This window comes from Limosilactobacillus secaliphilus (assembly GCF_001437055.1).
GTDB lineage: Bacteria > Bacillota > Bacilli > Lactobacillales > Lactobacillaceae > Limosilactobacillus > Limosilactobacillus secaliphilus.
Map to the genome: position 1 here is coordinate 115343 of NZ_JQBW01000010.1, position 54978 is coordinate 170320.

At 46.5% G+C, this 54978-nt stretch carries 69 protein-coding genes and 1 pseudogene (2 of these 70 only partly in view); 9 read left to right on the top strand and 61 right to left on the bottom strand.

Features of this window, described 5'->3' with window-relative positions; genetic code table 11:
* Positions 1-1033, top strand: partial view of a recombinase family protein gene (locus tag IV45_RS05385; RefSeq protein ID WP_057741380.1) — the 3' portion only. The gene continues 629 nt to the left of window position 1, outside the view; only the last 1033 of its 1662 coding nucleotides appear in the window; its start codon lies beyond the left edge, outside the window; the stop codon is at positions 1031-1033.
* The gene (locus IV45_RS05390) at positions 1026-2603 is read left to right on the top strand and encodes a recombinase family protein (protein WP_057741382.1); all 1578 of its coding nucleotides are present in this window, start codon (positions 1026-1028) and stop codon (positions 2601-2603) included. The genes IV45_RS05385 and IV45_RS05390 overlap by 8 nt, the downstream gene beginning before the upstream one ends.
* Before the next feature lie 94 nt (positions 2604-2697).
* Here the strand turns inward: IV45_RS05390 and IV45_RS05395 are convergent, their stop codons facing one another.
* Positions 2698-3144: a HEPN domain-containing protein gene (locus IV45_RS05395; RefSeq protein ID WP_003674720.1), complete on the bottom strand. Its 447-nt coding sequence runs from the start codon at positions 3142-3144 to the stop codon at positions 2698-2700.
* Between the two features lie 210 nt (positions 3145-3354).
* Here IV45_RS05395 and IV45_RS05400 point away from each other — a divergent pair, with 210 nt between their 5' ends.
* Positions 3355-3555, top strand: coding sequence for a cold-shock protein (locus IV45_RS05400; RefSeq protein ID WP_057741383.1), 201 nt, complete (start codon positions 3355-3357; stop codon positions 3553-3555).
* Positions 3556-3649: 94 nt separating this feature from the next.
* Here IV45_RS05400 and IV45_RS07800 read toward each other — a convergent pair.
* Together IV45_RS07800 and rlmD are read right to left on the bottom strand one after the other, a co-directional pair.
* A pseudogene (locus IV45_RS07800) lies at positions 3650-4072 on the bottom strand (ISL3 family transposase); the annotation flags it as partial.
* Between the two features lie 526 nt (positions 4073-4598).
* A complete protein-coding gene (gene rlmD / locus IV45_RS05410) occupies positions 4599-5975 on the bottom strand; it encodes a 23S rRNA (uracil(1939)-C(5))-methyltransferase RlmD (protein ID WP_083487277.1) in 1377 nt (458 codons plus the stop codon).
* 332 nt (positions 5976-6307) lie between these two features.
* Between rlmD and IV45_RS05415 the strand changes: the two genes are divergently transcribed.
* On the top strand, positions 6308-6562 hold the full coding sequence (locus tag IV45_RS05415; RefSeq protein WP_057741387.1) for a GlsB/YeaQ/YmgE family stress response membrane protein: 255 nt from the start codon (positions 6308-6310) through the stop codon (positions 6560-6562).
* Between the two features lie 150 nt (positions 6563-6712).
* On the opposite strand, the gene IV45_RS05420 is transcribed toward IV45_RS05415, so the two are convergent.
* From IV45_RS05420 to IV45_RS05445, 6 genes are all read right to left on the bottom strand, one after another.
* Positions 6713-7714, bottom strand: a complete 1002-nt coding sequence (locus IV45_RS05420) for a diacylglycerol kinase (RefSeq protein WP_057741389.1) — start codon at positions 7712-7714, stop codon at positions 6713-6715.
* An 18-nt stretch (positions 7715-7732) separates the two neighbouring features.
* Complete coding sequence (gene gatB / locus IV45_RS05425) at positions 7733-9157, bottom strand: Asp-tRNA(Asn)/Glu-tRNA(Gln) amidotransferase subunit GatB (RefSeq protein WP_057741390.1); 1425 nt, start codon at positions 9155-9157, stop codon at positions 7733-7735.
* A gap of 1 nt (position 9158) precedes the next feature.
* A complete protein-coding gene (gene gatA / locus IV45_RS05430; RefSeq protein WP_057741392.1) occupies positions 9159-10631 on the bottom strand; it encodes an Asp-tRNA(Asn)/Glu-tRNA(Gln) amidotransferase subunit GatA in 1473 nt (490 codons plus the stop codon).
* Positions 10628-10942: an Asp-tRNA(Asn)/Glu-tRNA(Gln) amidotransferase subunit GatC gene (gene gatC / locus IV45_RS05435; RefSeq protein WP_057741394.1), complete on the bottom strand. Its 315-nt coding sequence runs from the start codon at positions 10940-10942 to the stop codon at positions 10628-10630. Before gatC ends, gatA begins: the two co-directional genes overlap by 4 nt.
* Positions 10943-11040: 98 nt before the next feature.
* Positions 11041-11976 carry a pectinesterase family protein gene (locus IV45_RS05440; protein WP_057741395.1) on the bottom strand — a complete coding sequence of 312 codons (936 nt, stop codon included), beginning with the start codon at positions 11974-11976 and terminating at the stop codon, positions 11041-11043.
* Between the two features lie 102 nt (positions 11977-12078).
* Entirely contained in the window at positions 12079-13605 is a 1527-nt protein-coding gene (locus IV45_RS05445; protein WP_057741397.1) for an MFS transporter, read from the bottom strand.
* 551 nt (positions 13606-14156) lie between these two features.
* Between IV45_RS05445 and IV45_RS05450 the strand changes: the two genes are divergently transcribed.
* From IV45_RS05450 to IV45_RS05465, 4 genes are read left to right on the top strand one after another with little or no spacing between them, the layout of a single operon-like run.
* A complete protein-coding gene (locus IV45_RS05450) occupies positions 14157-15326 on the top strand; it encodes an ABC transporter ATP-binding protein (protein ID WP_057741399.1) in 1170 nt (389 codons plus the stop codon).
* 5 nt (positions 15327-15331) lie between these two features.
* Positions 15332-15976 carry an ABC transporter permease gene (locus IV45_RS05455; protein ID WP_057741401.1) on the top strand — a complete coding sequence of 215 codons (645 nt, stop codon included), beginning with the start codon at positions 15332-15334 and terminating at the stop codon, positions 15974-15976.
* Positions 15976-16896: an osmoprotectant ABC transporter substrate-binding protein gene (locus IV45_RS05460; RefSeq protein WP_057742388.1), complete on the top strand. Its 921-nt coding sequence runs from the start codon at positions 15976-15978 to the stop codon at positions 16894-16896. Before IV45_RS05455 ends, IV45_RS05460 begins: the two co-directional genes overlap by 1 nt.
* A gap of 5 nt (positions 16897-16901) precedes the next feature.
* Complete coding sequence (locus IV45_RS05465) at positions 16902-17564, top strand: ABC transporter permease (protein ID WP_057741403.1); 663 nt, start codon at positions 16902-16904, stop codon at positions 17562-17564.
* A gap of 74 nt (positions 17565-17638) precedes the next feature.
* Here IV45_RS05465 and IV45_RS05470 read toward each other — a convergent pair whose 3' ends face one another.
* The 50 genes from IV45_RS05470 to IV45_RS05710 all read right to left on the bottom strand — a co-directional run bounded on the left by IV45_RS05470 (position 17639) and on the right by IV45_RS05710 (position 52062).
* Entirely contained in the window at positions 17639-18706 is a 1068-nt protein-coding gene (locus IV45_RS05470; RefSeq protein WP_057742391.1) for a CamS family sex pheromone protein, read from the bottom strand.
* 40 nt (positions 18707-18746) lie between these two features.
* Entirely contained in the window at positions 18747-20789 is a 2043-nt protein-coding gene (ligA, locus tag IV45_RS05475) for an NAD-dependent DNA ligase LigA (RefSeq protein WP_057741404.1), read from the bottom strand.
* Positions 20790-20791: 2 nt separating this feature from the next.
* The gene (pcrA, locus tag IV45_RS05480; protein WP_057741406.1) at positions 20792-23044 is read right to left on the bottom strand and encodes a DNA helicase PcrA; all 2253 of its coding nucleotides are present in this window, start codon (positions 23042-23044) and stop codon (positions 20792-20794) included.
* Positions 23045-23216: 172 nt separating this feature from the next.
* On the bottom strand, positions 23217-24524 hold the full coding sequence (locus tag IV45_RS05485; protein ID WP_083487279.1) for an ATP-grasp domain-containing protein: 1308 nt from the start codon (positions 24522-24524) through the stop codon (positions 23217-23219).
* Positions 24525-24542: 18 nt separating this feature from the next.
* Positions 24543-25121: a xanthine phosphoribosyltransferase gene (locus IV45_RS05490; RefSeq protein ID WP_057741407.1), complete on the bottom strand. Its 579-nt coding sequence runs from the start codon at positions 25119-25121 to the stop codon at positions 24543-24545.
* A gap of 14 nt (positions 25122-25135) precedes the next feature.
* A complete protein-coding gene (locus IV45_RS05495; RefSeq protein ID WP_057741409.1) occupies positions 25136-25768 on the bottom strand; it encodes a glycoside hydrolase family 73 protein in 633 nt (210 codons plus the stop codon).
* Between the two features lie 123 nt (positions 25769-25891).
* The gene (locus tag IV45_RS05500) at positions 25892-27214 is read right to left on the bottom strand and encodes an APC family permease (RefSeq protein ID WP_057741410.1); all 1323 of its coding nucleotides are present in this window, start codon (positions 27212-27214) and stop codon (positions 25892-25894) included.
* A gap of 3 nt (positions 27215-27217) precedes the next feature.
* Complete coding sequence (locus tag IV45_RS05505) at positions 27218-27943, bottom strand: gamma-glutamyl-gamma-aminobutyrate hydrolase family protein (protein ID WP_057741412.1); 726 nt, start codon at positions 27941-27943, stop codon at positions 27218-27220.
* A gap of 203 nt (positions 27944-28146) precedes the next feature.
* Complete coding sequence (locus IV45_RS05510) at positions 28147-28551, bottom strand: hypothetical protein (protein ID WP_057741413.1); 405 nt, start codon at positions 28549-28551, stop codon at positions 28147-28149.
* Positions 28541-29509 carry an LlaJI family restriction endonuclease gene (locus tag IV45_RS05515; protein ID WP_057741415.1) on the bottom strand — a complete coding sequence of 323 codons (969 nt, stop codon included), beginning with the start codon at positions 29507-29509 and terminating at the stop codon, positions 28541-28543. The genes IV45_RS05510 and IV45_RS05515 overlap by 11 nt, the downstream gene beginning before the upstream one ends.
* Positions 29509-30417 carry an AAA family ATPase gene (locus IV45_RS05520; RefSeq protein ID WP_057741417.1) on the bottom strand — a complete coding sequence of 303 codons (909 nt, stop codon included), beginning with the start codon at positions 30415-30417 and terminating at the stop codon, positions 29509-29511. Before IV45_RS05520 ends, IV45_RS05515 begins: the two co-directional genes overlap by 1 nt.
* 15 nt (positions 30418-30432) lie before the next feature.
* Positions 30433-30741, bottom strand: coding sequence for a hypothetical protein (locus tag IV45_RS05525; protein WP_057741418.1), 309 nt, complete (start codon positions 30739-30741; stop codon positions 30433-30435).
* Between the two features lie 337 nt (positions 30742-31078).
* Positions 31079-31474 (bottom strand): 30S ribosomal protein S9, encoded by a 396-nt coding sequence (rpsI, locus tag IV45_RS05530; protein ID WP_057741420.1) that lies wholly within the window; start codon positions 31472-31474, stop codon positions 31079-31081.
* A gap of 13 nt (positions 31475-31487) precedes the next feature.
* A complete protein-coding gene (gene rplM / locus IV45_RS05535; RefSeq protein WP_057741422.1) occupies positions 31488-31931 on the bottom strand; it encodes a 50S ribosomal protein L13 in 444 nt (147 codons plus the stop codon).
* 119 nt (positions 31932-32050) lie between these two features.
* Positions 32051-32806: a tRNA pseudouridine(38-40) synthase TruA gene (gene truA / locus IV45_RS05540; protein WP_057741423.1), complete on the bottom strand. Its 756-nt coding sequence runs from the start codon at positions 32804-32806 to the stop codon at positions 32051-32053.
* Between the two features lie 15 nt (positions 32807-32821).
* Positions 32822-33622, bottom strand: a complete 801-nt coding sequence (locus IV45_RS05545; protein WP_057741425.1) for an energy-coupling factor transporter transmembrane component T family protein — start codon at positions 33620-33622, stop codon at positions 32822-32824.
* A complete protein-coding gene (locus IV45_RS05550) occupies positions 33615-34490 on the bottom strand; it encodes an energy-coupling factor transporter ATPase (protein WP_057741427.1) in 876 nt (291 codons plus the stop codon). Before IV45_RS05550 ends, IV45_RS05545 begins: the two co-directional genes overlap by 8 nt.
* Positions 34457-35293 (bottom strand): energy-coupling factor transporter ATPase, encoded by an 837-nt coding sequence (locus tag IV45_RS05555; protein WP_157051215.1) that lies wholly within the window; start codon positions 35291-35293, stop codon positions 34457-34459. Before IV45_RS05555 ends, IV45_RS05550 begins: the two co-directional genes overlap by 34 nt.
* A gap of 204 nt (positions 35294-35497) precedes the next feature.
* Positions 35498-35878 (bottom strand): 50S ribosomal protein L17, encoded by a 381-nt coding sequence (gene rplQ, locus IV45_RS05560; RefSeq protein ID WP_057741428.1) that lies wholly within the window; start codon positions 35876-35878, stop codon positions 35498-35500.
* Between the two features lie 27 nt (positions 35879-35905).
* Positions 35906-36847: a DNA-directed RNA polymerase subunit alpha gene (locus tag IV45_RS05565; protein WP_057741430.1), complete on the bottom strand. Its 942-nt coding sequence runs from the start codon at positions 36845-36847 to the stop codon at positions 35906-35908.
* An 82-nt stretch (positions 36848-36929) separates the two neighbouring features.
* On the bottom strand, positions 36930-37316 hold the full coding sequence (rpsK, locus tag IV45_RS05570; protein ID WP_057741431.1) for a 30S ribosomal protein S11: 387 nt from the start codon (positions 37314-37316) through the stop codon (positions 36930-36932).
* 27 nt (positions 37317-37343) lie between these two features.
* The gene (rpsM, locus tag IV45_RS05575; RefSeq protein ID WP_057741432.1) at positions 37344-37724 is read right to left on the bottom strand and encodes a 30S ribosomal protein S13; all 381 of its coding nucleotides are present in this window, start codon (positions 37722-37724) and stop codon (positions 37344-37346) included.
* A gap of 25 nt (positions 37725-37749) precedes the next feature.
* Positions 37750-37866 (bottom strand): 50S ribosomal protein L36, encoded by a 117-nt coding sequence (rpmJ, locus tag IV45_RS07805; protein ID WP_083487280.1) that lies wholly within the window; start codon positions 37864-37866, stop codon positions 37750-37752.
* 22 nt (positions 37867-37888) lie between these two features.
* Positions 37889-38107: a translation initiation factor IF-1 gene (gene infA, locus IV45_RS05580; protein WP_057741434.1), complete on the bottom strand. Its 219-nt coding sequence runs from the start codon at positions 38105-38107 to the stop codon at positions 37889-37891.
* Between the two features lie 143 nt (positions 38108-38250).
* A complete protein-coding gene (locus tag IV45_RS05585) occupies positions 38251-38910 on the bottom strand; it encodes an adenylate kinase (RefSeq protein ID WP_057741435.1) in 660 nt (219 codons plus the stop codon).
* A gap of 16 nt (positions 38911-38926) precedes the next feature.
* A complete protein-coding gene (secY, locus tag IV45_RS05590; protein WP_057741437.1) occupies positions 38927-40225 on the bottom strand; it encodes a preprotein translocase subunit SecY in 1299 nt (432 codons plus the stop codon).
* Positions 40225-40659, bottom strand: coding sequence for a 50S ribosomal protein L15 (rplO, locus tag IV45_RS05595; RefSeq protein ID WP_057741439.1), 435 nt, complete (start codon positions 40657-40659; stop codon positions 40225-40227). Before rplO ends, secY begins: the two co-directional genes overlap by 1 nt.
* 26 nt (positions 40660-40685) lie before the next feature.
* The gene (gene rpmD / locus IV45_RS05600) at positions 40686-40868 is read right to left on the bottom strand and encodes a 50S ribosomal protein L30 (protein ID WP_057741440.1); all 183 of its coding nucleotides are present in this window, start codon (positions 40866-40868) and stop codon (positions 40686-40688) included.
* Positions 40869-40882: 14 nt separating this feature from the next.
* Positions 40883-41392: a 30S ribosomal protein S5 gene (gene rpsE, locus IV45_RS05605; RefSeq protein WP_057741442.1), complete on the bottom strand. Its 510-nt coding sequence runs from the start codon at positions 41390-41392 to the stop codon at positions 40883-40885.
* Positions 41393-41413: 21 nt separating this feature from the next.
* On the bottom strand, positions 41414-41779 hold the full coding sequence (gene rplR, locus IV45_RS05610) for a 50S ribosomal protein L18 (RefSeq protein WP_057741443.1): 366 nt from the start codon (positions 41777-41779) through the stop codon (positions 41414-41416).
* A 38-nt stretch (positions 41780-41817) separates the two neighbouring features.
* A complete protein-coding gene (gene rplF / locus IV45_RS05615) occupies positions 41818-42354 on the bottom strand; it encodes a 50S ribosomal protein L6 (RefSeq protein WP_057741445.1) in 537 nt (178 codons plus the stop codon).
* 27 nt (positions 42355-42381) lie between these two features.
* On the bottom strand, positions 42382-42780 hold the full coding sequence (gene rpsH, locus IV45_RS05620; RefSeq protein ID WP_057741447.1) for a 30S ribosomal protein S8: 399 nt from the start codon (positions 42778-42780) through the stop codon (positions 42382-42384).
* A gap of 29 nt (positions 42781-42809) precedes the next feature.
* On the bottom strand, positions 42810-42995 hold the full coding sequence (locus IV45_RS05625; protein WP_057741449.1) for a type Z 30S ribosomal protein S14: 186 nt from the start codon (positions 42993-42995) through the stop codon (positions 42810-42812).
* A gap of 17 nt (positions 42996-43012) precedes the next feature.
* Positions 43013-43555 carry a 50S ribosomal protein L5 gene (gene rplE, locus IV45_RS05630; RefSeq protein ID WP_057741450.1) on the bottom strand — a complete coding sequence of 181 codons (543 nt, stop codon included), beginning with the start codon at positions 43553-43555 and terminating at the stop codon, positions 43013-43015.
* Positions 43556-43584: 29 nt separating this feature from the next.
* Positions 43585-43893, bottom strand: coding sequence for a 50S ribosomal protein L24 (gene rplX, locus IV45_RS05635; protein ID WP_057741452.1), 309 nt, complete (start codon positions 43891-43893; stop codon positions 43585-43587).
* Positions 43894-43924: 31 nt separating this feature from the next.
* Positions 43925-44293, bottom strand: a complete 369-nt coding sequence (gene rplN / locus IV45_RS05640; RefSeq protein WP_057741453.1) for a 50S ribosomal protein L14 — start codon at positions 44291-44293, stop codon at positions 43925-43927.
* A 61-nt stretch (positions 44294-44354) separates the two neighbouring features.
* Entirely contained in the window at positions 44355-44621 is a 267-nt protein-coding gene (gene rpsQ / locus IV45_RS05645) for a 30S ribosomal protein S17 (RefSeq protein WP_057741455.1), read from the bottom strand.
* A gap of 25 nt (positions 44622-44646) precedes the next feature.
* Positions 44647-44853: a 50S ribosomal protein L29 gene (gene rpmC / locus IV45_RS05650; protein WP_057741456.1), complete on the bottom strand. Its 207-nt coding sequence runs from the start codon at positions 44851-44853 to the stop codon at positions 44647-44649.
* Positions 44843-45277 (bottom strand): 50S ribosomal protein L16, encoded by a 435-nt coding sequence (gene rplP / locus IV45_RS05655; protein WP_057741458.1) that lies wholly within the window; start codon positions 45275-45277, stop codon positions 44843-44845. Before rplP ends, rpmC begins: the two co-directional genes overlap by 11 nt.
* Positions 45278-45280: 3 nt before the next feature.
* On the bottom strand, positions 45281-45952 hold the full coding sequence (gene rpsC, locus IV45_RS05660) for a 30S ribosomal protein S3 (RefSeq protein ID WP_057741459.1): 672 nt from the start codon (positions 45950-45952) through the stop codon (positions 45281-45283).
* A 12-nt stretch (positions 45953-45964) separates the two neighbouring features.
* Positions 45965-46312, bottom strand: a complete 348-nt coding sequence (rplV, locus tag IV45_RS05665) for a 50S ribosomal protein L22 (RefSeq protein ID WP_057741461.1) — start codon at positions 46310-46312, stop codon at positions 45965-45967.
* Between the two features lie 19 nt (positions 46313-46331).
* Positions 46332-46613, bottom strand: coding sequence for a 30S ribosomal protein S19 (gene rpsS, locus IV45_RS05670; RefSeq protein ID WP_057741462.1), 282 nt, complete (start codon positions 46611-46613; stop codon positions 46332-46334).
* A gap of 40 nt (positions 46614-46653) precedes the next feature.
* A complete protein-coding gene (gene rplB, locus IV45_RS05675; protein ID WP_057741464.1) occupies positions 46654-47499 on the bottom strand; it encodes a 50S ribosomal protein L2 in 846 nt (281 codons plus the stop codon).
* A gap of 25 nt (positions 47500-47524) precedes the next feature.
* On the bottom strand, positions 47525-47821 hold the full coding sequence (gene rplW / locus IV45_RS05680) for a 50S ribosomal protein L23 (protein WP_057741466.1): 297 nt from the start codon (positions 47819-47821) through the stop codon (positions 47525-47527).
* Positions 47821-48444 carry a 50S ribosomal protein L4 gene (gene rplD / locus IV45_RS05685; RefSeq protein ID WP_057741468.1) on the bottom strand — a complete coding sequence of 208 codons (624 nt, stop codon included), beginning with the start codon at positions 48442-48444 and terminating at the stop codon, positions 47821-47823. Before rplD ends, rplW begins: the two co-directional genes overlap by 1 nt.
* 19 nt (positions 48445-48463) lie before the next feature.
* Entirely contained in the window at positions 48464-49126 is a 663-nt protein-coding gene (gene rplC, locus IV45_RS05690; RefSeq protein WP_057741469.1) for a 50S ribosomal protein L3, read from the bottom strand.
* 38 nt (positions 49127-49164) lie between these two features.
* On the bottom strand, positions 49165-49473 hold the full coding sequence (rpsJ, locus tag IV45_RS05695; protein ID WP_057741471.1) for a 30S ribosomal protein S10: 309 nt from the start codon (positions 49471-49473) through the stop codon (positions 49165-49167).
* A 456-nt stretch (positions 49474-49929) separates the two neighbouring features.
* Positions 49930-51291 (bottom strand): PTS cellobiose transporter subunit IIC, encoded by a 1362-nt coding sequence (gene celB, locus IV45_RS05700; protein ID WP_057741473.1) that lies wholly within the window; start codon positions 51289-51291, stop codon positions 49930-49932.
* A gap of 28 nt (positions 51292-51319) precedes the next feature.
* Entirely contained in the window at positions 51320-51715 is a 396-nt protein-coding gene (locus tag IV45_RS05705) for a PTS sugar transporter subunit IIA (RefSeq protein ID WP_057741475.1), read from the bottom strand.
* A 29-nt stretch (positions 51716-51744) separates the two neighbouring features.
* Complete coding sequence (locus tag IV45_RS05710; protein ID WP_057741476.1) at positions 51745-52062, bottom strand: PTS sugar transporter subunit IIB; 318 nt, start codon at positions 52060-52062, stop codon at positions 51745-51747.
* Positions 52063-52229: 167 nt separating this feature from the next.
* On the opposite strand from IV45_RS05710, the gene IV45_RS05715 reads away from it, so the two are divergent.
* Entirely contained in the window at positions 52230-52976 is a 747-nt protein-coding gene (locus tag IV45_RS05715; RefSeq protein ID WP_057741478.1) for a GntR family transcriptional regulator, read from the top strand.
* Between the two features lie 90 nt (positions 52977-53066).
* On the opposite strand, the gene IV45_RS05720 is transcribed toward IV45_RS05715, so the two are convergent.
* Together IV45_RS05720 and IV45_RS05725 are read right to left on the bottom strand one after the other, a co-directional pair.
* The gene (locus IV45_RS05720; RefSeq protein WP_162257113.1) at positions 53067-53558 is read right to left on the bottom strand and encodes a hypothetical protein; all 492 of its coding nucleotides are present in this window, start codon (positions 53556-53558) and stop codon (positions 53067-53069) included.
* Positions 53559-53563: 5 nt separating this feature from the next.
* On the bottom strand, positions 53564-54978 hold the 3' portion of the coding sequence (locus IV45_RS05725; protein WP_057741482.1) for a 6-phospho-beta-glucosidase. 31 nt of this gene lie beyond the right edge of the window; 1415 of the gene's 1446 nt are visible here — the last part of the coding sequence; its start codon lies beyond the right edge, outside the window; the stop codon is at positions 53564-53566.

A 54978-nucleotide genomic window follows, 5' to 3' on the forward strand; every position in this document is an offset into this window, starting at 1 on the left:
AGCTAAAAAATTAAATCAAAAGCAGGTGCCGACAAAGCGTGGCGGACAATGGCGCAGCATCACTGTGATCAATATTTTACGAAATATCAATTACACCGGTGACATGCTTTGCCAGAAAACCTACCGTGACGATCAATATCACCGTCACTTTAATCAAGGCGAAATAACCCAATACCTAATTGAGGATCATCACCCAAGTCTGATTAATCATAGATCTTACCATCGGGCTCAAGTATTGATTAAGGAAGCAGCACAAAAGCACCACATTGAAGTTGGTAGCCATAAGTATCAACAACATTATCTTTTTTCTGGAAAGATCACCTGCGGCTATTGCGGTACAGTTTTCAAGCGACAAACGAGGCCGCATAAAATCTGCTGGGCCTGCCAGCAACATTTGAAGTCAGCTCAACAGTGTCCAGTTAAAGCAGTCAGTGAAAAAAGTTTGGAAGCTGCCTTCTGCAATATAATAAATAAGCTAGTTTACAGTGAGAAGTTCTTACTGCGGCCATTGTTAGAAGGCCTGAAAGAAGAAGCTAATGCCAATAGCGATGGTCAACTGATTTCTTTAACTAAGCAAATCAAAACAAATGACCACAAAGCTGAAACGCTCACCGAATTGATGCATGCCAGCTTACTAGATAAAGCGATCTACGTCAACCAAACTGCGAAGCTCGAACAAGATACCTATCAATGTCGGGAGAAGATTAAACAGCTTAATGGTCAAAATACTGATTCAGCAAATAACTTTGAGGATGTTCGTGCCTTGTTGCGTTGGTGCCAGCAAGGCCAAATGCTAACAGAATTTGACGGCACCCTATTTCAGGAATTTGTCCGACAGGTGGTGGTAAACAGTTCAAACGAAGCAACTTTTAACTTGAAGTGCGGACTGTCACTACCCGAAAAGCTGAATAAAGCCGCTACTATTGAGAAACACTTTTACCGTGACATCATCAAACAACGTTACAACGATCCAATCAAACAAGCAGAATATTTGTACAGTATTATCGAGAGTGAAGGTGATTTAATTGGGTAAAGTGAGGATTATCCCCGCTCATCAGCAAAAAGGCAATAGCGTTCAACCGCAAAAAAATAGACTACCATTTGAACAGCTCCGAGTGGCGGCCTACTGCCGGGTTTCGACTGATTATGATGAACAAGCCAGTTCATATGAAACTCAGGTGGCTCACTATAAAGAATTAATTCAAAAAGAACCAACCTGGGAGTTTGCAGGTATCTACGCCGATGATGGAATCTCAGGGACTAACACTAAGAAGCGGGAACAATTTAACCAGATGATTGCAGCCTGCAAAGCCGGTAAAATTGACCTGATCGTCACTAAATCAATTAGCCGGTTTGCTCGAAATACCATTGATTGTTTGAAGTATATCCGAGACTTAAAAGCCATCAATGTGGCCATCTTCTTTGAAAAAGAGAACATCAACACCATGGATGCCAAAGGTGAGGTGCTGATTACCATCATGGCTTCTCTTGCCCAGCAAGAAAGTGAGTCCCTATCGCAAAACGTTAAAATGGGAATCCAGTACCGCTACCAACAAGGTAAGGTCTTCGTCAACCATAATCATTTTCTCGGCTATACCAAGGATGCTCAGGGTAATCTGGTAATTGAACCGGAAGAAGCTAAAGTCATCAAACGGATCTTCTATAGTTATCTAAACGGGATGAGTATGAAGCAAATCGCGGACTCACTCAAAGCTGATGGTATTTTAACTGGTGGTAAAACAAAGAACTGGCAATCCAGCGGTGTTTCAAAAATTCTAAAGAATGAGAAATACATGGGTGATGCTCTATTGCAAAAGACTTACACTGTTGATTTTCTGAGCAAGAAACGCGTCAAGAATAACGGCATTATGCCCCAGTATTATGTGGAAAATGATCATCCGGCGATTATTCCCAAATCGGTGTTCATGCAAGTTCAGCAGATTATCAAACAGCGGCGTAACGGGATCACCACTAAAAACGGGAAACATCGGCGACTTAACGGCAAATATTGCTTCTCTCAAAAATTATTTTGTGGTAAATGCGGTGATATTCTCCAACGGAACATGTGGTATCGACCAGAAAAGGTAGCAGTCTGGCGCTGCGCCAGTCGAATAAAGAGAAGCAAAACTGGCCGGCGGTGTATGATTCGAAACGTTAAAGAACCCCTTCTAAAAGAAGCTACTATTGAGGCTTTTAACCAGCTCATTGAAGGGCATGAGTTAGCCAACAAACAAATCAAGGCCAACGTCATGAAGGTCATCGAGAACTCCAAAGGACCAACACTTGATCAAATCGACCACCAGCTGGAAAAAGTGCAGATGAAATTGATTCAAGCTGCCAACCAACACCAGGATTGTGATGCGCTAACCCAACAAATTATGGACCTTCGCAAACAAAAAGAAAAAGTACAGAGTCGTGAAACTGACAAGCAAACAACACTTCATAGTATCGATGAAATCAACAAACTGGTCGAATTACACAAATATGGATTGGTAGATTTTGATGAACAACTGGTTCGCCGCTTAGTAGAAAAAATCACCATCTTCAAACGCTACATGGAGTTCACGTTCAAAGATGGTGAGGTTATTAGAATTAATAAATGAAATTTAGGGTATTCGGCACTCACTTATTTGGATTGGGTGTTATTTTAAACATTCTGATCTTTATTAAACCTAATTTACAGTAAGTTCGTGTTACTTAATAGTAATGAGTAGTTAAAACATTCTTAAATTTATTAAGTATCTTTGGTTTATCAATGGTTATCCCTAATTTTTGTAAAATAAAGATTCTAACCATAAAGCCGAATATTTTTGTCATCTGCACTAACTTATAAGGATTAGATACCGCCATATTTTCTCTATCTCCGTGTGTAAGGAATACCCTTGTGCTTACAAGCTTTCCAATCCAATCATCTGTATTTCCAACGTGTTCAGATAATAGTTCTCTATAGGATTCAGGCAATTCCTCAATAAATTTGTTTATTTTATCCCTCAAAGTAAGACGTTCATTTCTAAAATACGACTCAATGCCTTGTGTATAATTGACAAGATCATTTTCAATTACCGACCTGTAGTTAACCGTTAACAAATAGTCATCCACCAGTAACTGTAACTCTTTTGAGGAACTTACCCAATTATTTATCACACTGAGCAACTCCGATTGAACATCATTATAGTCATATGAAAAACTGTACGCTTGAATTATTTAGGGTTGCATACAGCGAATTAAAGTGTTAAAATTATTCAGATTAACACATCAGGAAGTTATAAGTATCATTCATTTTTGCTATCTATTATTTTCTTAGATGTTAATTCAATTTGGTTACTTTGGTTTGATTCCTAGGAGGATATATATATGCAAAATGGTACTGTAAAATGGTTTAATGCTGATAAGGGCTTTGGGTTTATCTCTGGTTCAGATGGTAAAGATGTATTCGTACACTTTTCATCAATTAAAACTAACGGTTTTAAGAGTCTTGAGGAAGGGCAAAAAGTTAGTTACGATGTTGAACAAGAAGATCGAGGACCTAAAGCGACTAATGTTGTTCCACAATAATTTGTCTAATATTATGAAGAACTGCTTTTGATGGAGCAGTTCTTTTTTATGGCTCTTCGTCAAGAAGTACTGATAGAAAAATTTGAATAACTTTTCAAACAGCTCGTGTCTGAGATTGGACATGAGCTGTTCTTTTATTCTTCCAGTTGATGGCAAAGTATGAGTTAGGAAGGGCAAGCAGGATTCGAGCCCGAAAATTAAAGAAGTTACGAAAGCCATAAGCAGTTCGTTTAATAACTTTGATCTTATTGTTAGTTCCTTCGACTGGACCATTCGTGTAGTCACCATATTTAAAGCTGGTGATAATCTCTTTATGATGCCTCCGGAGAGTCCGTTGAACTTTTTGAAGTGATTGGGGAAGCTGGGTCCATTTAATCGCGAGTAAATGATTGAGTTCATCCTTACTACGATGATTGATCGCGAGAATAAGGTCCTGATAATAACGATAAGCTTGTTTAAGATCATCATTGAAAGCCAGTAAGCGTTGAATAACTTCAACGTCGGTCAACTGAGTATACTCTATTGTAGCAGACTATTGAAAACGTTTACTTATTTTTGCTGATTATTCCAACTTTAAATCGGCTTGACTGACCATAGTATCAACCTTCAATTCATGGATTGTATATTCAGTTGAAATTTGTGATAAATGATGATTAACATTTATTTCTTGCATAGCTGATTTATCCTTAAAAAAGAATAATTTTTGTCATACACGTCGAGTATACAACTCTCCTGCGAATTTTCGATATTTTAACCGAATTAGCATAAATTCAATATTATTTTCGTTAACTCACTCCTTGGTACCAAACTGACCGATTCGTACATACCACAAACGCTACCATATCAAGGCTCACTTCTACTTTCACTACCATAATCAACACAACCTGCCAAACTGGACATTCGCACACTCGACTATCGAAATAGGACATAGAACACTCGACCCGCCAGCTTCAAATAGAAAAAGTGTACTAATTCCAATCGTTCAGAAAGGAAAAAGTACACTTTCAATCACCTATAAATGCCGTCAGAGCGCGGCTTATAGGCTATTTTTCTGTACGTTCAAGGACTGTAACAGACTCAACATGCGTCGTCTGTGGAAACTGGTCAACCGGCTGGATCGGCTTCGTTACATGGTAACCCTGATCCATGAAGCGCTGAATATCGCGGACCAACGTGGCCGGATTGCAGCTCACATAAATGATTTTTGGCACCGCCATCTGACCAGCAGCTTCGATCAGTTCTTCACCAAGGCCCTTGCGTGGCGGGTCAACAATCAACACATCCGGTTTCAGACCTGCCTTTTGCCACTTAGCCATCTGCTCTTCAGCTTTGCCCACCACAAATTCGGTGTTGTCGATATGGTTGTTTTTAGCGTTTTCCTTAGCATCCGCTATCGCTTCCGGCACGATCTCGACACCGTAAACCTTCTTAGCATGCTGGGCAACGGCTAACGAGATGGTCCCAATCCCACAATAAGCATCGATCACGGTTTGGCTACCATCCAGGCCGGCATTAGCGATTGCGGTTTGGTAAAGTCGTTCCGTCTGTTGCGGGTTAACTTGATAGAAGGATAATGGCGAAATGGTGAATTTAATGCCTAACAAGCGATCTTGAATCGTCCCCGGCCCAAACAGTGTGTGGTTGGTGGTCCCTAACAGACGATTCGTCTTTTGATCATTAATATTCTGAACCACCGTCTTCAAGTCCGGCACTTGTTCTACCAAAGCAGCCGTAATGTCCGCAGCATGTGGCAACTTCTTCGTATTGGTGACCAAGACCACCATGACTTCATGACTGTAGTAACCGCGCCGAACCATCACCGTGCGAATGCAGCCGCGGCCAGTCCGTTCGTCGTATGGTTGAATATGGTACTTACGCAACTGGTTCCGCACCGCCAAAATAGTGGCATCAATGACTGGATCCTGAATCAGATAATCCTCAATTGGGACGAGGTCATGACTACCACGACGGTAAAAGCCCGTTTCCAATTGTCCCCTGATCAACTTCACCGGCACCTGAGCCTTATTACGGTAACGATATGGTTTGGCCATCCCCATCGTTGGCAAAACTTTAATGTCATCCAGGTGAGCCTTGTCCAGCAATTCCTTAATTTGGTGCTGCTTAAAACGCAATTGGGCTTCGTAATTCAGGTTACCTAGTGGCGTAATTCCTGTTTGCAGATAACGCTGATCCTTCAGTTCCACCCGGTCTGAGCTCTTCTTCTGCCACGACAAAACGCGGCCCCACGCGAAGTGGCGAGTGACCTTGGTGACAACAAACGTGATCTTTTCACCCGGCAAAGCGTTGGGAATGAAGATTGGGTAATGGTCGATTTTGATCACCCCATTGCCCTGATAAGTCAGGTCAATCACCTTACCCGTCTTCTTTTCATTCTTATTAACCGGCAGTTTAACCTTCATAATTGCCTCCATCGCATTTAATAATTATATTGTAAAACAGTTTGCGCCTGCTTTCATTCATATGCAGGCGCTTTTGTATATAGTTTGGGCCCGAATTTAGAAATCTTTAAGGGCGGTTAGGAATATATTAAGTCAATCGTCAAAATGTGGTTATCGGGAGTTAAGCATAGTAATATTAAATCATCGAAAAGCTACTAGCCATTCAGCCAAAGAAAGGACTGATTATCATGACTAGCAACGTTAACAGGTTCAAATACGGGGCTTTCCGAGAGCCTTAGGCAGTTAGCAAAACTGTATCGACTGAAAAATAAAGAAAGGGAAGTGATGATTTTATGCATTGGATTTGGGTATTAATTGTTGGTGGGATTATCGGTTTGATCGCGGGTGCAATTACCCGTCGCGGCGGTTCCATGGGTTGGATCGCTAACATCATCGCTGGTCTGTTAGGGTCAGTGTTAGGTGAAGGCATCCTGGGATCCTGGGGACCTCAGTTAGCCGGAATGGCATTAGTCCCATCAATCATCGGCTCCGTAGTCTTAGTTTTGGTGGTCTCCCTGATTTTAGGGACGGTCAAAGACAAAGCTTAAGGAATCGATCACACATCAAACAATTCGCTAAAGAATAGCTAAATAAAACCAGGCCTCCGGGATCTCCGGAGACCTGGTCTTTTCGTATTACGATCTCTATTTAACAGGTGACATGCTTAAAGTAAAGCATCCGCACTTCTAGATAGATTATTACTCATCTTTAATTTGACCAACACCACGAACAAAGTCATCTTCGGCCTTTTGCAGGTCAGGTGAAATATCACTGATTGCTTTATCAGGAATGGCAGCCACGTTGGCGACAATGTCCAGGTGCTGATGCAAAGCATGAAATTCCATTGGTGCATCGCCACCGTATTCCCCGTCCAGGTTGATCATCAAGCGATCGGTCTTGCTCAATGGCGTCACTTTGACGTCCTTGGCTTTGGCATAAATCACCCGCGGATCATTCAAGTGGTTACCCTTCAAAGCTTTCGCCATCAGCTGCATCAAGCCAACCATACTGGAGTCCTTGACGATCAGAAGAGAAAACATTCCGTCGTCCAAGGCTGCATCCGGCACGATCTGTTCAAAGCCACCAACAGAATTGGTCAAAGCTAAGAAGATGGTCGATGCCTTGCCGCGAAATTCATGGCCATCATATTGAATGTCCATCTCAACAGGCTTAACCCGTGGTAACATTTCAGCACCTTTAGCAAAGTAAGCCAGGTAGCCAAATAAAGATTTGATCTGCGAAGACACATCGTAAGTCAACTCGGTCAACGTCCCACCGGCGGCAATATTGATAAAGTAATGCTTGCCGGCTTTACCAATGTCAACCAGCAAGTGGTTCTCCGGCTTCAAAATCACCTTAGCGGCTGCAACCGGGTCTTCCCGTGGAATGCGCAGTGCCCGTGCATAGTCGTTGGTCGTCCCCGCTGGGATCAAGGCGAAACGAGGCCGCTTTTTCAGACCGGCAATGCCATTGATAACTTGGTTGACGGTACCATCGCCACCGGCCGCCACGATCAGGTCAAAGCCCTCTTTAGCACAGCGATTCGCTTCGTCACGAGCAGAATTTGGTGCCGGCGTGGTCGCAAAAGCGCTGGTTTCATAGCCCGCTTGTTCGTAGACCGCCAGAATATCAGCCAGATCGTTGTGCATGACTTCACGTCCGGCAACTGGGTTGTAAATTATCCGTGCGCGCTTACGCATTGCTGGCTGACCTCCTTACTATTTTGCATTCAGTGACTTCATCAATAATTTGTTGACCACTTGTGGGTTGGCTTTACCACGCGTCTGCTTCATGATCTGGCCGACCAGGTAGCCAACAGCCCGGTCCTTACCATTCTTGAAGTCTTCGATTGATTGTTGGTTATTGGCCAGCACGTCATCAATGATTGGCTGCAACTGAGCTGGGTCGGACAGTTGAACCAAATTATGACTCTTAGCGTATTCAGCAGGATCTTCACCGGCAATGATTCCCTTGAAGACCTTCTTGGCCATCTTGGAAGAAATCGTACCATCGGTGATCAACTTAACCATCCCTGCCAGGTGAGCAGGAGTCAGCTTGGTATCCTGCAGGTCAACTTGTTGATCGTTCAGGTAACTGTTGACGTCGTTCATCAGGTAGTTGGCAACCCGCTTTGGATCGCCGCCTTCCTTAACGGCAGCATCGAAGAAGTCGGACATTTCCTTAGTTTGGGTCAGAACTTCGGCGTCGTACTTGGACAAGCCAAGGTCGTTGACGTAACGTTCACGCCGACTATTTGGCATTTCCGGCATGTCGGCCTTAATTTCGTTGATCCAGTCGTCAGAAACATCCAACGGCGGAATATCTGGTTCTGGGAAGTAACGGTAGTCGTCACTGCCTTCCTTAGACCGCATTTCCTTGGTGGTCTTGGTTGGTTCATCGTAACGACGGGTTTCCTGAGTGACACTGTGGCCGGACAGGATAACCTGCTGTTGCCGCTTCTCTTCGTATTCCAGGGCATTCTTAACAAAGTTGAAGGAGTTGATGTTCTTCATTTCCGTCCGGGTACCCAGCTTGTCGGTCCCGAATGGGTGAATGGAGATGTTGGTGTCGACACGCATCGATCCTTCTTCCATCTTAACGTCGGAGATTCCGGTAAACTGGATCCGTTGACGAAGGGCTTCCAGGTAAGCCACCGCTTCATCAGCAGAAGAAATGTCGGGCTTGGAAACAATTTCGATCAGTGGCGTGCCTTGACGGTTTAAGTCAACGTAAGAGTACTTGCCGGTGTGAGTGTTCTTACCGGCATCCTCTTCAATGTGCATCTCGGCAATCCCGATCTTCTTCTTTTTACCCTTAACTTCAATTTCAACCCAACCATCCGTTGCAATTGGCGTGTCGGATTGGGTAATTTGGTATGCCTTCGGGTTGTCAGGATAGAAGTAGTTCTTCCGGTCGAAGTGCATCTTGTGGGTAATGTTGGCGTGCAGAGCCAAGCCAGCCATGATCCCGTCACGGACAACGCCCTTGTTCAAGGTTGGCAAAGTACCGGGATAACCCCAGTCAATGACGTTGGTGTTCAGGTTTGGTTCATCACCATATTCAACCGGTGACGGACTGTAAATCTTGGACTTGGTTTTCAGCTCCACGTGGACTTCAAGACCAATTGTTGTTTGAAAGTTCATCTTAGTCTTGGCCTCCTAACTTTGGGTTGCGCTTATGAACATCCGTCGTCTGTTCAAAGACATAAGCGGTGTTGTACAGCGTTTGTTCATCGAACTGCTTACCGATGATTTGCAGACCAACTGGCATCCCATCCTTCTTGGAAAAGCCAGCTGGAATGGACATTGCTGGCAGACCGGCCATGTTAACCGGCACCGTCAGGGTATCGTTGAAGTACATCTTGGTTGGGTCGTCAACTTCACTGCCAATTTCAAAGGCAGTAGTGGCACCCGTAGCCCCCATGATGACATCGTGGTCCTTCAAAACGTTGAAGAAGTCGTTAGCCATCAGGCGACGTACCTTAGCGGCCTTGTTGAAGTAAGCATCGTAGAAACCAGCGGATAAGGAGAAGGTCCCCAGCATGATCCGCCGCTTAACTTCTTCACCGAAGCCTTCCGTCCGGCTGCGAACGTAAACGTCGTCCAGGTTCTTAACATCCTTGGCACGGAAACCATAACGAATCCCATCATAACGTTGCAAGTTAGACGATGCTTCAGAGGATGCCAGGATGTAGTAAGCTGGCACACCATACTTCGTGTGCGGCATCTTAACGGTATCAATGGTTGCACCCAAAGATTCATAGTGCTTCAGAGCTGCTTCAACGACTTCACGAACATCAGGATCCAGCTTGTCGCTGACATATTCTTCTGGAACGGCAATCCGCAGACCCTTGACGGAAGCGTTGTCCAAGGAGGCGGCCCAGTTCGGCACTTCCTTGTTGGCAGAAGTCATATCATGCTTATCCAAGCCACTGATTGCCTGCATCAGGATGGCGTTATCCTTAACGCTCTTAGTTAACCAGCCAACTTGGTCAAAGCTGGAACCAAAGGCGATGACACCCCAACGAGAAACCCGGCCATAAGTTGGCTTCATGCCGACAATCCCGTTGAATGAGGCTGGCATCCGAATTGAACCACCGGTATCGGTACCAAATGCACCCAAAACATCACCGGCGGCCACAGCGGCAGCAGAACCACCAGATGAACCACCAGGAACACGGGTCAGGTTCCATGGGTTGTGAGTAGTCTTGAAGGCTGAGTTTTCGGTGGATGAACCCATCGCAAATTCGTCCAGGTTCGTCTTACCAACGTTAATGGCACCCGCCTGCTTGATCTTTTCAACTACCGTAGCGTCATAAACGGGGTTGAAGTTTTCCAAAATCTTGGAAGCAGCCGTCGTCGTTAAGCCCTTGGTCAGGATGTTGTCCTTAACTGCTAATGGAATCCCAGCAAGCAATTGGTCATCGGCAACTCCGGCCTTGTCGATTTCAGCGGCCCGCTTCAGAGCAGCTTCCTTGTTCAATGCCAGGAAGGCCTGTAGCTTGTCATCCGTCTCTTCAATGCGGTCAAAGGCGCGCTTAACGAGGTCGGTAGCAGAAACATCACCGTTTACCAGCTGCTGGTGCAGTTCTGAAATACTGGTGTTGTAAAAACTCATTTATCTCCGTCCTCGCTTTCATCAATAATGGCAGGAACCTTGATCAGGCCGTCCTGAGTGTCAGGAGCGTTCTTCAGCAAAGCTTCACGTTGATTGCTGCGGATCCCCTTATCTTCGCGCATCACGTTTACTTCAGTGGTTGGGGAGTACATCGGTTCGACCCCATCCGTATCAACCTTTTGTAGGTCCGTAAACAAGCCGATGATTTCCTCCAATTGAGGAGTGATCTTAGAAAGCGCCTGGTCATCAAATGACAGTTTAGCCAAGTTGGCCACGTGCTGAACTTCTTGACGATCAATCTTTTCAGCCATTCTTTAAACCTCTTTCCATGTTTTTGATATACCATTTTATTTTATCACAAGGGCGCGTCCTAAACGAGTATCGACCTTTACTGTAAGCGATTCAAAAATCATTGATGGCGCTTGCCGTTAAAATATTCGTCCACTGCCTGCATCAACTTGGCATCCGCCTTGCCATAGACTTTGGCCCAAGATGGCCGCTTGCCACCAGGCTGGCAATCATATTCACGAAAGTCGGCCAAGTCAGCGCTGTGCGGATCGTCACCCCATAAGTGCCATCCCAGTGGGTTGATTCCTTGACCCAGAGTGCAGTCGACGTAATAGGCTTTGGCATATGGGCGCCACGGCCGTCCTAAGAAGTGGTTATTCACGCCCGGTGCGGTCATAATCCGACAGTGATCAAAGATGAAGCCGAATTTGCGATCCTGGTCGGTGCATGGTGCACAAACGTAGCCCTCTTCCGGCGTTGTCTTGCTTAACAATGACTGGATTACGCTGTTCTTGATCCAGACGCTGCCGCCACCGAAGATGTAGTCGATATTGCCTTCAATGTAGCAACTGTCCAGCTGGTAACGGGCATCCTTCAACTCACGGTGGGCAACCGGAGTGTCAGGGACCGTGTTATCGCGGTTCATGTGAATAATCGGTCCAAAGCAAACCGTATCCTGGAAGCCCAAGAAACTGCAGTTAGTAAAGTTGATGTGGTCGCCATTGGCATAAACGGCCACTGCCTGTCCCACCTTTGAGCCTAAGCCGGCACTGTTTTGAAATGTCAGATTGTTAAAGTTGATGTCCACGCCTTCAACTAAGACGGTCGCAGTATTGAAAGTCTGATTGTGGCCCAAAGCATCCGCACCCAGGGCATAATCAATCACCACTGGACCCATCGACTTAATCTGCAGATGCTGCCCAGCAATGTGAATACGCTGGTAGTAATGGCCCCGCGTGAAGACAATCTGGGTGACTTCCTCACTATTAAGCATCTCTTCCTTGTCATCTAAAACGGCTTGCACATCTTCATAGGGTGTAACTTCGATTCTTTGCATAATGTTATTCCTCACTTAATTCATTTCTTTAAAATCAATGTTAAACGACAAAAACGGGTCTGCAAGCACCAGCTGCAGACCCGTTTGATTGATCTTATTAAATTACTTTTCTTCCTTGAACCCAACATTGTTGTTACCGTAACAGTGTTCGTAGTCGAACCCAGTTAAGTCTTCAACAACGGCCTTGGTCTTAGGATCAACGTCTTCTGGCTTACCACCATTGTGACGACGCTTAGTTTCATCGTTTAAGATCTTCAGGGTGACACGGTCAACGTGCATGTGGTGTGAACTCCAAATACCTAAGAGTTCCAGCCCACAGACACCAATGATCAGGATTAATACGATCCCCCATTGAGCTGACAGTGGCTGAGTTGGACGACCCTTAACAAAGCCGGTTGCGGAAAGAACCCAACCTAATACCAGCATGATGGTAGCACGCATAATCTTACCCATCATCGTCATGGCACCAGAGTAGATACCTTCACGACGACGGTTGGTGATTGCTTCGTCGACATCGGCCATGTATGCGTAGTTAGCCCATGGAATGTAGTAAACAGCACCAGTACCAAGGCCATATACGATACTAATTGCAAAGATCAGGCCGGTAGCAGACGTCATACCAAAGAACCAGATGGCACACCATGCCAGCATTGAGAAGATAACGCAGCCAAGAGCCCACATGTAAGGCTTGGAAGCTTTCCCATACTTGGCAAAGACCCACATCATGAAGAAGGTGGAGATCAATTGCAGAATGTTGTTCAAAGAGTTGATCCCGGAAACAAAGACGTTGCTTTGTGCCAGAACGAAGATGAAGAAGTAGGTGTTCGTCGCAGCCCAGAGCCATTCACCACCGAAACCAAAGGCATACATACCAATGTGCCAACGGAATGAACGGTTACGCATCGTTGAGATGATGTCGACAAACATCTTCTTGAAGCCTTCCCAGAAGCCATTAACGTGTTCTGATTCAACTTCATCAGCAGGCATTTCCCAGGTAGCAATGTAAACAAAGAATGCAGACAGAGCCATGCAGGCAGCCCATGCCAGAACAGCTAATTGGTAAGAACGAGGGTTGTTTTTACCAAAGGCCATGAAGAACAGGCCAGGCAATGCAGAGGTTACAAAACCAGCGATCTTACCAAAGACAGACATGAATCCGGAAAGTTGTGAACGTTCCGTGTAGTCCTTGGTCATTTCCAGAGGCAAAGTCTTGTAAGGAACGTTGAACATTGTGTAGAACCATTCATAAACCAGGTAGGTTACCAGGTAGTAGGCGAATGGCTTACCCGTTTGCCAAAGCAATGGGTACCAGAACATCAACGGAACCGTTAACAGGATCCAGAAACGACGCCGACCGAACTTACGACCTAAGCGGGTGTTGTTGAAGTTATCAGTGATGAAGCCCATCAGTGGGTTTTCAATAACATCCAAATAAGTACCGATCGTGAAAATCAATGTACCTTCCCAAACTGGCAGGTCACAGAAGGTAGTGTAGAAGAACAACAGCCACGCAGACGAAATGGAGAGGGCCCCACCGCCGATAAAGTTACCAAAACCATAGCCAAGCTTGGTCCAAATGGTAATCTTTCTCTGCTTTCGTGCTGGTGCTGGATTACTAGATTCAGCCATATGTAAAATCCTCCAATAATTGCAAACCAACTGGTAAAAACCAGAAATACACCAAAAAATTGCATTGCCAACGCCACTAAGCAAAATGTGATCGTTAACATTTTTGATTATATACCAAGTTGCTTGAAATTGTAACCGTTTACAGGAAATTCTATTGAACTAAATTCCCGCTTATTGTTTGTAAAACCAGTTATATAGGCTTTTAGCGACCATTTTTGTCATCAACTTATTTATTGCACTTTTTTGCAGCAAAGACCGTTTTCAGCCAAATAATGGCCATTTTAATGTTCACGATCACATTATTGTGTCATTGTCAACAGCTAAAACGCTTACCTGCTTGCTAATATGCGGTTGTTCATTGTAAACGTTTAGTATAATGATCAACAATTTTTAATTAATATATAAAAAATGAAGTATCATATTCTTAGTAATGTCTATTAGTCAGTAAATGTATAAAATTTATACAAATACAACGCTCTGATCTAGTAAAAAGATTTTGCCTTTTCTATCATAAAGATAGGAGTACTCATATCTAAGGGAGGTTGGTAACTATGGCTCAAGCAAAACCGATCGTTGAATTCGATCATGTTGGCAAGACCTACCCGAACGGCAAGCAGGCCCTTGTCGACTTCAATTTAAAAGTAATGCCCGGTGACTTTGTCTGTTTCATTGGGACTTCCGGTGGTGGGAAAACCACGGCAATGCGGATGATCAACCGCATGTTGGACCCCACTAGTGGTGAAGTTAAGTTTGACGGCAAAAAAGTCGCTGATCTGGACCCTATCGAATTGCGCCGCCATATCGGCTATGTGATTCAAAATATTGGTCTGATTCCGCACATGACACTAGAAGACAACATTTGTCTGGTGCCCAAACTGTTGAAGTGGCCAAAAGAAAAGCGGGAAGCACGGGCCCGAGAACTGATCAAGCTGGTTGAAATGCCGGAAGACTTTTTGTCCCGTTATCCTCACGAAATCTCTGGTGGTCAACAGCAACGGATTGGGGTTATTCGGGCATTGGCAGCCGACCAAAAAGTAATGCTCATGGACGAGCCGTTTGGTGCTTTGGACCCGTTGACTCGGGAAAAACTGCAAGATCTGGTGCATTACCTACAACATGACCTGGGCAAGACGATTATTATGGTCACCCACGACATGGATGAAGCCTTAAGATTAGCCACCCGGATCGTGATCTTTGACGATGGCCGGATCATCCAGTCCGCATCCCCTGCCGAAATCCTGAAGCACCCTGCCAACGACTTCGTGGAAGAGCTGATCGGACCTGACCGGATGAACGAAGCCAAAGTGATGCTGGCCACCGCCAGTTCGATCATGTTGAACAACCCAGTTTCGACAACCGGTGATGTCACGCTTGGTGAAGCCCTGGTTAAGATGAACAATCACCACATTGACTCCTTGATCGTAGTTGACGATGAACACCGCTTAATCGGTGAACTCGACATCGGTCAGGTGATGGCACACCGAAACCTGAAGTTAAAAGTTAAAAACTACATGCTGGCATCACCACGGTCCGTGTTTGAAGACGACCTGCTCAGCAGTATTTACCAGACCATCATTAACCGGCACCTGAAATACATGCCGGTGGTTGACCATGATCACCGGGTTGTGGGTATCATCACCCGGTCCTCATTGGCCACCCTGCTATGCGAACACGTTTGGGGGAAAGCAGATCCTGAAGATAACGCTGACGAAGGGAAGTGAGACTCATGATGAGTTTTTTGAATGAATATGGCTCTGACCTGTTGTTGAAAACCTGGGAACAGCTGTATATCTCACTGATCGCCTTGAGTCTCGGCATCATCGTCGCCGTTCCTTTAGGCATCACCCTGAACCGTTTTCCACGGACGGCAAAAGTGATGATCAGTATCAGCAGCATGCTGCAAACGGTCCCTTCACTGGCCTTGTTGGCCCTGATGATTCCCATCTTCGGGATCGGCAAGTTTCCAGCGATCGTCGCCCTTTTCATCTACTCCCTCCTGCCGATCCTGCGTAACACCTGTATCGGCATGGAAGGTGTTGACCCCAGCTTGATTGACAGTGCCAAAGGAATGGGCATGACCCGCTGGCAGGTAATGCTGCAAGTTTCCCTGCCCCAGGCGCTTCCCGTGATCATGGCCGGCATCCGCTTGTCCGCCGTTTACCTGATTGCCTGGGCAACGCTGGCTTCCTACATTGGTGCCGGCGGTTTGGGTGACTTCATCTTCAACGGGCTCAACCTCTACCAGCCAGAATTAATCATCGGCGGTACCATTCCAGTCAGCTTACTCGCCCTGTTAACCGACTTTTTACTCGGCCGGCTGGAACAAAAATTAACCCCCGTAAACTTAAGAGACGGAGGTGAAGACGAATGATAAAGAAACATCGCTTTTTGACGATCTTAATGACCTTACTAGCCGTTTGTTCCTTGAGTGCCTGTGGCAAAAGAAGCAGTCATGGCAAGGAAACGGGCACGGTCCGGATCGCCAGCGTGAGTTCAACCGAATCACAGATCATGGCCAACATCCTCGCCCAGTTAATCGAACACGATACCGGCTTAAAGACGAAGATCATCGGCAACCTGGGTTCTTCCACCGTTTGTCACAAAGCCCTGCAACGCAACAACGCGGACATCATGGCAACCAGTTACACGGGTACCGATTTGACCGGGACACTGGGTGAGAAACCAGAAAAGGACCCGAAGAAGGCCACCAAGAAAGTTGATCGGCTCTTGTTGAAACGTTACAACGAGGTCCGCTTCCCGACTTATGGTTTTGCTGACACCTATGCCTTCCTGGTGACCCAAGAACAGGCCAAGAAATACAATCTGAACACCGTCAGCGACCTGGCACCATACGCGAAGAATTGGAACGCCGGTGTCGACAGTTCCTGGATGAACCGTAAAGGCGACGGCTACAAGAACTTCAAAGAGGCATATGGCTTCGACTTTAAGCGGGTCTACCCGATGCAGATTGGTTTGGTTTATGACGCCGCTCAGCAAGGTAAAATGCAGGCCATTCTGGGTTACTCAACAGACGGCCGGATCAAGAGTTACCACTTGAAGGTCCTGCAGGATAACCGCCACTTCTTCCCGCCATATGAAGCAGCGGCAGTGGCCAACCAATCGATTCTGAAGAAGTACCCGAAATTGGCCCCAACGATCCACAAGCTTGACGGCCAGATTGACTTGAAGACCATGCAGACTTTGAACTACGAAGTTGACGACCAGCTGCTTGAGCCAGCAACGGTTGCCCACAACTTCTTGAAAGCACACCACTACTTCGATCGGAGGTGACAGATATGAAAGATCTCGGCCTTTGGCAACAATTCTTCTACTACTTCCAGCACAATGGCATGTACATTCTGGGCAAGTTCAATCAACACTTTCTGATTTCGATTGAAGGAGTCCTGTTAGCCGCTTTGGTTGGTATCCCTATTGGGGCGCTGATTGCCCACTATCGCCGTCTTAGCAACCCCGTCATTCAACTGGCCAACTTGATTCAAACCATCCCCTCACTGGCCATGTTATCCATCCTGATGTTGGGTCTGGGGCTTGGTGACCAAACCGTTATCACCACCATTTTCCTTTATTCCCTTCTGCCGATCATCCAAAACACCTACACGGGCCTACGCAACACTAGTCCTGCTGTTTTAGACGCCAGTAAGGGTATGGGGATGACTAAGTGGCAGCAGTTATGGATGGTGGAAATTCCCCTCTCCGTATCTGTCATCATGGCTGGTATCCGTAATGCCCTCGTGGTAGCAATCGGGGTCACCGCCATCGGAGCCTTCATTGGTGCTGGTGGCCTGGGTGATATCATCATCCGCGGTACCAACGCCACAAATGGTGGTGCCATCATCTTGGCTGGTGCATTGCCAACTGCCTTGATGGCAATCGTTTCCGACCTGGTCCTTGAAGGCGTACAAAAACTCGTTTCACCAAAAGGCTTAAGCGAGTCCTAAAAATAACACAGAAATAACACGTACGAAAAAAGCATCGCTAGGAATTACTCCTTAGCGATGCTTTTTATTCAATTTTAGTACGAATCAAAGACGTGCGACTGGAACTTGTCCGAGCCAGAGTTCCGGAAGACGACCGCCTGCACATTGGAATCGGATTGAATCTTGATATCAATCGGGATACCACTAGGCAGGTAACGGCGTGCAGCACGAGTAATGTACTGCGTGAAGCTCGTGATTTCGCTCTGACTGTAGAACTGCGTCGTGATGGTGATGTGCATCCCCGTCATGGATGAGCCGTTGTACTGAGCCTGTGCCGTGACCCCAGACAGGTTCGGGAAGAAGCTCTGAACTTGACTCTTGAAGTTGGAGAAGCTGGATGAGTTCGAGGAGTCATCTTGGTTTTCACTCGTCGTTCCACCGGCCTTTGGCAAGACCTCATTCCGGTAGTGCAGCGTGTGCCAGCTGGAAATGGAATCACCCTTGTTGTTACTGTAAGCAAAGAAGGTGCCACCAACCAGGCTGTCATCGGGTGCCTGCTTGTACAAAGCAATCACAATCGGAATGTTCTGCAGGTCCTTCCGAGCACGCAGCCGTTTCAAGACCTTCTCAGCCGCAATCTTACCTTGCCGTTCAACTTCAGCATTGGAGATCTTCTTGGTGTAACTCGGACCGTCATCCTTCTTCTTGTAGTTGTATTCGGAATTGATCCCGATCCCAATCGTCATCCCTTTGAGCTTCAGCTTGCTGCCGCTCTCGGTCATGTAGTCCTGTTCTTCCAGTTGCTGGATGTATTCCGGATTAGGGTTGGACTTCTTACCCTGTGCTGGGTTCAAGCCTTCTGGATTTTTCTTCGTCTTTCTGCCAAGCCAGTTAGTGACGGTATCCGTATCCAGGTATTGACCTTCCTGGAAGATGTAATTTTTGGTGGAGAACACCCGCTTAGAAACGGTCGTCAAGCCGCTTTCAAAGCTCTTCAAATTATATTGATTGTTGTTCTGGCTAACGTTGACACCCCGCGCTTTACTAGTCCGGTAATGTCCTTTTTTGATTACCCCTTGATAGTTTCCTGCAGAGGTCCCCGTGGTGGAATAATTGCTCTTTGAGTTCCGACCACAAGCCGAAAGAGCCATTACCGCCATCATCAAAGCTGCCAGCGTGGTCACTTTTTTCAGTTTCACGACTTTATTGTTCCTCCTTCATTGCACGGCTAAAACGCTCTTCGTCCCAGACAGGGATCCCCAGCGTTTGTGCCTTTTGCAATTTACTTCCGGCTTTTTCTCCGGCAATCAACAGGTTCGTCCGTTTCGAAACACTGCCTGTCACTGTAGCACCATGATCTTCCAGCCATTCTTGGGCTTGACCCCGAGTCATGGATGATAACTTACCGGTTAGAACAACCCGGCGACCGGCCCATTCACTGTTTTCGTTGGCCGTGTTATTAGTCGCACCCAGGTAGTCCATGTTGACGCCGACCGCTTTCAGTTCATCGATCAGGCGTTGAACTTGGGTGTTGGCAAAGTAGGTGGCAACTGATTGACCAATCGTTGGGCCAACTGTGTCAACTGCCGCCACCTCATCTTCATCAGCCGCCATAATTGCATCTAGGCTGCCAAAGTGCTCTGCAATCAATCGAGCAACTTTGGCTCCGACGTGACGAATGCCTAAGCCGAAAAGTAAACGTTCGACTGAATTATGACGACTATTGTCGATGGCTGTCAATAGGTTAGCCGCCGATTTGGGGCCAAATTTATCTAATGTTAATAATTGGTCTTCATTCAGACGGTATAGATCGGCAAAATCGTGAACAAACTTCTTGTTCCAGAGTTGCTGGATAATCTTAGGCCCCAAGCCGCCAATGTCCATTGCATTCCGAGAGGCAAAGTGAGCCAGTCCTTCCTTAATCTGAGCCGGGCACATTGGGTTGACGCAGCGCAAGGCTACCTCCCCATCCAGGTGCACCAGCTTTGAACCACAGACCGGGCACCGGGTTGGAATTTCATAAGGTTGACTATCTGCAGGTCGTTTAGCAATTATTACCCGGGAAATTTCCGGAATAATGTCACCGGCTTTGTGTAAGAGCACGGTGTCGCCCAGGCGGATATCCTTATCCTGCAGGTAATCTGGGTTGTGGAGCGATGCCCGGCTAACGGTCGTCCCGGCTAATTGAACCGGATCCATCACCGCTGTTGGGGTCACATTCCCCGTCCGGCCAACTGTCCATTCAATATCATGAACCACAGTTGCCTGTTCCTCTGGTGGGAACTTATAGGCAATTTCCCAACGAGGTACTTTAACGGTATTGCCTAACTTGATCTGAGTGTCTAGGTCATTAACCTTCTCAACGATGCCATCAATGCCATAGGACAACTGATCACGCTTGGCGGTGTATTCTTCGATGTAGTCGGCCAAGCCTTCCTTGCTATCAACAACCCGGTTGGATGGGTTGACATTGAAGCCTAATTCCCGCATCTTGTCCAAAGCTTGTGCCTGCGTCTTCAGGCCCAGCTTCTGGTACTCCGGGATGTAATACATGAAGGTTGCTAATTCACGATGCTTAGTGACAGAAGGGTCAAGCTGACGCAATGATCCCGCAGCCGCATTCCGAGGGTTGGCAAATACCGGCTTACCATTTGCTTCACGTTGTTGATTCAGCTTCACAAACGCTTCTTTAGGCATGTAGCACTCGCCACGGAACTCAATTGACAACGGCTCCTTAAGCTGGTGTGGCACGTCCTTAATGGTCATGACGTTAGCCGTCACATCTTCACCGATCGTTCCGTTGCCACGCGTGGACCCTTGAACCAGCTTGCCGTTTTCATAGACCAATGACAGCGAGAGACCATCGATTTTGAGCTCCAGGTTATACTCCCACCGTTTACGGTCAGGCAACAGTGCTTGTTGGCGCTGGTTAAAGTCATGCAATTCGTCTACTGAAAAAACATCACCCATTGAGAGCATTGGGATCTCGTGACGTACCTTCTTCAACTGTGTTTCGGCTTGACCACCCACACGCTGCGTCGGTGAATCAGGCGTTACCAACTGCGGGAAGCGACTCTCGATTTCCACGAGCCGTTGGTATTGACGGTCATAAACATAGTCCTCGACAGAAGGATTGTCCTGTTCATAATACTCGCGTCCCCACTGTGTCAGGCGGTCACGCAAAGGGCCGACTTCCGCCTTGGCTTCGTCTAAAGTCAGCTGATCAACTGCTTTTTGACTATCCATCTTTAATCATCCACCTTTTCAATTGGTGCAAAGGTTGCTAACAAGCGGCGCACACCTTCGTTTGGGAAGGCAATGTCCAATTCCATATCCTTGCCAGAGCCATTGACTGAGACCACTGTACCGATCCCCCACTTCTTGTGACGAACCTTGTCACCGGCCGACCAGGCTTGCTTGTCAGCGCCCGTGCCTTCATTGGTCTTCGGCGCTATCCGTTTGCCGGCTGAGGCATAACGATGCTTAGTCGGGTGGTAAGTGGTTGCTGCTGCCGCACGTTGAGCATATCCGGCTTGGTCCTTTGCAAATGGGATCCGTTCGCTAGCCACGTTGTCGTAGTCGAGCAACTTATCGTCAATTTCGTCGATAAACTCTGATTCAGGATTACGTTGAATCCGGCCGTAAAGAACCCGGGACATCGCGTTGGTCAGGTACAACTTCTTCTTGGCACGGGTGATCCCCACGTATGCCAACCGCCGTTCCTCTTCCTCCTGGTCACTGTGCTGCAACGAACGAGCCAGTGGAAAGATGCTTTGTTCCATCCCGATCATGAAGACCACCGGGAACTCCAGGCCCTTTGCGGCGTGCAGCGTCATCAAGGTTACCGTGTTGGCCTGGTCCTCAATATCATCTTGTGGCGAGACTAAAGCCAGGTTGGTTAAGAAATTAGTCAGCTTTTCTTGTGTATTGGCAACATCACCCTCGGCAGAGTGATCGAATTCCTGGGTAACTGACTTGAATTCGTTCAAGTTGTCGATCCGGGACTGTGCCTGCAAATCACGATCAGCGACGTCCTTCAGTGCCTTCAAGTAGCCAGTCTTATCCAGAATCAGGTCGGTTAACTCCGTGACGGTTTTACCATCCGCCTGTTCTTGAATGGACTTCATCAGTTGACCGAAGCCATCCAGCTTATTCTTGACCGCACTGGAAATATCATTGGCCATCTCAATGTTTTGAGCAGCCGTCATTAACGACATGCCGTTCAAAGCCGCAAACTGGTGCAGCTTTTCCACACTCGTCGGGCCAATCCCACGCTTAGGCGTATTCACCACCCGTTCAAAACTCATTGAGTCGTCCGGGTTAGCCAGCAAGGTCAGGTAGGCCAAAATGTCACGAATTTCCTTCCGGTCGTAGAACTTGTGGCCGCCCACCATCGTGTAGGGCACTGAGCTCTTGAGGAAGGTCTCTTCGATCACCCGGGACTGTGCGTTCGTCCGGTACAAAACTGCAAAGTCGTCGTAATGGTAGCCGTGCTCTTTGCATTCTTCCTGGATCTTCTTCACCACATAGTAAGCTTCATCGTGCTCACTCTGGGCCCGGTAATAACTGATCTTGTCGCCCTTGCCGTTCTGCGTCCAGAGGTTCTTGTCTTTGCGGTTCTCGTTATTGGCAATCACTTCGTTAGCCGCATCCAGAATGGTCTGGGTCGACCGGTAGTTCTGCTCCAGCATGATGGTGTGGGCGTCAGGATAATCCTTCTCAAAGTTCAGGATGTTGTTCATGTTGGCCCCACGCCAGCCGTAAATACTTTGGTCGGCATCACCAACGACACACAGGTTATGGTACTTATCCGCAAGCAAGTGGACCAGTTCGTACTGGGCATCATTGGTATCTTGGTATTCGTCAACATGGATGTAATGAAACTTATCCTGATAGAAGGCCAAAGTATCTGGTTCCTTCTTGAAGAGCTGGATAGTCTTCATGATTAAATCATCAAAGTCCAGAGTCTGGTTTTCTTCCAGTTGCTGCTGATAAAGGCGGTAAACCTTTGCCACCATCTGCCGGTAAGGATCATGGCCGGCTTGTTCAGCATACTGATCCGGCGTCAGCATCGCATTCTTGGCGTTAGAGATGGTTGACAACAACTGACGGGGGTCAAACTTCTTAATATCAATGTTCAATTGACCGCACACTTGCTTAACCAGGGTCCGCTGCTCGCTCGGATCCGCTATCGTAAAGGCCCGGTTGAAGCCTAATTGGTCAATGTTACGCCGCAAAATACGGACACAGAGCGCATGGAAAGTCGATACCCATACGTCATCCGCGCTTTCACCCAGTAACTTGCCAATCCGCTCCTTCATTTCCCGAGCGGCCTTATTGGTGAAGGTGATGGCGAGGATGTGCCAAGGCAGGACACCCTTTTGTTCAATCAGGTAAGCCACCCGGTGCGTTAAAACCCGGGTCTTCCCGGAACCAGCCCCTGCCATTACCAGAACCGGCCCCTCGGTGGTCAAAACCGCCTTCTGCTGCTGATCATTCATTCCTACAAGTGGTGATTGTGCTGTCACGCCGTTTGCTCCTCTCTAAAATCAATCGGCTACCATTATAACAAACTTTCATTGCGACTCCGAACAGATTGAATAAGCAACAAAATGGGTTCCAACACTCAATTGCATAAGTGTTGGAACCCTTTGTATTCATTGCTTCAGCCGTTTATTTGTCAGCGTCGTCATTATCATTATCTTCGTCTTGGTCAGGATCTTTATCCGGGAAGATCTCCAGGTCTGGCTGGATTGGGGCGGCACTTGGCTGCGGTTTATCTTCAAACTGTGGTTCAGCCCCAAGCTGTTCATCATCAGCCGCAGAGTCAGTGCTTTCTTCTTCCGCGTTCATTGGTAACCAAACCTCAGTGTCATCGATCTGGTCCTGTAATTCATCCAAGTTATCATCCGGTGAACTAGCCCACACATAGGCACAGACTGCATCCGGATCGTTCTTCTGCGATTCAAAGAAGCTGATCTTCCAGTTGTTCCGAATCAACTCCTGCCGTTCCAAAGCTGCCTGCTGCTTCTGCCGGCCAATCAGGAAGATGATCGGTTGCATCGTCTTGATGAAGTGAATTGGCTGACCAGAGGCAATCCGAATTTCCTGCTCTTCTTGTGAAACATTCGTGGCCATTGCAAATACATTGCCGGCGGTCGTCAAACCAGGATGGATGTCCTTGATGTAAAGATTGTCCGTCGAAGTTACGTAGAAATCAACCGCCAAGATTCCATGGTAGCCAAGGTGCTCACCAATGGAATCCGCAATCCGCTTCATTTCTTGATACATGTCATCAGGAACCGTGGCTGGTGCTTTGGCCGCAACTAATTGACAGTTGCCATCGAATTCCTGCTCGATCAATGGGTACTGGGAAACCCCATTATTATCAACCGCGATGATAATCGAGTATTCGGCCGCGTGTTCAATCCAAGATTCCAGCAGGTAGGTGCCACCCTGGATGAAGTCGGCTGCCCGGGCGATATCCGACTGCTTCTTAATCATCAACGACTGTTCACCGAGTCCCCGTTGAATCGGCCGCAAAATGGCTGGGTAGCCGATTGAATCAATGGACTGGTAAATGTCATCCAGGCTGATCACCGTGACGTAAGGGGCCACGTTAACGTTGACCTGGTCCAGAAAGGCCCGTTCCATCAAGCGGTCTTGCATAATTTCCAGCGGATCAATTCCTTGTGAAATCGTGCAGAACTTGCTCAGATAACGCAAGACAATGGAATCAATGGCAGGTGTTTCATACAATACCACGTCACAATTCTGCCCAAATTCGGTCAGCTTATCCTTGTCCCGGTAATTACCGATAATGGTGAAGTCGGCCAACTTGGTCGTTTCAGGCTCTGGATGGTCCAAGTAGACCCCCACGTTCAAACCGGCATCCTTAGCGTTCATGATCAACCGTTGTCCATTACGGTCAATGCCCATAATGCCCAGGGTTTTGCCTAAATACAATGCATTCGTACTCATCACTTTACCCCTTTCGTTTTAATCATCCGTATCAAAAGTGACCTGGCCATTATCTAATGACTTAACCTTGGCTAATGAGTAGACCTCGACACCCTTGTCACGTAACTCATTGGCACCTGGTTGGAATGTCTTGGTGATCACAATTCCGGCACCAGCCACTTCAATTCCGGCCTGGTCAGCGATCTCCATCATGCCTTCTACCGCCTGGCCGTTCGCTAAGAAGTCATCAATCAATAAGACCTTATCGTTTTGATCCACATATTTCTTCGAGATCGAAATCCGGTTGGTCGTCTTCTTCGTGTAAGAATAAACATCCGCCGTGTACATGTCAGAATTTAAGGTCAAGCTCTTGTGCTTCCGGGCAAAAATAACCGGCAGGTGCATCGCCAAGCCGGTCATGACCGCCGGGGCGATTCCCGATGATTCCACGGTCCAGATCTTGGTGATGCCACGACCGGCAAAATGCTTGGCGAATTCTTGCCCCACATGGTACATCAGTTCCGGGTCGACCTGGTGGTTCAAAAAGGCATCCACTTTCAACACGTTGCCCGGTAGCACCGTGCCATATTGCTTAATCTTATCTTTTAATTCTTGCATCAGATTGCTCCTTCTTAGTCGTCATACTTGTCTAAGCTGTAGGTCTTGATCACGTTGATCAGTTTGTCGGCGTAGTCAGGATCAGTGGCATAATTGTCCTTTTGCAACGCCTTGGCAGCTTCCTCGTAGGTCTTTGCATTAACAACGTTTTGGTAGTTGTCTTTCTTGTACTGAGTCCCGTTCATCATCAACTGGGTGTGGTCTTTGATCGAATCGGACCAGCTGTCGTAGACCTTGAAGCGGCCACGGATTTCAACCCATTTACCATTACTGTATTCCTTCGTCGTCAACACCTTTGAATCGGGGCCATCACCCTTGATGCCGAACAAATTATGGTACTGAGTTGCGAGGCCGCTAGTGCCCCAATTGGATTCCAGGATTGCCTGTGCCATCGTAATGGAAGCCTTAACCTTATATTGACGTTGCATCGCCTGTGCTTCAGGAGCAATCGCCTTAATGAAGGCCTGCTTGGAATTGCGCTGCCTTTCCAAAATTTCCTGTTGAACATGACGCTCATAAAGATGGTGGCCAACATAGACACCCATGAAAACTACTAAGACTGCTAGTAAGGCAATTAACCATTTACTAGTAGCTGATTTTCTTTTACGTCGCGGTTTACGGGTCCGCTTGCGTTTTCTTGCTGCCAAACTCGTTCCTCCCTTGATGAACTTAACAAAATAATTCTACCGCATTTGCGCATTGAGAAAAAGAAAAAACAAGGGACTGCAGCGATGTTACTGCAATCCCTTGTTAATCATCTATAAGCTTTATTATTCACCGAAATCATTGTCCGCATGCCGGCCAGTGATGAAGTAGAACGGAATGGCAATCAGCAATGCACCGAAGCCCCACAGCAGGTTAGCGCTTGGCGTGTTAGACAAGAGCCATAAGGAAACCACAATGGCGATCACCGGAATGACTGGGCCAAATGGAACCTTGAATGTCCGTTCCTTGTCCTTCATCGTGCGACGGAATACTAAGACGGCTAAGCAAGTTGGAATGTATTGGACAAACCGTGAAATAGCGGAAATCATAGCCAGCTTAGCAAAAGTACCAGAGTAAGCGAGCAGTAAGCCAACCAGCGTTGAAATGATGATGGCAACGTATGGAGCACCAAAACGGTTCTTCTTGGCCAATACGGCTGGCATCATCTTATGTTCAGCTAAGGCTTGGCCAGAACGTGGGGTGATGAATGATGAGGAAACACAAATCCCACCGATTGAGAGCAATGTCCCAGCGGCAACCAGGGCACCACCCCAGGAGCCAACCATCTTACTCATTGCATCTTGCAACGGCACAGTGGAGTTAACTAAGCCGCTGCCCAATACCCCGATACATGCGATCATGATCAGAAGGTAGATGGTAACAACCGCACCCATGGCCATAATCAAAGCTTTTGGCAGGTTCTTCTTTGGGTTCTTCATTTCACCGGCGGCAACCACCAGACCTTCAAAACCGGTGAAGACGTAGAACAGTGTCATCGTCGTCTGACCGAAGCTGGACATCGTTGCCTTGCCGGGTACGAAGAATGGCGTGAAGTTGGCTGGGTGCAGGAAGAAGAGGCCTAACAAACCAACTAAGATCATTGGAATCAACTTACCAACGGTGACCACGTTGTTCAAGAAGGCCGTTAACCGTGCACCAGCTAAGTTCAAGGACATCAATACTAAACCCAGGATCGTAACCAAGACGTTCTTAGCCAACGGGTTGTTCAAACTCGGGAACATCCCTGCAAGTGCGGTGGCAAACCCAACGTATAACGTTGCTTCAGCGATCATCCGCACAACCCAGGTCATGAAACCAACTTCGTAACCAACAAAGTTACCAAAGGCGCTCCGAGCGTACAGGTAAGGACCACCGTTTTTCCTAAAGAGACTGGAACATTCGGCGAAGCATAAACCGATACAAAAGATCAGCGCCCCATCGAGGAGCAGTGACAGGATGCTGGCAGGACCAAACAGTTTCATCCCTGAACTAGGTAACAGAAAGATACCGGTACCGATGATCCCGTTGATTCCCATCAGCACAATGGAACCAAATCCCAGCTTTTGCTTTTGAATATCAATGGTTGAACTTGTTTTAACTTCTTGCATAAGCTATTGCCTCCTTGCCTGAACACGTTTGAAGAAATCGGTGAAGATTCGTTCTTGGCTTTCATCGTTTTGCCATAGGTTCTCCGGGTGCCATTGCACGGCCTGGATAGAAGCATCTTCATTTTCAACCGCTTCAACAACACCATCTGGAGCCTTAGCCACCACCTTTAAACTTGGTGCAACCTCGCGCACTGCCTGGTGGTGACGAGAATTGACAAAACTTTCTTTGCCTAACGTCTTGCCCAGCGCACTATTGGGATCAATTGCAACGTGGTGAGTTGGCAAGTCACCCAAGGTCTTTTGCGCATGCTGCAATAAATTCTTGCCAGGATATTGACTTGGGAGATCCTGATAGACGCTGCCACCTAAGGCAACGTTGATTACTTGAATTCCCCGGCAAACACCCAGCATCGGGATGTGCTGATCCAAAGCTGCCTTGATCAAAGCAAATTCGGATTCGTCACGTGGTCGATAGGTGCCGCCTAAGCCTGGCTGTGGTTCTTCGCCCAGATAATCGGCCGCAATGTCGTGGCCCCCTGGCATGATCAAACCATCTAAGCCGGCAACACTTTCGCTGGCCAGTTTGGCTGGCAGGATCGGAATGATCACTGGCAGCACATCATGCTTGACCATTACGTCAATGAACGGTTTTGGTGCAAAATGGGCTAGTTTTAAATTGATAATGCTAGTTGGTTCCAAATTTGCATCCGCAGCAATCCCGATTCGCATAAGCTTCAACCTCTTTCGTACTTGTCTTTCACATCAAATTTTAATTATATTAAAGTACATTTTAGCATACTTGTTAAGATAAATTACCTTCAAAGATGAATAAGCAAGATGTAAGCGTTTTATTTTTGCTTATCTTAACTTTCGCCCCTAATTGAAGCAAAAAAAGAAAGCCTCTCGTGATAAACTAAGAGACTTTCTCATAATTACTTAGTTAAACTCTGCAGCCGCCCCACCGGCGATTGGTGATCGTTGTTTTTAACATAATCCTCCATCACGGTATGGACATCTAAATAGGTTTCATAGATCTTAATGGGCAACTCTTGCGGATTATAATTGTCGTCTAAAGAGAAGACCGGTGCCGACTGAGGCTCTTGACCACCTTTCACGGGCAACAATAGCGCAACGGAAAGACAGGTTAGTTTTAGATGATGACTATTAGCGGCCAGTAACAAGGTATAAGCCAGCTGCTTGTACAGATCAGGATGATTGCTGGCGTAGTATTTCGCGTCATAAATAAATAAGGTCGATTCACTATGATAAACGTAATCGGGCTCCATTTCACCCGTCCGTTTTTGCCGGTCCCCTTTTTCCAGCGTGTTAACGTTCATTGTTTTTTTTGCTGAATTTGGCTGGCTGATCCACATTGGCTGGCGAAAAACACGGACAGCCCTCGTTATCCGCGTTAACCTTCTCCCAATCCAAGTGTCGATTCAGATAGCCCTTAACCATTTGTTCCCAAACCGACTGGAATTGTGGGACCACCATATATGTATACTCTTGATTAACGTTGTTTCCCTGAAAGAAATCAATCAAACTAGTCAGCAATTCACGATCACGATCGAGAAAGGTGGCCGCTAACAATTCACTTAATTGGGCGACAGCAGTATCTGCATCCATTTGATCAGGCAGTGTACTGGGCATCTTTTCCGGATACTTGATGTCCAACAAAGGGCCAAATCTTTTAATCGTATGGAAAATCACATACTGCATACATAAAGTGACAAAATCCGCCTGATTGGACCAGAGCCGCCGGTAGTAACCGCCAAAAAAGATCCCCGCATCGTCGAAGACCTTGGGTGCCCGCTGAATCGTGCGGTGCCAATCGATACGGCCATGATCAGCCAGACTGCTCTCCTGCTCCTGTTGATGAAACCAACCATATTTCAGATAGTACTCGTACACTTGCCAGAAGCTCAGCAAGGGATAAGACAGGTAACTGCCCATCTCCTGGTCAATATTCAGTTCCGCCGCTTCCACATTCTCATTGCCTTCACTAAAGAATTGCAGGATCACTTGCAACAGCAGTTTGGCTTCCTGCAGCCAGTCCTTTGACGATTTCTTGACTTGGCCATCATGTGCCTGTTTTGAATCTGGCTCGAATGTCTTCGGCAATGACAACAGGATCTGATCCTTAGCCTGACTCAACACCAAACCGACAAAACTCAACTTGCCATGTTTGAAGATTTTTAGTTGCTCATGATTGCCAGCTTTCGATGATGACAATTCATGGATATCAAAGCCGCTGGGAACTGGTTGACCATCGTAGCCAACAATGATCTCAGTCATTATTGATCCTCCTCGGCGTCAGGCGCTTCGTTTTCAACTGGCTTGTCCTCAGCTGGTTGATTTACTTCCTGATCCAAGTGCTTTTTGAGCTGCGTTCTGAAATCATCAGCGAAGATCTTTTTTTCGTCCAGCTGATTATCTTGATAATCCTTCATCAAGCCACTGAAGCTTTGTGCCTTGAACAAACGGTTACCATTCATTCGTGAGGCTGGTCTGTCCACATCTTGCCACAAGTACAATAATAATTTGTCGCAGATTTGGGAACGATCATGTTCTTTTGCCGCGGCTTCTCGATCGCCCTTTACATGCTCAAAATTCAAGAAGTAGTAACCCAGTTGCTTATCTTCACTCAAGCGCAAATCACTGACGATGTATTGATCGAGCAATTGATAAAATTCGCCCCATGGCAGGCCAAATTGGTTCTCGAATGATTGTGACTCATTGTCATTGTTTGGCTGACTTTGCTGAGTTGACACGTATTTGAAGGCAAAGCGCCGTTTAAAGGCCGTATCCATGACATAGACGTTTTGGTCGGACGTGTTCATCGTGCCCCAAATATACAGGTTCTTAGGAATGACAATCTGCTGACCATCGCCCCTCAACACACTTTCACAGCCCTTCTCTTGCAGGTATTGGCTCAATTGAGGGTTGCTGATTGGGTACTGCGATTCGCCCGCCTCGTTTAAGTCCAGCAATTGGAAGATGTCCCCAAATACGCTCGCGATCTTAGCCCGGTTCATTTCTTCAACGACGAGCACAACATCACTCTGCGAATTGGCAGCCAGCATCAACGCTTTGGTAAAAACGCCAGGTTCAAATTGATAATGAACTTTGCCATCCTTCAGTTCCGGCATGATGCTGCCCACAAAATCTTGATATGTGTAGTCTGGGTATAAAGTGGTCCGCACGACCGGTACTGACTTTTACGCAATGATCTGATTCAGCTGATATGACTTGCCAGTCCCCGGCGCCCCAAACCAAATTTGGAAACGTTCTTGACCAGTGAGTTCAGCGTTCAAGGACTTGGAAGCCTGTGTATTTGCTGACTTTGAAACAGCCTCAAGCAAGTCGGTGTATTTTTTCCAGTAATAATAAAGCTTCAAAACCCCATCTAATATCGTATTGGGAACCCCATTTTTAGTGTTTTTGCCATTCTGCTTGTTTTTGGCCATATATTTGGGATCTTCACACCACTTTTTCCATTGGCCCTTTGCTTTCAATTCTTTGCGCATTTGAATCAGAGCTTCATATGCTTTGGGATTGCAAAACATGCCGGGGCCAAATTGGTCAAAAAAGCTGCCCGTGTCACTATAATCGTCCTACATGTTCACTAACACTTGTAAACCACTAGAAGTGTAAGAATCCTGCGAGCCCGAACTCAAGTTGCTCAGCTCATTTTGCTTAACTGTTTGCCAAAATTCTTCAGTATTATATTTCCGGGCAAAGCTATCCTTAGAACTTGTTATAACAATTCCTCTCTTTACAACAGTTGATGTGCACATTTTACAACAAAAAAAGTGCTGTGCCTTGAAGACACAGCACTTTTTGATTTGGAAGCGATAATCGAAATTAACGCTTACTGAATTGAGCAGCCTTACGAGCCTTCTTCAGACCAGGCTTGCGACGTTCCTTCATCCGTGGGTCCCGAGTTAACAGACCAGCTTTCTTCAAAGCATCACGGAAGTCAGGATCAACTGCAAGCAAAGCACGGGCAATCCCATGACGGGTTGCACCGGCTTGGCCAGAGAAGCCACCGCCGTTAACGTTAACTAAGACATCGTATTGACCATCAGTCTTAGTAACATCAAATGGCTGGTTGACGATGGCACGTAAGTTAGCAAACGGAATATAGTCTTCGATTGCCTTGCCGTTCATCGTAATCTTACCAGAACCTGGTACTAAGCGAACGCGCGCAGTAGAATCCTTGCGACGACCAGTACCACTGTATTGTACTTGTTGAGCCAATTCCGTTCCCTCCTTAGATTAAGTTCGTGATATCAAGCTTTTCAGGCTTTTGTGCTTCGTGCTTGTGGTCTTCACCAGCGTAAACATGAAGCTTCATGCCCATCTTGCGGCCCAGTGGGGTATGTGGAAGCATGCCCTTAATGGTTTGTTCAACCATCTTAGCTGGTTCCTTAGCAAGGAAATCGCCTGCAGTCCGTGACTTTAAACCACCTGGGTGATTTGAGTGACGGTAGTAAATCTTGCGATCAGCTTTCTTACCAGTTAACTTAACATCTGCTGCGTTAACAACGATTACAAAGTCACCGGTGTCAACGTGTGGAGTGAAGGTTGGCTTGTTCTTACCACGTAAGATCGAAGCAACAGTAGATGCAAGGCGTCCTAAAGCGATACCCTTGGCATCCACGATGTACCATTTACGGTCAACTTCACCAGGTTTTGCCATGTATGTCGTTCTCACGATTAGTTCCTCCAATTTTGTCTTTCTTTTACAATAAATTGTGTACCGAGTAATTTATGGAAAAGAAATACCAGCTACTAGTGTACTCGATCAGCCCGCGTCAGTCAATGACTTTATCCTCATTCATCATAGCTGACATCAACCAAATAAAGGCCGCTGGCTGGGGCCGTCATCCGTGCCTGCTGCCGATCCTTCGCTGCTATTACACGCTTAACATCATTCAGTGGCCGTTGCCCGTTACCAATCTCTAACAACAAGGCCACCATGATGCGCACCTGGTTATATAAGAAGCCATTTCCGACGAATTCGAAGACAATCTCGTCCAATGCTTCATCGTGGTAGACTTTGGCTTCATAGATCGTGCGCACATTGCTTTTTGCCTGCGAACCCGAGGCCACAAAACTGGTGAAATCATGCGTTCCCACCAAATCTTGAGCTGCCTGCTGCATTTTGGCAATATCTACTGGGTACTTATAGTGGGCGGTGTAGTTGCGCCGAAATGGATCAACAAACTCTCCCTGCTTCACCCGATAGCGGTAACGCTTCTTATGCGCATTGTAACGAGCATGGAAGGTCTTGGGCACAATTTCCGCCTTTTTGACCACGATGTCTAATGGTAATTGGCTGTTTAACGCCCGCACCATTGACCGCTCGGGAATGTCAAACGGGAAGTCAAAGTGTGCCACCTGGTTTAAAGCGTGAACACCGGCATCAGTCCGTCCCGAGCCAATCACCGGAATGGCCGGGTCGGGATCCTTCGCCATCCGGTTGACCACCGTTTTCAATGTCTGTTCAATTGTGCGTTGGTGGGGTTGGATCTGAAAACCAGCAAATTTGGTCCCATCATATGCAAAAGTAATCTTATAACGCGGCACAGTTTGCCTCCTCTGTTAAATCTGCCGCAAAACGATCAAGGCGACCGTCAGCACGACATAAGTTAAGAATGCCCAGTTGTCATTCATATGCCAGCGCAGTTGTCGATAGGCAGTCCGTGGTGCGCCAGGTTGATAGCCACGTGCTTCCATAGCCAGTGCCAAGTCATCCGCCCGCTTAAACGACGAAACAAACAAGGGAATCATGACTGGGACGAGGCGCTTAGCCCGTTGAAAGAGGTTACCTGCCGAAAAGTCCATCCCGCGGGCACGTTGGGCGTCCATAATTGTCTGAATCTCGTCCATGATCGTCGGAATAAAGCGCAGTGCGATTGACAGCATCATTGCCAGCTGACTCACTGGCACCTTTAAATAGCTCAATGGTTTCAAGAGGCTCTCAATCCCCGCCGCAAGCTGCAGGGTGGTGGTTGTCACCGTCAAAACCGTCGAAATCGTGATGATAAAGGCAAAGCGGAAAATCAGGTAAATCGACTGAATGATGCCTAATGATGTAATGTTCAGAAAATGCCACTGCCAGATTGGCTGGCCACCAGTCGAGAAGAACAGCTGAACGGCCGCCGTCAGCAGGATCACCCACATCAAGGGCTTGATTCCCTGCCAGTACATCTTCAACGACACTTTGCTCAGCCAGATCAGAAACAGCAGGAACAAGCCTAATAGGACGTTGGTCAACACGTTATTGGCCAGAAAGACGATCACCACATACCAGAAGCAGGCGATGATCTTCATCCGCGGGTCCAACCGGTGCAGAATTGAATTAGTCGGGACATAGAGGCCAAAAAAGACTTTGCTATTCATGCTGTCCCTCCTTCTGCAATTGCTTGACCAGTTCGTTGCCTAAATCGGTCACCGTTAGCGGCAAGTGGTCAAAATGCCAGCCTTGATCCGCCATCGACTGGGCGAAGGCGGTGGCTAACGGTGGTTCCAATTCGGCCTGTTTCAATAGTTGGAGCTGGCTGAATAAGTTCCGCGGCGTGCCGGTAAATACCAACTGCCCATGATTCAAAACAAGCACCGTATCAGCGTAACGTGCCACTTGGTCCATCTGGTGGCTGACCAAAATCACCGTTGTTCCCTGTTCATGCAGAGAATGGGCTAATTCAAGGATTTCCGTCTGCCCTTGCGGATCAAGTCCCGCCGTTGGTTCGTCCATGATCAAAATCTGCGGCTGCATCGCCAACACGCCGGCAATGGCTACTCGCCGCATCTGACCGCCAGACAGCTCAAATGGCGAATGATCGTATAAATCGGCCGGCAGATGAATCGTGTCCAATGCTACCAAGGCCATCTGTTTAGCTTCCTTAGCCGACTTACCCAGGTTCAACGGACCAAACTCAACATCTTGAAGGACCGTATCACTAAACAGCTGCTTTTCTGGGAATTGAAAGACATAGCCGACTTCACGGTGTAATTTCAACAGCTCATCATGACCGCTTTCGTGGGTTAAGTTGAAGTTGCCGACCTGAATGGAACCATGATCCGGTAATAATAGGCCATCAACCAGTTTCGTTAATGTCGACTTGCCACTCCCGGTATGGCCGATGATTGCTGTCAAACTGCCCTTTTCGATTTCGGCAGAGATGTCTTGCAGCGCCTTGAAGCTAAAAGCGGTCTGGGCGTTATAGGTATATGCTACTTTTTTGAAGACAACTGCTGGTTGAGCCATGTCATCATCTGCTCCTCACTTTGATATTCTTTCGGGACCGTAATGCCATTCTCCTGCAGCTGTTCCTTCAACTGGGTGGTGAACGGCAACCCTAAACGGTGTTTCATCAGCAGTTCCGAATCACCCATGATCTGATTTGTTGGTCCGTATGCCACCAGGTGAGAATGGTCAAGCAATATTACTTTGTCGCCTAAAACAGCTTCACTAGGATCGTGGCTGATGGCAAGGATGGTAAAGCCTTTTTTGACCTTCAAGTGGGCTAACAGCTTCAGAACCTTCTGCCGCCCCTCCGGATCTAACATTGACGTTGCTTCATCAAAGATCAGGACTTTGGGACGCAGGCTGAGGGCACCAGCAATCGCCACCCGCTGTTTCTGTCCACCAGAAAGATAGGCCGGTTCCTTTTTGGCATATGGCACCATGTCCACGTCATTCAATGCCTGTTTGATTCGGAAAGGCATGTCCTCGTGCGACACCTGGTGATTTTCCAGGCCAAAGGCAACATCGTCAGCAACCGTTGTCCCCACAAATTGATTATCCGGATTTTGAAAGACAAAGCCGATCCGTTGGTGGATGGCATGCAGGTTCTCCTCTTTCACCGGAATATTGTCGACGTAAATTTCACCAGAATTGATGGGCAGCAAACCATCGATGAGGCGGGCCAATGTACTTTTACCACTGCCGTTAGGGCCAATAATGGTAATCCATTCGCCAGCCGGCAGGTCCAGTGAAATATGTGCCAGTGTAGGTTCCGAGTTGCCTGGGTATGTGAATGTTAGGTCTTTTACGCTTACGATTGCCAATGATCCTGCCCCTTTCGTCATTCCAATGTAGTATTCTAACAAATACTGCCCTGAAACACTAATCGACGATAAACAAAAAAATCACTTACAACTGCGGTGCGTGATTACTCACATTCGAGCTAGACTAGGGGATTTCCCCACCATCGTGACGCTCTATACCATCAGTCGTAGTGATTCTTTATTACGTATTTAACTGTGACGAAATTATACTAACTGCAACAGAACCATCGGAGCACCATCGCCGCGGCGTGGCATGGTCTTCAGCATCCGAGTGTAACCACCGTTGCGGTCCTTGTACTTAGGTGCAATTTCATCGAACAAGTTTTGCAGAGCTGACTGAACTTTGATGTCATCGCCGTTTTCCTTAACGTCAGCAACAACATTCCGGATGTAGGCAGCAGCCTGACGCCGGGATGCAAGGTCGCCCTTCTTAGCCAGGGTAACCATCTTGTCCATCATCTTACGTACTTCCTTAGCACGAGCTTCGGTAGTGGTGATTGAACCATTAACGATCAAATCAGTGGTTAAATCGCGTAATAAAGCTTTCCGTTGTGAACTAGTCCGTCCTAATTTGCGGTAACTCATGGAATTTCCCTCCTTTTTATCTAGTAATTAGTCTTCTTGACGAAAACCTACGCCAAGATCAGCTAACTTTTCCTTGATTTCTTCGAGTGACTTCTGACCAAGGTTACGAACCTTCATCATGTCGGCTTCGGTCCGTTCAGTCAAGTCCTTAACGGTCTGAATATCAGCGCGCTTCAGGCAGTTGTATGAACGAACAGATAAATCAAGTTCTTCGATTGTCTTGTCAAGTACCTTTTCTTGATGGGTCTCTTCACGTTCAACCATAACTTGAGCGTTTTGTGCTTCTTCAGTCAGGTTGACAAACATGGACAGGTGGGCCGTCAAGACCTTAGCAGCTAAGCTGACTGCTTCAGTTGGCGTCAATGAACCGTTAGTCCAAACGTCAAGTGTCAGCTTATCATAATCGTTGTTTTGACCAACACGAGTATTTTCAACCGTGTAGTTAACACGTTCGATTGGGGTGTAGATGGAGTCAATTGGCAATACACCAATGGCCAAATCCATCCGCTTTTTGTTGTCTTCAGCGGCAACATAGCCACGGCCCTTGTCAGCAGTTAACTGCATGTGCAATTCCGCGCCATCAGCAACCGTTGCAATGTACAAGTCAGGGTTCAGGATGGTGACATCGCCATCACCCTTAATATCACCTGCAGTGACTTCTGCAGGACCCTTGACATCCAATTCAAGGTTCTTTGCATCGTCAGAATCAATCCGTAATGCAACCTTCTTCAGATTCAAAATGATCTGAGTAACATCTTCAGTAACCCCTTCAACAGTACTGAATTCGTGAAGGACACCATCGATATTAATACTCGTGATGGCTGCACCAGGCAAAGAAGCCAACATGACCCGCCGCAAAGAGTTACCAAGTGTCGTCCCATAGCCACGTTCCAGTGGTTCAACGACAAACTTACCGTAGTTGTCGGTCTCTTCAACTTTGTTGATGTTAGGTTTTTCAAATTCGATCATTCTACTCTAGTACCCCTTTCAAACGTGGATCGTATTTACTAAAAAGGCATCTGGCTGACTGAAACATCGCCGTGGATGCATATTAAACACGACGACGCTTTGGAGGACGAGAACCGTTGTGCGGAACTGGGGTCACATCGCGAATAGCAGTAACTTCCAGACCAGTAGCCTGAAGTGCACGGATAGCAGATTCACGACCGGAACCAGGACCCTTAACTTCAACTTCAACGGTCTTCATACCGTGTTCCATAGCTTGCTTAGCAGCTGCTTCAGAAGCCATTTGGGCAGCAAATGGAGTAGACTTACGTGAACCCTTGAAGCCCAGAACACCGGCAGATGACCAAGCAACAGCGTTACCTTGAACATCAGTGATCATAATCAGAGTGTTGTTAAAAGTTGAGTGAATGTGGGCAACCCCAGTTTCAACTTTCGTACGATTACGACGCTTACGAGTTTTCTTAGCTGGCATAATTTACTAACCTCCTTTTCAATAATATTACTTTGGTGAGTTGCTGATCTTCTTACCAGCGATAGCAACTGCCTTACCCTTACGAGTACGTGCGTTGTTCTTCGTGTGCTGACCACGAACTGGCAGACCACGACGGTGACGCATACCACGGTAACTACCGATTTCTTGCAGACGCTTGATGTTCATTGAAACTTCACGGCGAAGGTCACCTTCAACCTTTAAGTTGTCAACTTGACCACGGATCTTTTCTTCTTGTTCAGGAGTCAGATCACGAACACGGATGTCTTCAGAAACACCGGCAGCCTTCAGGATCTTTGCAGACAGAGACTGACCAATACCATAAATGTAAGTTAAGCCGATTACGATTCGCTTGTCACGAGGTAAATCGACACCTGCAATACGAGCCATTATTACACCTCCTATCCTTTAATGATTACTTGCCTTGGCGCTGCTTGTGCTTTGGGTTAGAGCAGATAACCATAACCCGGCCACGACGTCTTACAATTTTGCAATTGTCACACATCTTTTTTACAGATGGACGTACTTTCATCGTTAGACCTCCTACTTCAAAACTACTTGAAACGGTATGTGATCCGACCCTTAGTCAGATCATAAGGTGACATTTCCACCTTTACGCGGTCCCCAGGCAGAATCTTGATGTAATGCATCCGGATCTTACCTGAAACATGAGCGAGAATTTCTACCCCGTTCTTTAATTCCACTTTGAACATTGCATTCGGCAAAGTTTCACTAACTTTACCTTCAACTTCGATCACATCGGCTTTTGCCACTGAATGGTTCCTCCTTGCTAGACTCAATTTACTTAAAAAGGTGGGAAGCGCACTACGCCACCCACTACGAGCTAGATAAACCTTGCATAGTTTACCATAGCTCGTTTATTAGTGCAAGATTCTCTGATAGTCAATCCCTAAAATTAGTTCAAACTATCCAGAACTTTCTTGACTTCCTTATAAACATCATCAATGTCCTGTTCACCATTAATCTGATGAAGAACACCTTGCTTTTTATAGAAGTCAATCAATGGCGTGTTGAGTTTGATGTTGACATCGAGACGGTTCTTAACCGTAGCTGGCTTGTCGTCTTCTCTTTGGAAGAATTCGTGGCCGCCACAAACATCACAAGTACCTTCAACCTTTGGACGGTTATAAAGCTTGTGGTAAGTAGCCCCACACTTCTTACAAATGAAACGACCGGACAAACGATCAACCAACACATCAGGATCAACATGGATATTGATCACTGCGTCGACCTTACGACCACTTTCACCTAACATTTCGTTTAAGGCCTTGGCCTGGTTGAGGTTGCGAGGAAAACCGTCAAGCATGAAACCATTCTTGGTGTCATCCTTGGCCAAGCGTTCCTTCACAATCCCATTCGTAACTTCGTCCGGTACCAGGTTACCAGCATCGATGTACTTCTTGGCTTCCTTGCCCATCGGTGTACCGTTCTTCATAGCAGCCCGGAAAATATCACCGGTTGAAATGTGCGGAATGTCAAAGTCCTGATCGATCTTTTGGGCCTGAGTACCTTTACCGGCACCAGGAAGACCCATTAATACAAGGTTCATACTCATCGTTAATGTCCTCCTATTATTCATGGATAAATCCAATGTATTCACGCCGCATGGTCATACCCTTCAATTGCCGGTTAACATCCAGGGCAATTTGAACGATGATCAGCAGGCTCGTACCACCTAAACCAATGGATTGGCTTAAATTCCAAATATTACTTGCTAACAACGGAATCAGTGAAATCACACCCAAGAAGAGTGAACCGACCGTTGACAGACGCATTAGCAAACTGGAAACGAAGTCCTGCGTTCCCTTACCTGGCCAAACACCAGAAATGTAAGAGCCCTGCTTCTGCAAGTTTTCCGCCAACTTTTCGGGGTTAACCTGAACAAAAGCATAGAAGAACGTGAAGACAACAATTAAGAAGATATACAAAGTGATACCAGGACCTGATTGCATGTTGAAAATGTTAGTCAGTACTTGGTACCAGGTATCGCCACCATGATTTTGCTGGAAGGCCATTAAGATGGTCTGTGGCGTTGAAATGAACGAACCGGCGAAAATAACAGGAATAACACCGGAAACGTTAATCTTCAGAGGTAGATAACTACTCTTTGGACTGGTGGTAGTCCGCCGCGTGTACTGGATCGGCAAGCGACGTTCCGCTTGTTGAACCCACGTAACGAACTTAACAATAATTAGTAATGCGACCACCACGATCGCAATAAATCCGATGCCGGCATACAAACCGGTACCAGATTCACCAACAATTTGGTCCTGATACAGTTGCTTCAGTCCTTGTGGAATCTGAGCAATGATCCCGGCAAAAATCAGCATCGAGACACCGTTACCAACCCCACGCTCAGTGATCATGTCACCAAGCCAGGTTGCAAACATCGTCCCGGCCGTCAGGATCAAACCAATTGTCAGATAAGTTTTCACACCCGGATTGTTCACCAATTTAATAGTGCTAAGTGCATTGAATCCAGCCGTAATACCGATGGATTGAATGAAGCCCAGGACAATCGTTAACCAGCGCGTTGCTTGGTTAAGCTTACGCCGACCAACTTCCCCTTGTTTGCTCCATTCGACAAACTTAGGCACAATATCCATTTGTAACAACTGCACAACAATTTGTGCGGTGATGTAGGGCGAAACACCCATCGCGAAAAGAGAATAGTTTTCTAGTCCGCCACCACTGAATGTATTCAAGATGGACGCTAAACCAGTCGACGATATCTGTGCCAACGCCGCTGCGTTAACACCAGGAACCGTAATTGAAGCACCGAACCGATAAACAATCAACACAAACAAAGTGAAGAGAATCTTACTTCTGATATTCTTCTCTTTGAATGCATCTTTGACGGTTGTGAACATTAAATCACCTCAGTCTTGCCGCCAGCAGCTTCGATTGCCTTAGCAGCAGATGCAGAGAACTTGTTAGCCTTAACAGTCAGCTTCTTAGTAAGCTTGCCACTGCCTAAGACCTTAACACCGTTCTTGGTGTTCTTGATCATGCCTGCTTCAACCATTGCATCAGGGGTAACTTCTGCACCATCGTCAAAACGGTTCAGAGCAGCCAGGTTAACTAATGCAAAGTCCTTGTGGTTCATGCTGGTGAAACCACGCTTTGGCTTTTGCCGGTACAGAGGCATTTGGCCACCTTCGAAGCCAAGACGGGTCTTACCACGAGCCTTTTGACCCTTGGTACCACGACCAGAGGTAAAACCATGACCAGAAGAAAGGCCACGACCACGACGCAGGCGCTTAAAGCGTGAACCTGCAGAAGGCTTCAATTCATTTAACTTCATTCTTTCGCACCTCCTTATAAATATGATTACTTAACTTCTTCAACAGAAACTAAGTGGGCAACCTTGAAGATTGCTCCCCGAGTAGCAGCGTTGTCTGGGAGAATGTTGGAGCTGTGCAGCTTGCCAAGTCCCAGTGCCTTAACCGTGCGACGCTGAGTTGGTTCACGGTGGGCAACACTGTGGATTAAAGTAACTTTAACTTTAGCCATGATGAGTCCTCCTATTATTCAGCCAGGTGGTCAACAGAAACGCCACGCAGCTTAGAAACCGTTTCAGCGTCCTTCAATTGCTTCAGGCCTTCGAACGTTGCCCGGATCACATTGATTGGGGTGTTGGAGCCCAGACGCTTAGAAGTAATGTCGGCGATACCAGCTAATTCCATGACGTTACGTACCGCACCACCGGCAGTAACCCCAGAACCTTCAACGGCTGGCTTGAGCATAATCTTACCACCGCCGTAAACGCCGATTACTTCATGAGGGATCGTCGTGCCAACGATAGGAACCTTGATCAAGTTCTTCTTGGCAGCAGCTGAAGCCTTACGAATAGCTTCGGGAACTTCTTGAGCCTTACCAGTTCCGAAGCCCACATGACCTTTGTGATCACCGGCAACAACTAATGCGGCAAAACGCATACGACGACCACCCTTAACAACCTTGGTAATCCGGTTGATTGATACAACTTGGTCGTCCAGATCCAGTTTAGCTGGGTCAATGTAAGTTGATGATGCCATTACGGGTTATTCCTCCTTCTATTAGAATTCCAGTCCGTTTTCACGAGCAGCTTCAGCCAGGGCTTGTACACGGCCATGGTACAGGTAACCACCACGGTCGAAGACTACAGCAGAAATGCCCTTGTCGTTAGCACGCTTTGCAACCAAAGCACCAACGCTAGCAGCCTTTTCGGTCTTCGTCTTGCCACTAACTTCACTGTCTAAAGTTGAGGCACTTGCGAGCGTCACACCCTTTACGTCATCAATTACTTGAGCGTAAATGTTTTTGTTTGAACGGTAAACACTTAAACGTGGGCGCTCTGCAGTACCAGAGATCTTACCGCGCACGCGACGATGACGACGCAGGCGGATTTTATTCTTGTCTGGTTTTGAAATCACAACTGTCACCTCTATATATTATTGTTATTCATGCTATTAATTTAGCATTACTTACCAGTCTTACCTTCCTTACGGATAATGTGTTCGTTTTCGTAACGAATACCCTTACCCTTGTAAGGTTCTGGGGCACGAACGGAACGGATGTCCGCTGCGTAGTTACCCAGGTTTTCCTTGTTAATACTACTCAGTTCAATGGTAGTGTTGTTAGGAACCTTTACTTCAATATCTTCCGGAACCGGAACTTCAACAGGGTTGGAGTAACCGACAGTCAGGACTAAGGTCTTACCCTTGAGTTGTGCACGGTAACCAACACCGACCAGCTTCAAGGTCTTGGAGTAACCATTTACAACACCGTTAACCATGTTGTTAACGTTAGCACGGGTAGTACCGTGAAGTGAACGCAGACGGTTGTCATTGCCGTCACGGTCAAACTTAACAACGTTGTCCTTAACAGTCATGGAAATCAATGGAGAGATTTCACGACTCAGAGTACCCTTAGGACCCTTAACAGTTACAACGTTACCCTTCTGGGATACTTCAACGCCCTTAGGCAAATCGATTTCCTTGTAACCAATACGACTCATTCTTACACCTCCTATCGATTATTCTTATTACCAAACGTAAGCGATAACTTCGCCGCCGACCTTCTTGGCACGAGCAACCTTGTCAGTAACCACACCATTGGAGGTGGAGATAATGGCAATACCCAAACCATTCAGGACCTTTGGCACAGCATCAGCCTTGACGTATGAACGAAGACCTGGCTTGGAAATCCGCTTCAATCCGGAAATAACCCGTTCGCCGTTCTGTCCGTACTTCAAGAACACACGAATGATGCCCTGCTTGTTGTCATCTACGTATTCAACATCGCGAATGAAACCTTCTTGCTTCAAGATTTCAGCAATGTCTTTCTTCATCTTTGATGCAGGTGCTTCAACTGAATCGTGGTGTGCCATGTTGGCATTCCGGATCCGAGTTAAGAAATCTGCAATTGGATCACTCATAGACATCGATGTTTTCCTCCTTTTGTCGTTTTTGTTTACCAACTAGCCTTCTTCATGCCAGGAATCTTACCTTCATGAGCAAGTTGCCGTAAGCAAAGACGGCACAGGTGGAATTTACGGTAAACAGAGTGCGGACGGCCACAACGTTCACAACGCGTGTAAGCTTGGGTTGAGAACTTGGCTGGACGCTTGCTCTTAGCGATTAATGATTTTTTAGCCAATTTTGTAACCTCCTATATTACTTTGCGAATGGCATTCCTAATTGAGCCAACAGTTCGTGAGCTTCTTCGTCACTTTGAGCAGTGGTGACAATCACAATGTCCAAGCCACGAACACGCTTAACCAGGTCATAATCAATTTCAGGGAAGATTAATTGTTCACGTACACCTAAAGTGTAGTTACCACGGCCATCAAATGACTTGTTTGAGACACCGTGGAAGTCACGAACACGTGGCAGTGAAACATTAATCAACTTGTCTAAGAATTCGTACATCCGAGTACCACGCAGGGTAACCTTAGCACCAATCTTCATACCTTCACGAAGACGGAAGCCGGCGATTGACTTCTTGGCCTTAGTAACCAATGGCTTTTGACCAGAAATCAAACCAAGTTCTTCAACGGCTTCGTCGAGGTTCTTTGAATTGGTAGTAGCATCACCAACACCCATGTTTAGAACGATCTTGTCGATCTTAGGTGCAGCCATTACTGAAGAGTAGTTGAACTTTTCAATCAAGGATGGGCGAACTTCTTTTTCGTATTTAGCCTTTAAACGGTTTTCCATGAGTAATGTTTTCCTCCTTTCCACAGTGATTAGTCAATTTGCTTGCCGGATTTCTTAGCAACCCGAACCTTCTTGCCATCAACAACCTTGAAGCTAACCTTGGTTGGTTCATTGGTTGATGGGTCGATCAGCATAACGTTAGAAGCCTGAATTGGTGCTTCAGCATCAACGATACCGCCATTAGGGTTAGCATTGTTAGGCTTCTGGTGTTTCTTAATCTTGTTGATTCCTTCAACGATTACACGGTTTTGCTTGGCAAAGGTCTTCTTGATAGTTCCTTCTTTACCCTTGTCCTTACCGGTAATGACGCGAACCTTGTCACCTGTCTTTAAAAACATGTGCGTGTGCACCTCCTTATTTTCGGTATCCTTACAGAACTTCTGGGGCCAGAGAAACGATCTTCATGAAGTCGTCTCCACGTAACTCACGAGCGATTGGGCCAAAAATACGGGTACCCTTTGGGCTCTTATCATTGTTGATCAGAACTGCGGCGTTTTCGTCAAACTTGATGTAAGAACCATCCTTACGGTGCAGACCATGCTTAGTCCGTACGACAACGGCCTTTACAACGTCACCCTTTTTGACAACGCCACCTGGTGTTGCTTGTTTTACAGTAGCAACAATAATGTCACCAATATTACCGGTCTTTACTCGGGAACCGCCTAAAATCTTGATTACCAAGAGTTCACGGGCGCCTGAGTTATCAGCGACCTTCAACCGACTTTCTTGTTGAATCACGGTTAGTGTCCTCCTTCCGCTATTAAATAAGTTAGAATACGAATTTCATGATCTAATCGGCTTACAGCTTAACAGCCTTCTTGACGATCTTAACTAAACGGAAACGCTTCTTTGCAGAAAGCGGCCGCGTTTCCATAATCTGAACAGTGTCGCCAGTGTGCGCTTCGTTGTTTTCGTCATGAACATAGAACTTCTTCGAGTACTTTACCCGCTTACCGTAAATCGGTGCAGGTTTGTAAGTGTCAACAGATACAACGATCGTCTTGTCCATCTTGTCGGAAACCACGTTGCCACGGTAAACCTTGCGTGAATTACGTTCGTCACTCATGCGCTAATCCTCCTTTTCGTATTCTTTACTTGTTTAATTCTTGTTGGCGAAGAACTGTCTTAACCCGTGCAATGTTCTTGCGAACGTCTTTAAGGCTTGCAGTGTTTTCCAACTGGCCGGTTGCTAATTGGAAACGTAAGTTAAACAATTGTTCCTTCAATTCCTTCTCACGGCTAAGCAATTGATCAGTGGTTAACCCATTCAGTTCTTGTACGTAATCTTTACTCTTCATGAGATTGTCCACCTACTTCCTCACGTTTGATAATCTTGGTGCGAACTGGCATCTTGGTACCGGCAAGGCGAAGAGCTTCATGTGCAACTTCTTCAGGAACACCTGCAACTTCAAACAGAACCTTACCGCGCTTTACAGGTGCAACCCAACCTTCAGGAGCACCCTTACCATTACCCATACGAACACCAACACCTTTGCTAGTGTAAGACAGGTGCGGGAAGATCTTGATCCATACTTTACCACCACGCCGCATGTGACGAGTGATCGCAATACGACCAGCTTCAATTTGCCGGTTGGTGATCCAGTGAGAATCAAGTGCTTGCAGTCCGTAGTCACCAAAAGTGACGGTCTTGCCACCCTTAGCTTCACCACGTAAGTGACCACGTTGAACCTTACGGTGTTTTACTCGCTTTGGTACTAGCATGTTTTACTTCCCTCCTTTAGTATTGTTCTGGCTTTCGCCCTTCTTTGTTGGCAGAATTTCACCACGGTAGATCCAGGTCTTAATACCTAAAGCACCGTAAGTAGTCCGTGCTTCATCCCATGAGTAGTCGATGTCCGCACGCAGAGTATGCAACGGAACAGTACCATCAGAGTATGATTCAACACGAGACATGTCTGCACCATTCAGACGCCCGGCAACCTGGATCTTAACACCCTTGGCACCTGCACGCATAACACGCTGCATAGCACCACGCATAGCACGACGGAATGCAATCCGGTTTTCCAGTTGTTGTGCAACATTTTCACCAACCAGGTGTGCATCTAAGTCAGGCTTCTTGATTTCCACAACGTTAATGTGGACACGCTTGCCAGTTAATTTGTTCAATTCAAGACGAAGTGCTTCAACTTCTGAACCACCTTTACCGATTACCATCCCAGGACGAGCGGTATGGATTGAAACGTTGACACGATTTGCGGCACGTTCAATTTCGATGGTTGAAACAGAGGCATCAGCAAGTCGCTTTTCGATGTAAGCACGGATCCGAAGGTCTTCGTTCAGGTATTCGGCATAGTGTGCCTTGTCGGCGTACCACTTAGCACTCCATGGACGAATGACACCAACACGGAATCCATTAGGATTAATCTTTTGACCCACTATTCATTCCTCCTATTTTTCTGTAACAACCACTGTGATGTGACTGGTCCGCTTGTTGATTGGAGAACTCGAACCCTTAGCACGAGGACGGAACCGCTTCAGGGTTGGGCCTTCGTTAGCAAAGCATTCTGAAACAACCAATGAAGCACGATCCAAATCAAAGTTGTTCTCAGCGTTTGCGACAGCAGATTTTAAAACTTTTTCGACATCTGAAGCTGCACCATTAGGAGTGAACTTCAGAATAGCAAATGCTTCAGCAACGCTCTTGTTCCGGATAGTGTCCAGCACTAAGCGAACCTTCCGGGATGATACACGGACCATCTTGGCAGTTGCCTTAGCTGAAGTAACGTTTTCAGCCATTATTCAATTCCCTCCTTAATTATTTAGCCTTAGTTGCCTTGTCATCCTTAGCGTGACCATGGAAAGTCCGAGTTGGCACGAATTCACCAAGCTTGTGACCTACCATATCTTCTTGGATGTAAACTGGTACGTGCTTCCGACCATCATAAACGGCGAAAGTGTAACCAATGAAACTTGGGAAGATAGTGGAACGACGTGACCAGGTCTTGATAACGGTCTTCTTGTCGTTACCTTCTTGGGCCTTAACCTTCTTCAGTAATGAAGCGTCTGCAAAAGGTCCCTTTTTCAAACTACGAGCCATTAATGTACCTCCTCTCGGGTATAACTATTGATTTTTTTAATTAACGAGTGTGAGGACCACGCTTGTGATCACGCACAATGAACTTGTTGGAACGAGCCTTGTGTGAACGAGTCTTCTTACCAACAGTCTTCTTGCCCCATGGAGATAATGGTGATGGAAGACCAACAGGTTGCTTACCTTCACCACCACCATGAGGGTGGTCGTTAGGGTTCATAACAGAACCACGAACGTGTGGACGTTGACCAGCGTAACGGGTACGACCAGCCTTACCCTTAACTAACAGGGCACGTTCTTCGTTACCGATAGAACCAACAGTTGCCCGACAGGTTGCAAGCACCATCCGAACTTCACCAGATGACAGGCGAACCAGGACGTACTTTTCTTCCTTACCTAACAGTTGAGCTGAAGTACCAGCAGAACGGGTCAATTGACCACCCTTGCCTGGCTTCAATTCAATGTTGTGAATAACAGTACCAACTGGAATGTTCTTCAGTGGCAGAGCATTACCAACTTTGATATCTGCGTCTGGGCCAGATTGAACGGTCATACCAACCTTTAAGCCCTTAGGTGCAAGGATGTATGACTTAACACCGTCAGCGTAAACCAGTAAAGCAATGTTAGCAGTACGGTTAGGATCGTATTCGATAGCCTTAACAGTTGCTGGAACATTGTCCTTGTTCCGCTTGAAGTCGATAATCCGGTATTGACGCTTAGTACCACCACCACGGTGACGAACAGTCATTTTACCTTGGCTGTTACGGCCAGCGGTGTGCTTCAATGGAGCCAGTAAGGACTTTTCCGGCTTCGTCTTCGTGATAGCTTCGAAGTCGTAGCCGTTCATGTTACGGCGTCCATTAGTGGTACCTTTGTATTTGCGAATTCCCACTTTTGTTTCCTCCTAACTTTAAAGTTTATTTGTTGTTGTCATCACTGAACAACTTGATTTCGTCGGAGTCAGCAGAAAGCTGGACAATAGCCTTACGACGGCGCTTAGTGTAACCAACGTAACGACCTTGACGCTTTTGCTTACCCTTAATGTTCATGATGTTAACCTTGACCACCTTAACACCGAAGATTTCTTCAACGGCGTTCTTAACTTGGGTCTTGGTTGCGCGTAAATCAACATCGAACGTGTAACGCTTGCTGTCCATCGCTGCAGTAGATGCCTCAGTGATGACAGGACGTAAAATGATGTCGCGTGCTTCCATTATCCGAGCACCTCCTCTACTTGAGAAAGAGCTGACTTGGTAATGACGATCTTCTGTGCATCAACGACGTTTAAGATGTTGACACCGTTTGGAGTAACTACAGTCGTGTTTGCTAAGTTGCGAGCAGACAATGCAGCATTCTTGTCATCGTCAGTTACCACGATCAACACTTTTTCGTTGACCTTCAAGTTGTTCAAAACACCAGCAAATTCCTTGGTCTTTGGAGCATCAAAACTGATGTTGTCAACAACCACGAAGCTCTTGTCAGCAACCTTTTGTGAAAGAGCTGACTTAATAGCTAATTGACGAACCTTGCGTGGCAGACGGTAATTGTAGGAACGTGGATTTGGTCCGAAGACGATCCCACCACCACGGAATTGTGGAGCACGGATAGAACCTTGACGAGCACGGCCAGTACCCTTTTGACGCCATGGCTTCTTGCCACCGCCGGAAACAGCGGAACGGTTCTTAACTGCGTGAGTACCTTGGCGAAGTGAAGCACGTTGACGAATAATGGCTTCGTATTCAGCGTTTTCGTTGGCTTCAACACCGAAGATAGCATCGTTCAGATCGATAGTGCCGTTTTGGCTGCCATCTTGTTTAAATAATGCGACGCTTGTCATGTTTTACTTCCTCCTTTCTTTATTTGTTGTGTTGTTTGCTAAGACTCTTCTTGGTGTTAGCCTTAACAGAATTCTTGATCTTAACAAAGGACTTGTTTGCACCAGGTACATTACCCTTGATCAACAGAACGTTGTTGTCAGTGTCTACCCGTACAACTTGCAGGTGCTGCATGGTACGAGTGTTGCCACCCATACGTCCTGGAAGTGGCTTGCCCTTGAAGACGTGGTTAATGATGGCACCCAGAGAACCTGGACGACGGTGATAACGAGAACCGTGTGCCATAGGACCACGAGATTGGTTGTCCTTGTGGATGTTACCTTGGAAACCATGACCTTTGGTGATACCAGTTACATCAACTGTTTCACCTTCAGTGAAGATATCCGCTTTAACTTCGTCTCCAACTTTAATGTCGTCTCCTAATTCAGCATCGCGGATTTCACCGATGAAGCGCTTAGGAGCCGTCTTTGCTTTTGCTGCATGACCTTGTTCAGGCTTGTTGCTCAAGAATTCGCGCTTGTCTTCGTAGCCAAGCTGAACGGCATTGTAACCATCGTTTTCAACGGTCTTAATCTGCATAACCACGTTTGGGGTTACATCGATTACAGTAACTGGAACCAGTTCGCCGTTGTCAGTGAAGACTTGAGTCATACCGACTTTTTTACCTAAGATTCCTTTGGTCATGAGTACACCTCCAATTTAATTTGATTTTTTATAGTAGATTAAAGCTTAATTTCAATGTCAACACCAGATGGCAGGTCAAGCTTGATTAATGAGTCAACCGTCTTTGGCGTAGGATCAACAATATCGATCAAACGCTTGTGAGTGCGCATTTCGAATTGTTCCCGTGACTTCTTGAACTTGTGTGGTGAACGGATAACCGTGTACAAAGTACGTTCAGTTGGTAACGGGATTGGGCCTGAAATCTGAGCACCGGTACGCTTTGCAGTTTCAACAATCTTGTCTGCTGATTCGTCCAAAACGCGGTGTTCGTAAGCCTTTAAACGAATACGAATCTTTTGTTTTGCCATTGTATTCCCTCCTTCGTCGAATTTAAAATTTGACTAGCTCCATGGAAATTACCGCCACATCCTGTGGCAAAGCGGCCGGGTGTGTCGCAACCTTCCACTTCAACGCCTCATGCCCAAGTCAGATGATAGGGGCATACTTATCCCCTGTCAAAATTCAAGCACTTAACTATCATACATAAGAATTGCCTTCGCTTCAAGGGTTTTATGGGATTTATTTCAATGTATCGCTTACATTTTGATTACAAAAAATAATTGCATTTTTTTATTCAGCAAAAACTTTGGTAATTTCTTTTTATTTGCTAGATCCGCCACTATTTTAATGAAGAAATCGGCAAATAACTAGTAAAAGCTAACCACAACGAAAACAAAAAAGTACCAGCAGCTCACTGCTTCTGCTGGTACCTAGTTTGATTTCTTGGATCAATTACTTGCTATTATTTTGAAATTATTTTGCAATTACTTTTGCTCAGCGGCCACCTTCTTAGCATGTTCATCGTTGTAAAGCTTGTTGTCGTAAGCCTTCATAAATGGATACCAGATCACAAAGGCCAAGACAACGTTGATGACAGCCAGGATTGCGGCCTTCCAGTCACCACCAGTACCAATGAAGGCACCGGCACCAACTGGTGATGGCCATGGCATTTGGGCAATGATTTTATGAACAATATCAAATTTGATGGCGAAGTAAGTCGTCGAAGCCGTGACCATTGGTGCAAAGATAAATGGAATCAACAGATACGGGTTATAAACAATTGGCGCACCAAAGATGATTGGTTCGTTGATGTTGAAGAATGCTGGAACAAGTGCGGTCCGAGACAGAACCTTTAGTTGTGAAGAACGAGCCCGTAAAGTCATCCAAATGACAATCCCTAGCGTTGCACCAGAACCACCGATGATAACGAACATGTTGTTGAATTCACCGGCAAAGATGTGGTGTGCACCTTTGAAGTTTTCAGCGAAATTGTTCATCAGGATTGGGTTGATGAAGGCTGAAACGATGTTGGCACCATGAATTCCCATGAACCAGAGGCCGTGGATGGTAAATTCGATGACCAGGATCCCTAGCCAAGTATCGGTCAAGTTGCCGACAAATGAGAATGGTAAGGAGATGACATCAAAGACATCCGTGCCACAGGCAATCAGGACGCCTTCCAAAATCATGACCACAAAGCCAATTAAGAAGCCTGGAATCAAAGCCGTAAAGGCGGCTGCAACCCCAGCTGGCACTTCCTTAGGCATCTTGATGACCCAATTCTTCTTGACGGCTAATTCGTAGATCTTGACGGCAATGACCGCCATGATGATCCCAACGAAGATCCCGCCAGTACCTAGCCGATCCAGGCCTGAGTCGGTGATGTGGAAGCCGCGCATAACGTGGGTCCCATCCGTCAGCTTAGTGTTCAAAGCGACCATCTTACCATGCTTGGTCACAATCTGGATGAGGGTCATGAAGAAGGCGAAGACGGACAGCAGCGCACCGTTGATTGGTGACATGTTGACCTTGTCTTCGGTCGAAATAATCCGTGTGTATTCATACCCCAATACAATGTTGAAGTACAAAGCCAGCGCACCCATCGTTGCATAGTTAACGCTCATGTACAGTGGCGTAATCTTAACAAAGGTTGCGTTCCAGAAACTAGCAGTAGCCGGAAATGCCATTGGAATAACATTCAGGACTAACATCATCGACCCGACAATCGTAAACGGAATTGATGCTAACCCAGCCGCCATGATCGCACGAACAAAGCGGAAATTGGCCATCTTTCCCATTGGGCCGAGCAAGTGCTCATTGAGCCAATTATCAAATTTATTCCCCATAATTTACAATCTCCCTATTACGAGCTAATTAATCTTGATTAGTGAACTTTTCATAAACATTAATAATTTCTTCAGCTAGATCAATATACGTAATGGCAGTCATCAAATGATCTTGGGCATGCACAACTAATAACGTTAATTGCACATGGTTACCGCGTGCCTCTTGTGTCAGCATTCCTGTCTGTGTATTGTGTGCTTCAACCAAAGCCTCATTAGCTGCTTTGATCTTCTTATGTGCAGTATCGAAGTCGCCCTTCTTAGCCGCTTCAATTCCTTCTTTAGCAAATGCCCGGGCATTACCAGCATTCATAATCAACGACATCGTTTGCTGCATGGACAACTCATTGGTCTTTTTAGTTTGCTGCGCTGCGTTGTTCACAATGTCAGCAGTTTTGCTTGCATTTACTTTTGGATCCTTATCCATCATCAAGTCTCCTTTATTGTGGTCAAAAGTTACTTAGCAAGTTTGAGTCCTTGCTGTAAGACCTTTTCACCATCCATCATTCCATAAGCCTGCATGTCGATTACGGCGACTGGAATTTGCTTATCTGCAACCTTCTTCTTGAAAGAATCGAGCATGTAACGAACTTGTGGACCAAGCAGAATTACTGACACATCATTTTCTGCCAACTTGTCATCCGCTTCAGCTACTGGGCAGGCAAAGATGTTAACTTCAACCCCATCCTTCTTCGCTGCATCCTGCATCCGTGCAACGAGCATACTGGTACTCATTCCCGCTGCACAACATAACATCATAGTTTTTTCAGCCATATTAACGCCCCCATGAATTCCATCAGTTATAATGAAATAGTGTAAAAATTCTTGAAATTGATGTAATCGCTTTCAACTACATTCTTACTGTAACTCATTGGTACCAATTTTGCAAGTACCATTGAATATAATTCATCGGTTCAAGAAATGCGGAGAAATCAACATTTATGCCAAAATATATGCAAGTTGCACAGCAAATTACTAATCAAATTTTGCAAAAAGAATTTGTCAAACAACTACCAAGTGAAAATGAATTGATCGAGCAGTATGAGGTCAGCCGGAATACCATCCGCAACGCAATCAACGTTTTAGCCAGTCAAGGACTCATCCGGCGGGTTCAAGGTAGCGGCTACTACATCAATCAACACATCCTGCGCTCCACTGATTTGCTCATGATGGGAGCCAAAAACGGGATTAAGCCGGAGAAGTTCCGCAAAGACTCCCTAAAAAACGACATCAATTCAAACAGTCGCGTCAACTCCAAGGTGGTCCACCTTGATGACACCACTGCCAAGGGTGAAGTGGCCGCAATGCTGGAGTGTGACGAAAGCACGCCGATTTACTACTGTGAACGGGTACGGTTTTTGAATGGCAACCTCCTTTGTCTGGAAAAGGCCTACTATTTGAAAGAATTCGTGCCGTTCTTAAATGAAGACATTTGTAAAAAATCCATTTTTGACTTCATCAAGAAGCAGTACAACATTGAAACGGAATCCGCTGATGACTTCATTAAGCTGGTCACCATTAGCAAAGAGGACGCCAAATTAGTGGACAAAGAAGCTGGAGCACCGGCCATTAACATCCGCGAAATTAATTATTTGAAGAACAACCGTCCATTTAACTGCTCGAGTATCAATTACTTCGACGAAAATTTAACTTTCTACTACCATCTCGACACATTAATCAGCCATTAAGATCACCACAAAAAAATTCGGTGAGTTTTCAAATTGAAAGCTCACCGATTTTTTGTTTTAGTACTTAAATATCAACCCTAGTTCGACAGGTTAATGACTTGTTGTTTTCTTCTGATAACGCATGATAGTGAGATAATAACGGTCCTCATCCTTGGCAATCTTGACCGCCCGCTGCAAGGCAAAGCCAGCTAACAGAATGCCAACCAATAAAATCGTCAGTAGATACTCGTCCCCATTTTGGTTCAGAAATGGGTAGAGTTGTCTGAATAGCGGGGTGAAATAGCAAAACGAGAAAGCTACGTTAGCCAGAGTTTGGATTAGGTAATAGAGCTCAGTTTTGCGGATTGTATTCTGACTGTTATGAAACTTCTCCTTCTGCTCCCAGATGGCCGGGCCGCTCAAGATCAGCAAAAGCAATGGCACTACTGCCACCAGGCTCTTGCCCATACTTAAGGTGATCAACCACCAAAAGTTGGCAAAGAAGAAGACCGCAGTGATATAGCGAATGGCCAGATAACGGTTGTAGTAGATGTCCTTTTTTTGCCATTCCTTTTCTCTTTGACTAACGTGCATTGCTGCCATCCCCTTTACTTGCTTTGCAGATCAGCACCGTTGCTTTTGATGACGTTCTTGTACCAGTAGAATGAGTCTTTGCGTGAACGCTTCAAAGTCCCATTACCCTGGTCATCCTTGTCAACGTAGATAAAGCCGTACCGCTTGGACATCTGGCCAGTCCCGGCAGAAACAAGGTCGATGCAGCCCCATGGAGTGTAGCCCATCAAGTCAACCCCATCTAAAGCAACCGCCTTTTCCATTTCAGAAATGTGGCTCTGCAGGTACTTGATCCGATAGTCGTCATGGATGCTACCGTCAGCTTCAACCTTGTCGCGAGCACCCATCCCGTTTTCAACGATGAATAACGGCTTGTGATAACGGTCGGTCAGCCAGTTTAAGGCATAACGCAAGCCTTCAGGGTCAATTGACCAGTCCCACTGGGTCTTCGGCAGATACTTGTTATCAACCACCGCTGCATCGAGGTCGGTCAAGTGGTCGGCGTCGACCTTCTTTGCCGAAACCGTCATTGATTCATAGTAAGAGAAGCCGACATAGTCAACGGTGCCCTCACGCAAAATCTGCCGGTCCTCTGCGGTAATGTCTGGCCGGTAGCCCTTTTGCTTAAGGTAGGCTTCAACCTCCTTTGGATAAACACCATTGACGTGCACATCGCTGAACCAGTAACGCCGCTGGGCAACCCGCTGAGCCAACAAGGTGTCGTCTGGATCACAGGTTGCCGGATAAACGGAAGCAAAGTTGACCATGCAACCGATCTTCATCTTCGGGTTGATTTGGTGAGCAATCTTAACGGCCAGTGCTGAAGCCACCAGTTCATAGTGGGCAGCCTGGTACATCGCTGCTTCACGATTCTGCCCCTTCTTGAAGAGGATTCCGGAATTGGTGGCCATCAAGAAGGCATTATTAAATGCTGATTGGTTGTCAATTTCGTTAAACGTCATCCAGTACTTAACCTTGTGCTGGTAACGTTTGAAGACGACGCGAGCATAGCGGGTGAAGAAATCGATTGTCTTCCGCGACTGCCAGCCGCCATACTTCTTGACCAAGTGCCATGGCATTTCAAAGTGGTGCAGAGTGATCACTGGTTCAATCCCATACTTATGGCATTCATCAAATAGGTCATCGTAAAACTTTAATCCTGCTTCATTTGGTTCTGCATCATCGCCGTTCGGGAAGATCCGCGTCCAAGCGATGGATGTCCGGAAGCACTTGAAGCCCATCTCGGCCATCAACTTAATATCTTCTTTGTAGTGATGATAGAAATCAATGGCCTCATGGTTCGGGTAGTTTTCACCCTTTAAGACACCATCAGTGATTTTACGTGGCACCCCGTTGGCACCGGCCGTCATCACATCCGCAACTGATGGACCCTTGCCATCAACATTCCAAGCACCTTCAACTTGGTGAGCAGCAACGGCACCGCCCCACA

What these genes read in the sequence shown, in the direction of transcription:
- rpsE (WP_057741442.1), bottom strand. Translation starts at nt 41,392, where the DNA reads ATGGCATCATCAACTTACATTGACCCAGCTAAACTGGATCTGGACGAC.
- rplE (WP_057741450.1), bottom strand. Translation starts at nt 43,555, where the DNA reads ATGGAAAACCGTTTAAAGGCTAAATACGAAAAAGAAGTTCGCCCATCC.
- rpsM (WP_057741432.1), bottom strand. Translation starts at nt 37,724, where the DNA reads ATGGCTCGTATTGCAGGTGTCGATTTACCTCGTGACAAGCGAATCGTA.
- IV45_RS05455 (WP_057741401.1), top strand. Translation starts at nt 15,332, where the DNA reads ATGATGAGTTTTTTGAATGAATATGGCTCTGACCTGTTGTTGAAAACC.
- IV45_RS05715 (WP_057741478.1), top strand. Translation starts at nt 52,230, where the DNA reads ATGCCAAAATATATGCAAGTTGCACAGCAAATTACTAATCAAATTTTG.
- IV45_RS05445 (WP_057741397.1), bottom strand. Translation starts at nt 13,605, where the DNA reads ATGGCTGAATCTAGTAATCCAGCACCAGCACGAAAGCAGAGAAAGATT.
- IV45_RS05505 (WP_057741412.1), bottom strand. Translation starts at nt 27,943, where the DNA reads ATGCGAATCGGGATTGCTGCGGATGCAAATTTGGAACCAACTAGCATT.
- rplD (WP_057741468.1), bottom strand. Translation starts at nt 48,444, where the DNA reads ATGACAAGCGTCGCATTATTTAAACAAGATGGCAGCCAAAACGGCACT.
- IV45_RS05400 (WP_057741383.1), top strand. Translation starts at nt 3,355, where the DNA reads ATGCAAAATGGTACTGTAAAATGGTTTAATGCTGATAAGGGCTTTGGG.
- rplV (WP_057741461.1), bottom strand. Translation starts at nt 46,312, where the DNA reads ATGGCTGAAAACGTTACTTCAGCTAAGGCAACTGCCAAGATGGTCCGT.
- rpmJ (WP_083487280.1), bottom strand. Translation starts at nt 37,866, where the DNA reads ATGAAAGTACGTCCATCTGTAAAAAAGATGTGTGACAATTGCAAAATT.
- IV45_RS05515 (WP_057741415.1), bottom strand. Translation starts at nt 29,509, where the DNA reads ATGACTGAGATCATTGTTGGCTACGATGGTCAACCAGTTCCCAGCGGC.
- rpmD (WP_057741440.1), bottom strand. Translation starts at nt 40,868, where the DNA reads ATGGCTAAAGTTAAAGTTACTTTAATCCACAGTGTTGCCCACCGTGAA.
- IV45_RS05525 (WP_057741418.1), bottom strand. Translation starts at nt 30,741, where the DNA reads ATGCGCAAAGAATTGAAAGCAAAGGGCCAATGGAAAAAGTGGTGTGAA.
- gatB (WP_057741390.1), bottom strand. Translation starts at nt 9,157, where the DNA reads ATGAACTTTCAAACAACAATTGGTCTTGAAGTCCACGTGGAGCTGAAA.
- gatA (WP_057741392.1), bottom strand. Translation starts at nt 10,631, where the DNA reads ATGAGTTTTTACAACACCAGTATTTCAGAACTGCACCAGCAGCTGGTA.
- secY (WP_057741437.1), bottom strand. Translation starts at nt 40,225, where the DNA reads ATGTTCACAACCGTCAAAGATGCATTCAAAGAGAAGAATATCAGAAGT.
- IV45_RS05550 (WP_057741427.1), bottom strand. Translation starts at nt 34,490, where the DNA reads ATGGCTCAACCAGCAGTTGTCTTCAAAAAAGTAGCATATACCTATAAC.
- IV45_RS05420 (WP_057741389.1), bottom strand. Translation starts at nt 7,714, where the DNA reads ATGCGTAAGCGCGCACGGATAATTTACAACCCAGTTGCCGGACGTGAA.
- rpsK (WP_057741431.1), bottom strand. Translation starts at nt 37,316, where the DNA reads ATGCCAGCTAAGAAAACTCGTAAGCGTCGTAATCGTACGAAAGTTGAA.
- IV45_RS05500 (WP_057741410.1), bottom strand. Translation starts at nt 27,214, where the DNA reads ATGCAAGAAGTTAAAACAAGTTCAACCATTGATATTCAAAAGCAAAAG.
- IV45_RS05440 (WP_057741395.1), bottom strand. Translation starts at nt 11,976, where the DNA reads ATGCAAAGAATCGAAGTTACACCCTATGAAGATGTGCAAGCCGTTTTA.
- rpsQ (WP_057741455.1), bottom strand. Translation starts at nt 44,621, where the DNA reads ATGAGTGACGAACGTAATTCACGCAAGGTTTACCGTGGCAACGTGGTT.
- rpmC (WP_057741456.1), bottom strand. Translation starts at nt 44,853, where the DNA reads ATGAAGAGTAAAGATTACGTACAAGAACTGAATGGGTTAACCACTGAT.
- rplP (WP_057741458.1), bottom strand. Translation starts at nt 45,277, where the DNA reads ATGCTAGTACCAAAGCGAGTAAAACACCGTAAGGTTCAACGTGGTCAC.
- rlmD (WP_083487277.1), bottom strand. Translation starts at nt 5,975, where the DNA reads ATGAAGGTTAAACTGCCGGTTAATAAGAATGAAAAGAAGACGGGTAAG.
- IV45_RS05415 (WP_057741387.1), top strand. Translation starts at nt 6,308, where the DNA reads ATGCATTGGATTTGGGTATTAATTGTTGGTGGGATTATCGGTTTGATC.
- IV45_RS05705 (WP_057741475.1), bottom strand. Translation starts at nt 51,715, where the DNA reads ATGGATAAGGATCCAAAAGTAAATGCAAGCAAAACTGCTGACATTGTG.
- rplW (WP_057741466.1), bottom strand. Translation starts at nt 47,821, where the DNA reads ATGGAAGCACGCGACATCATTTTACGTCCTGTCATCACTGAGGCATCT.
- celB (WP_057741473.1), bottom strand. Translation starts at nt 51,291, where the DNA reads ATGGGGAATAAATTTGATAATTGGCTCAATGAGCACTTGCTCGGCCCA.
- ligA (WP_057741404.1), bottom strand. Translation starts at nt 20,789, where the DNA reads ATGGATAGTCAAAAAGCAGTTGATCAGCTGACTTTAGACGAAGCCAAG.
- IV45_RS05465 (WP_057741403.1), top strand. Translation starts at nt 16,902, where the DNA reads ATGAAAGATCTCGGCCTTTGGCAACAATTCTTCTACTACTTCCAGCAC.
- IV45_RS05720 (WP_162257113.1), bottom strand. Translation starts at nt 53,558, where the DNA reads ATGGCAGCAATGCACGTTAGTCAAAGAGAAAAGGAATGGCAAAAAAAG.
- IV45_RS05710 (WP_057741476.1), bottom strand. Translation starts at nt 52,062, where the DNA reads ATGGCTGAAAAAACTATGATGTTATGTTGTGCAGCGGGAATGAGTACC.
- IV45_RS05565 (WP_057741430.1), bottom strand. Translation starts at nt 36,847, where the DNA reads ATGATCGAATTTGAAAAACCTAACATCAACAAAGTTGAAGAGACCGAC.
- rplO (WP_057741439.1), bottom strand. Translation starts at nt 40,659, where the DNA reads ATGAAGTTAAATGAATTGAAGCCTTCTGCAGGTTCACGCTTTAAGCGC.
- IV45_RS05470 (WP_057742391.1), bottom strand. Translation starts at nt 18,706, where the DNA reads ATGATGGCGGTAATGGCTCTTTCGGCTTGTGGTCGGAACTCAAAGAGC.
- rpsH (WP_057741447.1), bottom strand. Translation starts at nt 42,780, where the DNA reads ATGTCTATGAGTGATCCAATTGCAGATTTCTTAACTCGGATCCGGAAT.
- pcrA (WP_057741406.1), bottom strand. Translation starts at nt 23,044, where the DNA reads ATGAATGATCAGCAGCAGAAGGCGGTTTTGACCACCGAGGGGCCGGTT.
- IV45_RS05585 (WP_057741435.1), bottom strand. Translation starts at nt 38,910, where the DNA reads ATGAGTATGAACCTTGTATTAATGGGTCTTCCTGGTGCCGGTAAAGGT.
- IV45_RS05450 (WP_057741399.1), top strand. Translation starts at nt 14,157, where the DNA reads ATGGCTCAAGCAAAACCGATCGTTGAATTCGATCATGTTGGCAAGACC.
- rplF (WP_057741445.1), bottom strand. Translation starts at nt 42,354, where the DNA reads ATGAGTCGTATTGGTTACAAGGAAATCGATTTGCCTAAGGGCGTTGAA.
- gatC (WP_057741394.1), bottom strand. Translation starts at nt 10,942, where the DNA reads ATGGCTGAAAAGATTGATCGTCAAGAAGTTCAGCACGTGGCCAACTTG.
- IV45_RS05545 (WP_057741425.1), bottom strand. Translation starts at nt 33,622, where the DNA reads ATGAATAGCAAAGTCTTTTTTGGCCTCTATGTCCCGACTAATTCAATT.
- rpsS (WP_057741462.1), bottom strand. Translation starts at nt 46,613, where the DNA reads ATGGCTCGTAGTTTGAAAAAGGGACCTTTTGCAGACGCTTCATTACTG.
- IV45_RS05485 (WP_083487279.1), bottom strand. Translation starts at nt 24,524, where the DNA reads ATGAGTACGAATGCATTGTATTTAGGCAAAACCCTGGGCATTATGGGC.
- IV45_RS05510 (WP_057741413.1), bottom strand. Translation starts at nt 28,551, where the DNA reads ATGAACGTTAACACGCTGGAAAAAGGGGACCGGCAAAAACGGACGGGT.
- IV45_RS05490 (WP_057741407.1), bottom strand. Translation starts at nt 25,121, where the DNA reads ATGCAAGAATTAAAAGATAAGATTAAGCAATATGGCACGGTGCTACCG.
- rpsJ (WP_057741471.1), bottom strand. Translation starts at nt 49,473, where the DNA reads ATGGCAAAACAAAAGATTCGTATTCGTTTAAAGGCTTACGAACACCGC.
- rplQ (WP_057741428.1), bottom strand. Translation starts at nt 35,878, where the DNA reads ATGAGTTACCGCAAATTAGGACGGACTAGTTCACAACGGAAAGCTTTA.
- rplX (WP_057741452.1), bottom strand. Translation starts at nt 43,893, where the DNA reads ATGTTTTTAAAGACAGGTGACAAGGTTCGCGTCATTACCGGTAAGGAC.
- rplC (WP_057741469.1), bottom strand. Translation starts at nt 49,126, where the DNA reads ATGACCAAAGGAATCTTAGGTAAAAAAGTCGGTATGACTCAAGTCTTC.